This is a genomic window from Nitrobacter sp. Nb-311A (assembly GCF_000152905.1).
Lineage (GTDB): Bacteria > Pseudomonadota > Alphaproteobacteria > Rhizobiales > Xanthobacteraceae > Nitrobacter.
Window position 1 is genome coordinate 55,278 of the sequence record NZ_AAMY01000012.1, and the last position, 56,765, is coordinate 112,042.

At 58.7% G+C, this 56,765-nt stretch carries 50 protein-coding genes and 11 pseudogenes (1 of these 61 only partly in view); 40 read left to right on the forward strand and 21 right to left on the reverse strand.

Going from position 1 to position 56,765, the window contains the following annotated elements; all coding sequences use genetic code 11:
* Positions 1 to 143: 143 nt before the first annotated feature.
* The 4 genes and pseudogenes from NB311A_RS22465 to NB311A_RS06160 form a co-directional block, all read left to right on the forward strand.
* Positions 144 to 563, forward strand: a pseudogene (locus NB311A_RS22465) (nucleotidyltransferase); the annotation flags it as partial.
* 102 nt (positions 564 to 665) lie between these two features.
* Positions 666 to 1,301: a nucleotidyltransferase gene (locus NB311A_RS22470; protein WP_245256941.1), complete on the forward strand. Its 636-nt coding sequence runs from the start codon at positions 666 to 668 to the stop codon at positions 1,299 to 1,301.
* A 34-nt stretch (positions 1,302 to 1,335) separates the two neighbouring features.
* Positions 1,336 to 1,800 (forward strand): hypothetical protein, encoded by a 465-nt coding sequence (locus tag NB311A_RS06155; protein ID WP_040674107.1) that lies wholly within the window; start codon positions 1,336 to 1,338, stop codon positions 1,798 to 1,800.
* A complete protein-coding gene (locus NB311A_RS06160; protein ID WP_009797622.1) occupies positions 1,797 to 2,780 on the forward strand; it encodes a CBASS cGAMP-activated phospholipase in 984 nt (327 codons plus the stop codon). The genes NB311A_RS06155 and NB311A_RS06160 overlap by 4 nt, the downstream gene beginning before the upstream one ends.
* A gap of 68 nt (positions 2,781 to 2,848) precedes the next feature.
* Here NB311A_RS06160 and NB311A_RS19605 read toward each other — a convergent pair whose 3' ends face one another.
* The gene (locus NB311A_RS19605; protein WP_009797623.1) at positions 2,849 to 3,202 is read right to left on the reverse strand and encodes a hypothetical protein; all 354 of its coding nucleotides are present in this window, start codon (positions 3,200 to 3,202) and stop codon (positions 2,849 to 2,851) included.
* A gap of 674 nt (positions 3,203 to 3,876) precedes the next feature.
* Here NB311A_RS19605 and NB311A_RS06170 point away from each other — a divergent pair.
* Positions 3,877 to 4,140, forward strand: coding sequence for a DUF3489 domain-containing protein (locus NB311A_RS06170; protein WP_009797625.1), 264 nt, complete (start codon positions 3,877 to 3,879; stop codon positions 4,138 to 4,140).
* An 852-nt stretch (positions 4,141 to 4,992) separates the two neighbouring features.
* Here the strand turns inward: NB311A_RS06170 and NB311A_RS06180 are convergent.
* Complete coding sequence (locus NB311A_RS06180; RefSeq protein WP_245256942.1) at positions 4,993 to 5,538, reverse strand: hypothetical protein; 546 nt, start codon at positions 5,536 to 5,538, stop codon at positions 4,993 to 4,995.
* A gap of 259 nt (positions 5,539 to 5,797) precedes the next feature.
* Positions 5,798 to 6,067, reverse strand: a complete 270-nt coding sequence (locus NB311A_RS22235) for a hypothetical protein (protein WP_083780393.1) — start codon at positions 6,065 to 6,067, stop codon at positions 5,798 to 5,800.
* 121 nt (positions 6,068 to 6,188) lie between these two features.
* Here NB311A_RS22235 and NB311A_RS20110 point away from each other — a divergent pair, with 121 nt between their 5' ends.
* The 7 genes from NB311A_RS20110 (at position 6,189) to NB311A_RS06215 (ending at position 12,548) form a co-directional block, all read left to right on the forward strand.
* The gene (locus NB311A_RS20110) at positions 6,189 to 6,389 is read left to right on the forward strand and encodes a hypothetical protein (protein ID WP_245256943.1); all 201 of its coding nucleotides are present in this window, start codon (positions 6,189 to 6,191) and stop codon (positions 6,387 to 6,389) included.
* A 658-nt stretch (positions 6,390 to 7,047) separates the two neighbouring features.
* Positions 7,048 to 7,308: a DUF3489 domain-containing protein gene (locus NB311A_RS23050; RefSeq protein WP_371256468.1), complete on the forward strand. Its 261-nt coding sequence runs from the start codon at positions 7,048 to 7,050 to the stop codon at positions 7,306 to 7,308.
* 3 nt (positions 7,309 to 7,311) lie between these two features.
* The gene (locus NB311A_RS06195; RefSeq protein ID WP_009797632.1) at positions 7,312 to 7,812 is read left to right on the forward strand and encodes a DUF2924 domain-containing protein; all 501 of its coding nucleotides are present in this window, start codon (positions 7,312 to 7,314) and stop codon (positions 7,810 to 7,812) included.
* Positions 7,809 to 9,458, forward strand: coding sequence for a recombinase family protein (locus NB311A_RS06200; RefSeq protein WP_009797633.1), 1,650 nt, complete (start codon positions 7,809 to 7,811; stop codon positions 9,456 to 9,458). The genes NB311A_RS06195 and NB311A_RS06200 overlap by 4 nt, the downstream gene beginning before the upstream one ends.
* A 683-nt stretch (positions 9,459 to 10,141) precedes the next feature.
* On the forward strand, positions 10,142 to 11,422 hold the full coding sequence (locus tag NB311A_RS06205) for a DNA methyltransferase (RefSeq protein ID WP_009797635.1): 1,281 nt from the start codon (positions 10,142 to 10,144) through the stop codon (positions 11,420 to 11,422).
* On the forward strand, positions 11,419 to 11,985 hold the full coding sequence (locus tag NB311A_RS06210; RefSeq protein WP_009797636.1) for a DUF5681 domain-containing protein: 567 nt from the start codon (positions 11,419 to 11,421) through the stop codon (positions 11,983 to 11,985). Before NB311A_RS06205 ends, NB311A_RS06210 begins: the two co-directional genes overlap by 4 nt.
* A complete protein-coding gene (locus NB311A_RS06215) occupies positions 11,982 to 12,548 on the forward strand; it encodes a DUF5681 domain-containing protein (protein ID WP_009797637.1) in 567 nt (188 codons plus the stop codon). The genes NB311A_RS06210 and NB311A_RS06215 overlap by 4 nt, the downstream gene beginning before the upstream one ends.
* Before the next feature lie 563 nt (positions 12,549 to 13,111).
* Here the strand turns inward: NB311A_RS06215 and NB311A_RS06220 are convergent.
* Positions 13,112 to 13,528: a DUF1236 domain-containing protein gene (locus NB311A_RS06220; RefSeq protein WP_040674109.1), complete on the reverse strand. Its 417-nt coding sequence runs from the start codon at positions 13,526 to 13,528 to the stop codon at positions 13,112 to 13,114.
* A 76-nt stretch (positions 13,529 to 13,604) separates the two neighbouring features.
* The gene (locus tag NB311A_RS06225; RefSeq protein WP_009797639.1) at positions 13,605 to 13,856 is read right to left on the reverse strand and encodes a GlsB/YeaQ/YmgE family stress response membrane protein; all 252 of its coding nucleotides are present in this window, start codon (positions 13,854 to 13,856) and stop codon (positions 13,605 to 13,607) included.
* Between the two features lie 242 nt (positions 13,857 to 14,098).
* Between NB311A_RS06225 and NB311A_RS21235 the strand changes: the two are divergent.
* A pseudogene (locus NB311A_RS21235) lies at positions 14,099 to 14,658 on the forward strand (helix-turn-helix domain-containing protein); the annotation flags it as partial.
* On the opposite strand, the pseudogene NB311A_RS22475 reads toward NB311A_RS21235, so the two are convergent.
* The 3 genes and pseudogenes from NB311A_RS22475 to NB311A_RS20130 form a co-directional block, all read right to left on the reverse strand.
* Positions 14,650 to 14,742 (reverse strand): annotated as a pseudogene (locus NB311A_RS22475) (IS21-like element helper ATPase IstB); the annotation flags it as partial. The pseudogenes NB311A_RS21235 and NB311A_RS22475 sit on opposite strands and share 9 nt — an antisense overlap.
* On the reverse strand, positions 14,742 to 16,241 hold the full coding sequence (istA, locus tag NB311A_RS06240) for an IS21 family transposase (RefSeq protein WP_009796680.1): 1,500 nt from the start codon (positions 16,239 to 16,241) through the stop codon (positions 14,742 to 14,744). The pseudogene NB311A_RS22475 and the gene istA, both read right to left, overlap by 1 nt.
* Before the next feature lie 775 nt (positions 16,242 to 17,016).
* Positions 17,017 to 17,774, reverse strand: a protein-coding gene (locus tag NB311A_RS20130) for an IS5 family transposase (protein WP_371256464.1) whose coding sequence is annotated in 2 segments (ribosomal slippage) — positions 17,017 to 17,445 and positions 17,448 to 17,774 — 756 coding nt in all. Because the reading frame shifts where the segments join, the coding sequence is not laid out codon by codon here.
* Positions 17,775 to 17,918: 144 nt separating this feature from the next.
* Between NB311A_RS20130 and NB311A_RS06255 the strand changes: the two are divergent.
* A pseudogene (locus NB311A_RS06255) lies at positions 17,919 to 18,611 on the forward strand (alginate export family protein); the annotation flags it as partial.
* A gap of 135 nt (positions 18,612 to 18,746) precedes the next feature.
* Here NB311A_RS06255 and NB311A_RS20135 read toward each other — a convergent pair.
* Positions 18,747 to 18,991 (reverse strand): annotated as a pseudogene (locus tag NB311A_RS20135) (DUF3302 domain-containing protein).
* Between NB311A_RS20135 and NB311A_RS22890 the strand changes: the two are divergent.
* The 3 genes from NB311A_RS22890 (at position 18,990) to NB311A_RS06270 (ending at position 21,322) form a co-directional block, all read left to right on the forward strand.
* A complete protein-coding gene (locus tag NB311A_RS22890) occupies positions 18,990 to 19,115 on the forward strand; it encodes a hypothetical protein (protein ID WP_256365406.1) in 126 nt (41 codons plus the stop codon). The pseudogene NB311A_RS20135 and the gene NB311A_RS22890 overlap by 2 nt on opposite strands.
* 494 nt (positions 19,116 to 19,609) lie before the next feature.
* On the forward strand, positions 19,610 to 20,746 hold the full coding sequence (locus tag NB311A_RS06265) for an acyltransferase (protein ID WP_009797648.1): 1,137 nt from the start codon (positions 19,610 to 19,612) through the stop codon (positions 20,744 to 20,746).
* Between the two features lie 129 nt (positions 20,747 to 20,875).
* Positions 20,876 to 21,322 carry a DoxX family protein gene (locus NB311A_RS06270; protein WP_245256944.1) on the forward strand — a complete coding sequence of 149 codons (447 nt, stop codon included), beginning with the start codon at positions 20,876 to 20,878 and terminating at the stop codon, positions 21,320 to 21,322.
* A 141-nt stretch (positions 21,323 to 21,463) separates the two neighbouring features.
* Here NB311A_RS06270 and NB311A_RS06275 read toward each other — a convergent pair whose 3' ends face one another.
* From NB311A_RS06275 to NB311A_RS23055, 4 genes and pseudogenes are all read right to left on the reverse strand, one after another.
* Complete coding sequence (locus NB311A_RS06275) at positions 21,464 to 22,366, reverse strand: DUF1259 domain-containing protein (RefSeq protein ID WP_009797650.1); 903 nt, start codon at positions 22,364 to 22,366, stop codon at positions 21,464 to 21,466.
* A 60-nt stretch (positions 22,367 to 22,426) separates the two neighbouring features.
* On the reverse strand, positions 22,427 to 23,818 hold the full coding sequence (gene chrA, locus NB311A_RS06280) for a chromate efflux transporter (RefSeq protein WP_009797651.1): 1,392 nt from the start codon (positions 23,816 to 23,818) through the stop codon (positions 22,427 to 22,429).
* The gene (locus tag NB311A_RS06285) at positions 23,815 to 24,636 is read right to left on the reverse strand and encodes a sulfurtransferase/chromate resistance protein (RefSeq protein WP_040674137.1); all 822 of its coding nucleotides are present in this window, start codon (positions 24,634 to 24,636) and stop codon (positions 23,815 to 23,817) included. Before NB311A_RS06285 ends, chrA begins: the two co-directional genes overlap by 4 nt.
* Before the next feature lie 188 nt (positions 24,637 to 24,824).
* Positions 24,825 to 24,956 (reverse strand): annotated as a pseudogene (locus NB311A_RS23055) (IS3 family transposase); the annotation flags it as partial.
* Positions 24,957 to 25,040: 84 nt separating this feature from the next.
* Here NB311A_RS23055 and NB311A_RS06290 point away from each other — a divergent pair.
* Positions 25,041 to 25,397: pseudogene (locus NB311A_RS06290) on the forward strand (integrase core domain-containing protein); the annotation flags it as partial.
* A 48-nt stretch (positions 25,398 to 25,445) separates the two neighbouring features.
* On the opposite strand, the gene NB311A_RS06295 reads toward NB311A_RS06290, so the two are convergent.
* The 3 genes from NB311A_RS06295 to NB311A_RS06305 form a co-directional block, all read right to left on the reverse strand.
* Complete coding sequence (locus NB311A_RS06295; RefSeq protein ID WP_009797655.1) at positions 25,446 to 25,889, reverse strand: hypothetical protein; 444 nt, start codon at positions 25,887 to 25,889, stop codon at positions 25,446 to 25,448.
* 102 nt (positions 25,890 to 25,991) lie between these two features.
* Positions 25,992 to 26,573 carry an invasion associated locus B family protein gene (locus NB311A_RS06300; RefSeq protein ID WP_245256948.1) on the reverse strand — a complete coding sequence of 194 codons (582 nt, stop codon included), beginning with the start codon at positions 26,571 to 26,573 and terminating at the stop codon, positions 25,992 to 25,994.
* Positions 26,574 to 26,927: 354 nt separating this feature from the next.
* The gene (locus tag NB311A_RS06305; protein ID WP_040674113.1) at positions 26,928 to 29,249 is read right to left on the reverse strand and encodes a TonB-dependent siderophore receptor; all 2,322 of its coding nucleotides are present in this window, start codon (positions 29,247 to 29,249) and stop codon (positions 26,928 to 26,930) included.
* A 197-nt stretch (positions 29,250 to 29,446) separates the two neighbouring features.
* On the opposite strand from NB311A_RS06305, the gene NB311A_RS06310 reads away from it, so the two are divergent.
* The 9 genes and pseudogenes from NB311A_RS06310 to NB311A_RS06350 form a co-directional block, all read left to right on the forward strand.
* Entirely contained in the window at positions 29,447 to 30,112 is a 666-nt protein-coding gene (locus NB311A_RS06310; RefSeq protein ID WP_009797658.1) for a response regulator transcription factor, read from the forward strand.
* On the forward strand, positions 30,109 to 31,515 hold the full coding sequence (locus NB311A_RS06315; protein WP_009797659.1) for a HAMP domain-containing sensor histidine kinase: 1,407 nt from the start codon (positions 30,109 to 30,111) through the stop codon (positions 31,513 to 31,515). Before NB311A_RS06310 ends, NB311A_RS06315 begins: the two co-directional genes overlap by 4 nt.
* Before the next feature lie 228 nt (positions 31,516 to 31,743).
* Positions 31,744 to 32,733, forward strand: coding sequence for a tonB-system energizer ExbB (exbB, locus tag NB311A_RS06320; protein WP_040674114.1), 990 nt, complete (start codon positions 31,744 to 31,746; stop codon positions 32,731 to 32,733).
* 3 nt (positions 32,734 to 32,736) lie between these two features.
* The gene (gene exbD, locus NB311A_RS06325; RefSeq protein WP_009797661.1) at positions 32,737 to 33,207 is read left to right on the forward strand and encodes a TonB system transport protein ExbD; all 471 of its coding nucleotides are present in this window, start codon (positions 32,737 to 32,739) and stop codon (positions 33,205 to 33,207) included.
* Positions 33,208 to 33,209: 2 nt separating this feature from the next.
* The gene (locus NB311A_RS06330) at positions 33,210 to 34,004 is read left to right on the forward strand and encodes a TonB family protein (protein WP_009797662.1); all 795 of its coding nucleotides are present in this window, start codon (positions 33,210 to 33,212) and stop codon (positions 34,002 to 34,004) included.
* Positions 34,005 to 34,417: 413 nt separating this feature from the next.
* The gene (locus NB311A_RS06335) at positions 34,418 to 34,657 is read left to right on the forward strand and encodes a DUF3489 domain-containing protein (protein WP_009797663.1); all 240 of its coding nucleotides are present in this window, start codon (positions 34,418 to 34,420) and stop codon (positions 34,655 to 34,657) included.
* A 2-nt stretch (positions 34,658 to 34,659) separates the two neighbouring features.
* On the forward strand, positions 34,660 to 35,157 hold the full coding sequence (locus NB311A_RS06340; protein ID WP_009797664.1) for a DUF2924 domain-containing protein: 498 nt from the start codon (positions 34,660 to 34,662) through the stop codon (positions 35,155 to 35,157).
* Between the two features lie 734 nt (positions 35,158 to 35,891).
* Complete coding sequence (gene ltrA / locus NB311A_RS06345; RefSeq protein WP_009797666.1) at positions 35,892 to 37,352, forward strand: group II intron reverse transcriptase/maturase; 1,461 nt, start codon at positions 35,892 to 35,894, stop codon at positions 37,350 to 37,352.
* Positions 37,349 to 37,795: pseudogene (locus NB311A_RS06350) on the forward strand (recombinase family protein); the annotation flags it as partial. The gene ltrA and the pseudogene NB311A_RS06350, both read left to right, overlap by 4 nt.
* Before the next feature lie 63 nt (positions 37,796 to 37,858).
* Here NB311A_RS06350 and NB311A_RS06355 read toward each other — a convergent pair.
* Positions 37,859 to 39,046: pseudogene (locus tag NB311A_RS06355) on the reverse strand (IS3 family transposase); the annotation flags it as partial.
* 56 nt (positions 39,047 to 39,102) lie between these two features.
* Between NB311A_RS06355 and NB311A_RS06360 the strand changes: the two are divergent.
* Positions 39,103 to 40,182 carry an IS630 family transposase gene (locus NB311A_RS06360; protein WP_009797671.1) on the forward strand — a complete coding sequence of 360 codons (1,080 nt, stop codon included), beginning with the start codon at positions 39,103 to 39,105 and terminating at the stop codon, positions 40,180 to 40,182.
* Here the strand turns inward: NB311A_RS06360 and NB311A_RS06365 are convergent.
* Positions 40,180 to 40,404, reverse strand: a pseudogene (locus NB311A_RS06365) (transposase); the annotation flags it as partial. The gene NB311A_RS06360 and the pseudogene NB311A_RS06365 sit on opposite strands and share 3 nt — an antisense overlap.
* Positions 40,405 to 40,682: 278 nt before the next feature.
* Here NB311A_RS06365 and NB311A_RS06370 point away from each other — a divergent pair.
* The 5 genes from NB311A_RS06370 to NB311A_RS21525 all read left to right on the forward strand — a co-directional run bounded on the left by NB311A_RS06370 (position 40,683) and on the right by NB311A_RS21525 (position 47,113).
* Positions 40,683 to 41,933: a TULIP family P47-like protein gene (locus NB311A_RS06370; protein ID WP_009797674.1), complete on the forward strand. Its 1,251-nt coding sequence runs from the start codon at positions 40,683 to 40,685 to the stop codon at positions 41,931 to 41,933.
* Between the two features lie 54 nt (positions 41,934 to 41,987).
* Entirely contained in the window at positions 41,988 to 43,604 is a 1,617-nt protein-coding gene (locus NB311A_RS06375; protein ID WP_009797675.1) for a TULIP family P47-like protein, read from the forward strand.
* Positions 43,601 to 45,196 (forward strand): TULIP family P47-like protein, encoded by a 1,596-nt coding sequence (locus tag NB311A_RS06380; RefSeq protein ID WP_245256945.1) that lies wholly within the window; start codon positions 43,601 to 43,603, stop codon positions 45,194 to 45,196. Before NB311A_RS06375 ends, NB311A_RS06380 begins: the two co-directional genes overlap by 4 nt.
* Positions 45,197 to 45,292: 96 nt before the next feature.
* The gene (locus NB311A_RS06385; RefSeq protein ID WP_009797677.1) at positions 45,293 to 46,813 is read left to right on the forward strand and encodes a TULIP family P47-like protein; all 1,521 of its coding nucleotides are present in this window, start codon (positions 45,293 to 45,295) and stop codon (positions 46,811 to 46,813) included.
* A 114-nt stretch (positions 46,814 to 46,927) separates the two neighbouring features.
* Positions 46,928 to 47,113: a hypothetical protein gene (locus NB311A_RS21525; protein ID WP_009797678.1), complete on the forward strand. Its 186-nt coding sequence runs from the start codon at positions 46,928 to 46,930 to the stop codon at positions 47,111 to 47,113.
* Between the two features lie 39 nt (positions 47,114 to 47,152).
* Here NB311A_RS21525 and NB311A_RS19620 read toward each other — a convergent pair whose 3' ends face one another.
* Positions 47,153 to 47,830 (reverse strand): ImmA/IrrE family metallo-endopeptidase, encoded by a 678-nt coding sequence (locus tag NB311A_RS19620; RefSeq protein WP_245256949.1) that lies wholly within the window; start codon positions 47,828 to 47,830, stop codon positions 47,153 to 47,155.
* 188 nt (positions 47,831 to 48,018) lie between these two features.
* Here NB311A_RS19620 and NB311A_RS22480 point away from each other — a divergent pair, with 188 nt between their 5' ends.
* The 7 genes from NB311A_RS22480 to NB311A_RS20160 all read left to right on the forward strand — a co-directional run bounded on the left by NB311A_RS22480 (position 48,019) and on the right by NB311A_RS20160 (position 55,511).
* Positions 48,019 to 48,585, forward strand: a complete 567-nt coding sequence (locus NB311A_RS22480) for a hypothetical protein (RefSeq protein WP_245256946.1) — start codon at positions 48,019 to 48,021, stop codon at positions 48,583 to 48,585.
* 1,728 nt (positions 48,586 to 50,313) lie between these two features.
* Positions 50,314 to 50,715: a DUF3489 domain-containing protein gene (locus tag NB311A_RS06410; protein ID WP_040674117.1), complete on the forward strand. Its 402-nt coding sequence runs from the start codon at positions 50,314 to 50,316 to the stop codon at positions 50,713 to 50,715.
* A gap of 61 nt (positions 50,716 to 50,776) precedes the next feature.
* Entirely contained in the window at positions 50,777 to 51,232 is a 456-nt protein-coding gene (locus NB311A_RS06415; protein ID WP_009797684.1) for a DUF2924 domain-containing protein, read from the forward strand.
* Positions 51,229 to 52,887: a recombinase family protein gene (locus NB311A_RS06420; RefSeq protein WP_009797685.1), complete on the forward strand. Its 1,659-nt coding sequence runs from the start codon at positions 51,229 to 51,231 to the stop codon at positions 52,885 to 52,887. The genes NB311A_RS06415 and NB311A_RS06420 overlap by 4 nt, the downstream gene beginning before the upstream one ends.
* Positions 52,888 to 53,675: 788 nt before the next feature.
* A protein-coding gene (locus tag NB311A_RS20150; RefSeq protein WP_371256464.1) for an IS5 family transposase occupies positions 53,676 to 54,433 on the forward strand; the annotation gives its coding sequence in 2 pieces (ribosomal slippage) (positions 53,676 to 54,002 and positions 54,005 to 54,433; 756 coding nt in all).
* A 259-nt stretch (positions 54,434 to 54,692) separates the two neighbouring features.
* Positions 54,693 to 55,040 carry a hypothetical protein gene (locus tag NB311A_RS06435; protein WP_116394718.1) on the forward strand — a complete coding sequence of 116 codons (348 nt, stop codon included), beginning with the start codon at positions 54,693 to 54,695 and terminating at the stop codon, positions 55,038 to 55,040.
* 60 nt (positions 55,041 to 55,100) lie between these two features.
* Complete coding sequence (locus tag NB311A_RS20160) at positions 55,101 to 55,511, forward strand: DUF2237 family protein (protein ID WP_009797687.1); 411 nt, start codon at positions 55,101 to 55,103, stop codon at positions 55,509 to 55,511.
* Between the two features lie 33 nt (positions 55,512 to 55,544).
* On the opposite strand, the pseudogene NB311A_RS06440 reads toward NB311A_RS20160, so the two are convergent.
* Both NB311A_RS06440 and NB311A_RS06445 read right to left on the reverse strand, forming a co-directional pair.
* Positions 55,545 to 55,864, reverse strand: a pseudogene (locus NB311A_RS06440) (ATP-binding protein); the annotation flags it as partial.
* A gap of 101 nt (positions 55,865 to 55,965) precedes the next feature.
* A protein-coding gene (locus tag NB311A_RS06445; RefSeq protein WP_009797689.1) for an ImmA/IrrE family metallo-endopeptidase crosses the window boundary here: on the reverse strand, positions 55,966 to 56,765 show its 3' portion. The gene runs 70 nt beyond the window's last position; only the last 800 of its 870 coding nucleotides appear in the window; the start codon falls outside the window, past its right edge; it ends in the stop codon at positions 55,966 to 55,968.

The following is a 56,765-nucleotide window of genomic DNA, read 5'->3' on the forward strand; positions in this document are numbered from 1 at the left end:
AAAAAAATTAGGAGTCCGAAATCCCCGCCCAGCTCGGCATACGTGTGTGAGAGCGCCTTAACGAGGCTAGGTGGCTGGCGAAATATAGCAGAAAGCGATGCTAAATCAATGAATTACGTAGCAGAACGTGCGCAGTTGCGCCAATCCCAGCTTATGTTGAAGAGGCTTGTCAGCACCTAGAGCCGTCCGCATCCCAGCAGGACCTCGCCAAACAGCGCTATGAGGGCGTCGGAGGCTGGCTTGCCCGCTCGGAGGACTCGCTGCTCGCTTCGATCGAGATCCGGCTGCAGGGCTCGGTCGCCATCGGTACGACCGTCAAGCCGCTAGGAGCCAACGAGCACGACGTCGACCTGGTCGCGCATGTTCCCGATCTAGATGTCGCCGTTTCGCCGGCTCAACTCAAGCACCGGATCGGCGATCGCCTCCGCAGCAACGGATATTACGCCCCCCTGCTGAAGGAGATGCCGCGGTGCTGGCGGCTCGATTACGCCAATGAGTTTCACCTGGACATCACCCCGTCGATTCCGAATCCGGAGTGCCGTTTCGGAGGCGAACTCGTTCCGGACAAGACGCTAAAGACATGGAAGGCCTCGAACTCCATGGGTTACCGGGCCAAGTTCAACCGGCGTGCCGCGCTTCTGCCACGGATACGGCCCGCTCTCGGCATGACATTCGACAGCATGCGGAAGGTCGATGTCGAACCCTACCCCGAAAACAAGCGCCTGAAAGGCATCCTTCTGCGCATCGTGCAGATCGCAAAGCGCCACCGCGATCTGCTCTTCATCGATGACAACGATGGCGTGGCGCCGCTCTCAATCATCATCACCACGCTGGCCTCGCGGACCTATGAGATCTGCGCCACTAACTTCGAATACGATCACGAGCTCGACCTGATCGTCGACGTGCTGCGCCGGATGCCGAGCATGCTGGAGACCGGCACGTTTCAGGGACGCGCGGTGTGGTACCTCTGGAACCAGACCACCTCCGGCGAGAACTTCTGCGAAAAGTGGAACAAGTACCCCGAGCGGGCTATCGCGTTCTTCGAATGGCACCGCAGGATCCTGGCCGACGTCGAGCTGCTCGCCCGCGCGCAGGGGCTCGACCAGGTGCGGCGGCGGCTGGGTGACGTCTTCGGCATGGGCCCGGCCAACAAGGCGATGGACTCTCTGACCGAACGCGTGGACACCGCTCGCGCCACGGGCCGGCTGTCCGTCACCAAATCCGCCGGCCTGATCATGGGCACGACGGCAGCCAGCGCGACGCCGGTACCCGCGAACACGTTCTTCGGCGACAGGCGGTGATTCCGTGCGGCTCGGGCGACCGAAAGCGCTGACGATGGCGCAGCAATACGTCAATCTGCGCGGCAATCCCCTGAGCGCGGGAGATGGCCCTTTGCGGGCCAGCAGCTTCACCTGGATCTACGAGACCTCGCCGTCGCCGCTGAGCCGCGACTACCAGATCCGGATCGAAATGGCTTGCGGCCTCCCTCCAAGGGTCTTCGTCGATGACCCGGATATCGAGGTGCTCGCCTGCGGTCGCGACCTTCCGCACGTCTACCGCAATCCGACCCGGCTTTGCCTCCATCTGCCGCGCACGCGGGAATGGCAGCCGTGGATGAGGCTCGACCAGACCGTCGTGCCCTGGACGTCGCTGTGGCTGTTTTATTTTGAGGACTGGCTGGAATCGGGGGAATGGAAGGGCGGAGGCATGCATCCAGCCGACGCCCCGCGGACCCGGCAAAGCCGGCGTCGTTTGGGATTGCGGCAGCCCGTCGAATGCGACCTGGGGAGCGAAGGGTGAACACCGAGGCTCCCACCTACAAAATTCTGTCGATTGACGGTGGCGGAATCCGCGGCGTCTTTCCAGCGGCCTTCCTCGCCAAGCTGGAAGATCACCTCGACGTGCCGATCGGGTCCTACTTCGACCTGATCGCCGGAACGTCGACAGGCGGAATCATCGCCATCGGTCTGGGGCTGGGATTGTCCGCCAAAGACATCCTGCGGCTCTACCAAGAGCAGGGACCGTCAATCTTTGATCAGCAGCACGGCGTATTCGGCAATTTCGTGCGACAGCGATTGCGCGGGGCGATGCACTGGGTGGGATCGAAATACTCCTCGCAGCCGCTGCACGACGCGCTCGTCGGCATTCTCGGAGACCGCCGACTCGGTGAAAGTCGGACGCGCCTGGTCGTCCCCGCATGGCACCCCATGCTCGAGCGCGTCTACATCTACAAGACGGCCCATCACCCCAGGCTTGAGACCGATTACCGTGTGCGGGCGCTCGATGCAGCGATGGCCACTGCTGCCGCGCCGACGTTTCTGAAGCCTCACATGACAAACGACGAAATCGAACTGGTCGACGGCGGCGTCTGGGCCAACAATCCGATCGGCGTGGCCACGATCGAAGCGGTCGGGATGCTGAACTGGCCCGCGAACAGGCTGAAGATCCTCAGTGTCGGCACCATCAATGATGTCAAAGCCCCTCCGCGATGGAAGGGAAAGCTTCCGATGGCGTCATCCGTCGCGCGCCTTTTCATGGCCGGGCAATCTCACAGCGCGCTGGGTACGGCGAAAATCGTCACCGGCGACGGCCACGACCATCGCGCGATCTGGCGTGTCGACCAAACCGCGCCGGCGGGTCGCTACACGATGGACGACGCTGCGCGCATCGCAGAAATGAAGAACCGTGGTTTTACCGAAGCGCGGGAGCAACTGCCCGAGCTGCGCCGCCACTTTTTCGACCGCGAGGCCGAGCGGTTCGTTCCCTGCCACTCACTCTGAATGCGAGGATACATGCCGAAGAACATCCTGATCTTCTCCGACGGCACCGGTCGTCGCTGTTGGGGGCACTAAGCTACTTCCAACAGATGAAAAAAAGAACGGCTCGATAGATCTCGGAGTTCGATCAGGGCGACGATCTGTTGATTCAGTTCGCAGATCCGCTTTTCTCCATTCTGCATTTGTAGCTCATATTCCTTGAGAATTTTTTCGTCTGCCGGATCGCGCGTCAGTTGTTCATCGTGGGCTGTTCCGGAGGCGAGTGAGGCAAGATCACGAGCATTACTCACGCGGAATTGCAAAGCATCTCGCTCTTTGGTTGCGGACGCGATCGCGGCATCAATCGACTGGACAATCGAACCGACGCGCTTTTTATCGGTCTCAGCATCTCGTTGCCTAGAACGAACTTGAAAGAGTCTTTTCAATCTTGTCTCCTTATTGCTGGATAGGAATTTACCTCATTTTACTGATCGATTGAAAAAAGGTGTGGTGATGAGGCCCGCTCGGCAAAAAAAGAACTTGGGATCAACCGGTGGTTGACCCCACCGCGAAATCGGTCGCTATGCTCCTAGTCGGACACGCCGCAATTTGAACCCGCATGCGTGAGAACGAAGATCCTAGGCCCCTTCTATCGTGATTCTATATAAAAGTCAGAGCCATCAAATCTGGTGACCACCGGCCGGCCCCGTTACAATGGCCCCGCGATCAGGATCGTTTCGATTTTCTTCCTCGATGGCGTGCCCGCTCTTAAGAACTTAAAGCTAATCTGAAAATCCAACCTCGCCCAAGGTCCCCAGCTATCGCATTAAGCTTCAGAGGACGAACCAGCAGATCATTCAACGCCGTCTGACAAAGCGGCGGTGCAAATAATTCTCGTCCCACAATCGGTGAGGCCTTTCTTGAGATCGAGAGCGAGCATGTCCGTGAGGTCGGTCTCAGTCCCCACTGGCAAACGAGACGGGTCGCCTCCTCCCCTATCCAATCTGCTATTCGCAACACTCGCTTACTGCACCCAGGCCAACGCTTTTGGCGATTTCAAATGTGGCATAGTGAGTAAATCTCTACACCCGCTGACTGACAACTCGATCAGCATAATCATATGCTCAGCCTTGCGCCCTGGGCTCGGGAATGGAGCGTGGTGGCCATCAGGTTCTGGCCGATGGCTTCGCTTTGGTTACCCATGGCGGCCTGTCCCAAGGCGCCTGATTGGCAGCAGCATTCGGTGCGCGGCTTCTTCGCCGGTATCTTACGGAAGAAGCTCAAGCTGACGCTGACATCGGAAGCTGCTGATGCCGGTCGGATCTACAAAGTAACTGCCCGCACCGAACCGACCGGATCGATGCCTGACAAGGCCGCGGCCTGATGCCATGGCGCGAAGTCCAGGATCGCGCCAGCCTGTCAGTCGACGACTTACGAGATTGTCAATGGAAGAGGAGATTGCGCATCTCCGCAGTCCCGATCTTATCGGCTTGCAGTCCCGCTGGCAGAGTGTTGTGGAGCGGCGTCCACCCTCGGAGCACGTGCCCAATATTTGCTGTTCGGCAGTCTCGCCTATCGCATTCAGGCCGATGAGCTTGGAGATCTCGATGCTACGACGTTTCAACTTCTGACGCGTGCGGCTACCGACGGTCGCCCTTGCGATGATCGGCGTCCGCCGTTCCGCTGGCGAGACGTACCCCAGCCTCAGCGCACCGCACAACGCCGACGACGGACATAACGTCGTCGCGACAGACCTGACAAAACCGGCGGATTTTCGTCGTACGACGGCGCTCTTTGCCAATATTATTCGAACGGCTGCTGGCAAGATTTCCCTATGTTGAGCAGAATTGCAGCATTATCGCACGGAACGAATTTGCACGGTTGGTTGACGACTTTGCCGAATTGCCAAGGAGCAAAACAAGCGCTCCTCTGGCCTAGTTGAGCAGATTTTTTTGATGTCTAGCGAGAGCTGTCACATTCAAGTTGTAGCGCGCAGATTGTGGGTTTCATGAGAGTTCGCTGATGACCCCGCGAGAAGATATCGATCGTCAGCGCCCTCACCTGCTTCCGTCACGAACAGATGTGGCACTCGCTTTGCTCTGGACAGAACGTTCAGTGAAATCACAACGCAAAGTGCCTTGTTATGACCCAAGCATTGTCTCACCAAGATGCAACAAGTCTGATCCTCGAGCGAAAATGGTACACTAGGTATCAGGGAATATGCCGCCCGAAGGCGCTAATTCTCCGGCGGATGAAGCGGCCGGGATTGGGGCGTCTCCTGATCGCCGTGATCGTCATCGATTGTCTGCTCGCGGCCGGGGCCTGGTTCGCCGTCGGTTACATCATCCAATGATAGATCAGAAGCGCCGGACCTGACGCCCAAAAGCTCAACAAGGAGGTAGGCCGCCTGGTTCAGGACAAGACACGCGGCTACGATGACAATGCCACTCACGGGTCCGAAACCGTGCATACGGAGAACGGCCGCCGAGACGATGACAATCAGTAATGCGATAGGCGCAAGGGCGAAGACTTTCAAGCGCAAGCCTGCGGTTGCGCCGATCAATGCGCTGGTAGCCAGCAAAACAAGAGCGATATACATGCTTGATGCCAACGGCGATTGTTGTTCTCGTCCTGGCAAGAAGGATGGCCGATAGATGGCGCCGGCGACATGGAAGTGGCCGGGTAATCCCCGGACATATCGCTGCATGCTTAACTCGACAAAACAATCTAAAAGAAGCGTAAATTCTGCGATGTGGGCGTCGGCTGCTAGCCCTCGATCCACGCATCTTATTCTTCGCCGATGACTATCGTCTTTGCGACAGTACTCAATCTGCTCGCGCGCGATCGCAGCGCACCGTTTTCCGAGCTCAAACAAGGCTGAATTCTGTCAACGTAATGTCAACCCGCGGTTGGGTTTTCTACTTCTGGCGCCGCGCCAACCTTCACCTATTAAGGAAGGCGCCGGAACACGCGAGCATAACCGCCCACATGGCCACCACGCTCGGCGTTCCGAAGGTGCTACACCCCGAGCCAGCCGGCAATCAGGCCGCCGATCTGACCACGGTTGCGCCAGCTTTGCGTTCGAGCGTGGCAATCGTTGCTTTCAGATTGTCGCGCCTTGTCCGCAGAGCGCGCGCCAACATGGAATAGGCAGCGTCCTGCGGATCGAAAACCAGCGTTCGCTTTTCTTCGGCCAGAATTTCGCAATCCAGTAGCCCGACTATCCTATCGAAGTCGCTGATTAACGACGCCACCTTTGCATCACTGACGTTTTCATCCGTCGTAGCATCAGAAACGAAATGTTGTGCCATTTGAATACTCCCGGGTGCACTGCTTTGATACAACTCGTAGACCCAACGCGGATCATGAGGATGGCTTGGCAAGAAAGCTGCCAACTCGATTATTGAAGGGCTACCCTTCGCGGAAATGCTGATGACCCAGCCGATGATGGTCGTGATCGGCCAGAAGGTCGGCGCGTATCGCGACGGCATGGAAATCTACGGCCGCTCCACAGCCTCGAAGGACCGCCAGCTCGTCTCTGGACGACTGGTCGCACTACGATCTCTACGACAAAGCCCGAGCCGGTGCGTCTGGCGTTGGAAACGCTGGTGCCGTCCTTCAAGACGCATCTGAACGGTGCGCCGCCGCAAGCCGGCCCCAGGCGGCGGAATAAGCGCGCTTTTCTCTACGGAGCGGCGCCGGGTTCTCGCGCCGCTCCACGCAATTTGTGAGGACGGAAAATGACGAAAGTGCTTGTTCTCGGTGCGGGTGGTCACTTACGAGACATTCACAGTCGGAGGTTCCTAGAAATTTCTTTGTGTTGTAGTGCTCGTCAGGTATCGCATTGGAGGGCTATGGAACGGACGTATTTGTCATCTTCGCCTGCGACGGCGCGTCCGAAGAGATTCGAGCTCCTGACCCCCAGATTCGTGGTGCCGGTCCGAGATCGCCGACATCAACACCGAGAAACGCGCAACAAGATTGCTCAGAAAGAACTGGCTTTGCTGCGGCAACGGAGCATTACTATGACCGTTATAGCGAGCTAACAGGCTCGTCAGGATCGGGCCCCGCCGGCTGTTTTGGCCACTGCGGGGCTGCGGTGGTGCGGGCACGATGGATGCCCCGCAACCACGGGAAGATCCTGATGACAAAAGCCAAAGCAAAGCGACCGACGACCACCAGACGTGCCTCGAAATCGGATGCAACCCGGTCCATTAAGGCCAAACACGTTGACCCCAAAACAAAAATGCCAGCGGCCTCGAAGGCTTTGCCGGCTGCTGACTCATCCGTTTTGCCAACGAAACGTAGGGGCGCTCGCGCCGATTCCAAGCAAGCTCGAGTGCTCGCTCTGCTGCGATCGCCAGACGGTTGCACGATCGACGCCATCGTTAAGGCGACGGGCTGGCAGCCGCATTCGGTGCGGGGCTTCTTTGCCGGTGTCGTTCGCAAGAAACTCAAGCTCGATCTTGAGTCCGGTTTGGTTGACGAGGTCCGGCGCTATCGCATCAAACCTGCAGCCCATGAGATCGGCAAATCGGCTACGGCCGCTTGATCGATGGCCCCGCGCAGACAATCACGTCGCACCGTCGATGCGACCTCTCTTGAAATCGAGATCGCAGATCTCCGTGATCTCGATCTTAAGAGCCTTCGCCTGAGGTGGCGGGGTGTGACGGGTCGCTCGGCACCGATTCATCTGCCCAAGCATCTGCTGTTCGCCATGCTCGCCTATCGCATCCAAGCCGATGCCTTCGGCGATCTCGATGCGGGGATGGTGCAGATATTGAAGGCTGCCGTTGGATCAGAGGGATCGGCTGCTATCACCAGGCTGACCGACAAGGTCGATCAGCGCAACCAGGAGCTCACGCCGGGCGCCATTCTGACCCGCGAATGGAATGGACGGGACCATCGGGTCATGGTACTCGCCGATGGCTTTGCCTTTGAGGGCAAGACCTATGACAGCCTGTCCAAGGTCGCCTTTGCCATTACCGGCACCAGGTGGAACGGGCCGCGGTTCTTTGGCTTGAGGGCGGCAACGCAGTCTGCCCGACCACAATGACATCGGCCGGCAAATCGGTGTCTGGCAAATCCGTCCGGTGTGCGATCTATACCCGGGTCTCGACCGATGCCGGGCTCGATCAGGAATTCAACTCGCTCGATGCTCAATACGATGCTTCTGAAGCCTATATCCGTAGTCAGACGCATGCGAGCTGGACGCTGATCAAGACGCGCTATGACGATGGCGGGTTCTCGGGCGGATCGACCGACCGCCCTGCCCTGCAAAAGTTGCTCGATGATGTCCGGACCCGCAAAATCAATGTGATCGTCGTTTATAAGGTGGACCGCCTGACGCGGTCCCTGGCCGACTTCGCCAAGCTGGTTGAGCTGTTCGATGCTCATAACGTGTCATTTGTCTCGGTGACCCAGCAGTTCAACACCACAACATCGATGGGCCGTTTGACCCTAAATGTTCTTCTGTCCTTCGCCCAATTCGAGCGCGAGGTCACAGCCGAGCGCATCCGCGACAAGATTGCCGCCTCCAAGCGCAAGGGCTTGTGGGTCGGAGGCATGGTTCCGCTCGGTTACTCGCTCAACGAGGGCAAGCTCTCCATCCACGCGGACGAAGCAAAAACCGTCCGGCTCATATTCGAGCGCTACCTTGAACTCGGAAGCGTCAATCGCCTGGTCGCCGATCTCAAGAGCAAGGGACTGACCTCCAAGGTTCGCAGGCTCTCGACCGGTGCCGTCAGAGGCGGCGTTCCCTTCACCCAGGGGCCGCTGTTCTACATGCTGCGCAACCGGTTCTATATCGGCGAGGTGACATTCAAGGGTGAGGTGCTGCCCGGGCCGCAACCGCCTTTGCTCGAGCGATCCCTGTTCGATGCCGTCCAGGCGAAACTGGCCGAACAATGGTCCCATCGGACCAGAGCCAGGCAAAAATCCAAAGCACTTCTCTCCGGATTGCTGTTCGACGATGCCGGCAACCGCATGATCGCGACCCACGCAACCAAGAATCGGGTGCGATACCGCTATTATATCTCCCGACCGCTGCAGCGCGGCCACACAGATGAGCCCGTCGGATCCATATCCCGCGTCCCCGCCGATCAGATCGAGGCGCTGGTCACGAATACGGTGCGTGACCGACTAACAAAGTCCGGAGAACAACGGTCAGCGTCGCCGGAACAACATACTGTCGCTGCCCATGTTGCGAAGGTTGAGGTCCGCACCAAACACCTGGCCGTGACCATGAAGAGGATTGAAACGACGCCAGATCATGACCGCGAATTGGCTCAACACGACAATGCCCGCACCATGTCAGATCAAGGCGAAGTCATCCTGATCCCCTGGACTAAGCCGCCGATGCGCAAGTTCCGAGACGTGATCCAATCCGCATCCGCCTCAATCCGCCGAACACGACCGATCCGCGCCGAGCGTCGCATTGGCCTGATCCGCGCCATTGCCCGCGGTCGGCAATGGCTGGAAGAGATCGTCTGGGGACGATCAACCATCGAACAGATTGCGGTCCGCCATAAATGCAGCGCTCGGCAAATCAATCTGACCCTGTCGATGGCTTTCCTCGCGCCGCCACTGGTCAAGGCCGCCATCGAAGGTCGCCTGCCTCGTGGCATCGGCATCGCTGAGCTCCGCGATGCGCCGCCCGAATGGTCGAAGCAATACCTTAACATTGGACTGCCACCGCTCTGAACACACGCAACGAACCGATGTAAGCGCCAAAAGAAATAGCGCTCGTCACAGCAAAACAAATACCCATCCGTGCGCAAACGACCACTCGACTGGCATCTCGGGGCCAATGCCGCAATCCCGGATACGCGACGTCCGCCAGCAGGCCGTTCTACGGGCTGAATGGACCCCTGCCCGGAACGGGAATTTTCGGACTAGAGACAGCGGCCGAAAACCGGACAGACCCACGAACGGAGACAGCCACCCGCAAGACCAGAGTCAGAAAACCCCGCCAACGGCGGGCCTTTCCTATCAGTCTCTGTACTATGACAAAACAGCAGACTGGGTGGTGGCGGACGCAGTCAGATGCGAACGAGTCTCCAAGGGCCATAACAGGGAATTTCTTGCAAATTGCAGGTCAAAACAGGCTTATGATCGGCTTACAGTCACGACCCGATTGGAATTCTCCTGTGAATTCCGTTTGATGCGCTGTAGTCTAAGCACTTTCCTGTTATTCTGCATAACAGGCGTTAATTACGGGCAAACAGGCAATTTGAAAGCAGCATCAGGCATTTGAAAGCTCCGAACAGGCAGCGGTCCGGAGCGGAATCGCGCATAGCTTGAGCAGCGACACGCCTGTTGCGGTCAAACCTTGGAAAACCGAGCATGCTCCCATTGGTCACGTCCAGTGCTGGGTCCTCCTCGCCATGAACGATCCAGTCTCTGTCGCACCCTCGTCGCGGCTGGCCGTCGTTTACCGGCCAGTGAACGATCTCACTCCCGATCCCCGCAATGCCCGCACCCATCCGAAGCGCCAAATCGACCAGCTTCGGGCCTCCATCAAGGAATTCGGCTTCACCAATCCGATACTCATTGACCCCGAAGGCCACATCATCGCGGGCCATGGCCGACTTCAGGCAGCTCGCGCCATGGGGATTGCGGAGGTCCCGACGATCGCCCTGTCCGGCTTATCCGAGCCTCAGAAGCGCGCGCTACGAATCGCCGATAACAAGATCGCCCTCAATGCAGGCTGGGATCTGGAAATCCTGCAGCAGGAACTGGGCGAGCTCGCTTCGATCGATGTCGATATTGATCCCACACTGACCGGCTTCTCGACCGGCGAGATCGACGTTATCATCGCGTCCGCTCCCGATCCGGATGACGAGGTGATCCCTCCGGTTTTGGCGACGCCGAGAACCAAGCTCGGCGATATCTGGATTCTCGGCGAGCATCGGGTGGGATGTGGCGACAGCCGCGATGCCGAATTCTTGCAGCGGGTCATCGGCGACAAAAAACGCGTTGATGCGGCTTTCCTCGATCCTCCCTACAATGTGCGGATCGGGGGACATGCAGTGGCCGCCGGGAGTCATCGCGAGTTCGCGATGGCTTCCGGCGAGATGAACGAAGCCGAGTTCCGGTCCTTCCTGGCTGATACGCTGGGCGCCGCCGCGTCTGTCTCACGCGACGGCGCGGTCCACTTCGTCTGCATGGACTGGCGGCACATGGACAGCGTCTCGGCGGTCGGCGCCACCGTCTATGGCGCGTGTCTAAACCTCTGCGTCTGGAACAAGTCCAATGCAGGGATGGGATCGCTTTACCGATCCAAGCATGAACTGGTTTTCGTCTATCGCGTGGGAATGGCCCCCCATCTCAATATGGTCGAACTCGGCAAACACGGCCGCAACCGCACCAATGTGTGGGATTACGCCTCGGTAAACTCCATGCGGGGCAGCCGACGGGAGGATCTTGCCCTCCATCCGACGGTCAAGCCGACAGGGCTTGTTGCCGACGCCCTCAAGGATGTCACGCGCCACGGCGATCTCGTGCTTGATCTTTTTCTCGGCTCTGGAACGACGCTCATCGCCGCCGAGCGAACCGGGCGGTGCTTTCGTGGGCTCGACATCGATCCGGCCTATGTCGATGTTGCGATCGAACGCTGGTCAGCGCGGACGGGCCTCGCGCCGCGTCTGGAGAAGCCTGCATCATGAACAAGAAGTCATCCTCCCGGAAATCTCCGAATCCCGGCTGGTTTCCGAAGGGGCGCAGCGGCAATGTTAAAGGGCGCCCAACCTCTTCTCGGTCAAAGGCCTCGGTGTTCGAGGTCTTGGTAGAAAAGACCCTCACAGTAGACGGCCAAGGGGGCACCCGCGAGATCACCGTGGAGGAAGCACTTCAGCAGCGGACCTATCAGGATGCTCTGGCTGGCAAACGCATGGCCATGCGCGAGGTCGTGAAATGGATCGTCAAGCGCGAGGCTTGGCTGGAAAAGAACGCGCCAAGGCCTTCCCGGCAGGTGATCTGGCGTGACACTGCGCACGATCCCGACAATGCGGATGCCGCCCTGCTGCTTCTCGAAATCGCCGCGCACAACCCCGAGCGCGCAAACATCGGTGCGGATCGCGCACAGCTTCTCCTCGAGCCATGGGCTGTTCAGGCGGCGCTGCGCCGCAGGCGGGGTGGCCAACGCCTGACCGACAAGGAGTGTGACGAGATCCGACGCTGCACGCGCGATCCGAAGAGTCTGCGCTGGCCGCGGGGGACCGGCGAATGACGTCAGGCGATCCATCGGATGACACGGAGGAGAATTTTGTCGGGTATCGCCGACCGCCGCGGACCACGCGCTTTGCCAAAGGCAAGAGTGGCAATCCGGCAGGCCGTCCCCGCGGCCGCCACCGGGAAGCTCCCTATCAGAGCGTGCTAGGCCGAATGGTGACCATCCGGGAGGGTGGAACCACGCGCCGTGTCACGGCGGCCGAGGCGTTTCTGCTCCAGCTCGCAAAGCGCGGGGTCGAAGGCGACGGAGCCGCAGCCCGTGCATCGCTTTCCCTCATCGAGGAATCCAGGTTTCGGCAAGTTGCCCTCGCTCCTCTGCACATCAGCTGGGAAGGCGTGGATCCCGGGAGCGTCACCTCTGCATTGGAGCCGCTGCGAATGGCCAGGACACTCGATCCATACCGCTCGACCGCACGGATCGTCCTGGAACCATGGCTCGTCGAGGCCGCGCTTGCCCGTCTCCCGCAGCCACTCAGTCCCGCCGATCAACAGGTCATCGTGAAGGCCACCCGCACCCCGCACAAGGTGCGATGGCCAGCATGGTGGAGCGAGCACCCGTAAATTCCAAATCGAGCTTTGCTAAGATCCATCCCTTTTGCGTCAACCTGTGTCGCGACCTGATACTTCATGTCCAGCGACTTGCAAAATCAAAATGACGTAATTCCCTTTTTCGGAGCGATTCAAGACAAGGAGCCCCGATGTGGAAGCCTGAACACCGTCTGACGGCCGAGCGGCGCAACCTTCGGTGTGGGTCCGGCTGCCAATGGAAGGCGATCACCGCCGATGAGCGGCAGGCGTGGTGCGCTAGACCGGTCAGGCGCGCTCAGAAAGGGAGCGATACTTTCGCACCGACCTAATGATCGCCACTACTACGGTCGTAACCTCAACATTGTCCCGACCTTGGAGAAGCGCGAGATGGTGATCTCGAAGACCCCGCCACAGCCCCCCGTTACGAGGATTCGCTCAAAGGTGTGCGATTGCTCCCTGCATTCGCGGGCGGAAAGTGGCACTGGCCACGGTCGTAAGCGAACAATTTAAGGTCCCCTCGATCATTCGATCGAGGGGACTAATTTGCCAGGAAGCGCCTTATCGAAAAGGCGCAAAGCCATTTCGTCCGATGATGCCTAATCGATGATCTGCACCACACGACGCGTCCGTGGATCGACTAGCACAGTTTGGTCGTTCACAACGGTGTAGCGATAATTCGGTGCACCGTACTCAGCGGGAACGTCATAGTAGGTGACCCCAGCTTTTGGCAGGACGGCCCCAACGCGAACCGACTCGCGGTAATGAAACGAAGGATGGTGCTGCTCGACCACATATTGCCGGAAGCGCGGACGCTGATCGATACCCAGTATGCCGGCTACCCCGCCAGTGACGGCTCCGACTGCCCCTCCAACCGCACCACCGATCGGTCCCGCCGCTCGTTCACCTTCGCGAGCGCCTCGTTCCATGCCTCCAACCACGCCTTGGGCTATGGCTGATGCGGGCAAAATCAAAGCGATAGATATCGCGGCGATTTTGAAAAAAGAACGGATCATCAATTCCTCCTATCATTGGGGCGGTAGAGCAACTCGGGCGATTAAAGGAAGCCGTGCCGCGCGGGGCTTTCTCCATCTAAGAGCGAATGGCCCTTGCACCCCCGATAAGAATGCAAGCTCCGATAAACCCGGCAACGAGATAGCCAAGCCATCCGCCGAACGAAACGCCGACCAAACCGAGCAAAGCGCTGGCAACGGCGGCGCCAACAATACCCAAAAGGATATTCATAAGGATTCCGGTGTCGCTCTTCATAAAATTAGAAGCGATCCACCCCGCTAACCCGCCAATGATAATGGCCGCGATCCACCCAATACTCGCGTCGTTCATTCTGTAATCTCCGCTTCGTCCTGTGTCATGTAGCAGCGCAATTCCAAGAACAGTTATTGATCATTTGGGTTCCATGCCGCGAAAGGGAGTGCCGTGCAGTGACGGTCAATGAGCGCAGATAGCGGATCGGGAATGTGCCCCGCGGCCCCGCTAAGGAACAATCGTCCCGGTGCTCTTGTTGTAAGTCCACCTATCCAAGAAGGAGAAAGCATCAACGACCCGAACGGTCAAATCGACATCCCCAGGAGGTTGTAGCCGATCTCACCCTTGAGAACCGTCTGCTTAAAGAAAGCCTGAACGGAGATGGGGAGGACGAAGCATGAGGTGCCATGCGTCCGAGAAAGCCGAGATCATCGAGTTGGTCGAGCAGTCGCACTTACCGGCCAAGCGCACGTTGGACAAGCTCGGCATCCCCCGCTCCACGTTTTATAGATGGTACGATCGCTACCGCGAGGGCGGCATTGAGGCACTGTCAGATCACCGCTCTCGACCGGATCGAGCCTGGAATCGCATCCCGGATCGGCCAGATCATCGACCTGGCGCTGGAGCTTGCGGAACTATCGCCGCGGGAGCTCGCCGTGCGGTTCACAGATGAGAGAAAGTACTTTGTCTCGCGGAGGCTTCGGTCTATCGACTGCTGAAGGCGCATGACCTCATCACCAGCCCGGCCTATGTGGTGATCAAAGCGGCGAACGAGTTCAAGGACAAGACCACCGCCATCACCCAGCTCTGGCAGACGGATTTTACCTACCTCAAGATCACCGGCTGGGGCTGGTACTATCTGTCGACCGTGCTTGACGACCGTCGCCATGATCTCGTCGAAGGCAGCCCTCATTCCGTAGAGTTTGAGCTCACCCATGAGGTCGAAGATTTGGGTTCGTTCCATCAGATGGTCCTCCGGAGGTTGTCGTAACGGGCGCAATCGGCGATCGGCGCATGGCGGAGCGTCAGTGCCGCCGGCGTCATAATGTTGGCCGGTGCAGCGGGTTCGCGTTGGCGAGCCAGGATGTTGAGAACGACGTCAGCGGAATGAACGCCATGAGCGATCGCCTCGGCGCAGGCGGCTTCGACCGCCGACAAACCGTCCGTCAGCACCGCATTGAGGATGTCGACCATCTGTCGATTGCCGTCGTCGGTGCTGGCGAGCCTGCGCCGGATCCGTTCGATCGCGGCCGGCAACACCCAGTCCTTGAAGGGTGCGCCGTTACGTAAGGCCCCGGGTTTGCGCGCGAGCACCGGCACGTAGTGCCAGGGATTGTAGGTCGTCTCGCCGCGTCCGAACGATCGCGGATGCTCCGCAACGATGCGCCCGTCCTGACGGATCACGATGCGATCGGCATAGGCTTGAACTTCGACCGGGCGCCCGACGGCGCTGGCAGCGACCGAGTATTTGTTGTTGTCGAAGCGCACCAGGCAGGTCTTCGAGACCGATGCCGGCACCGCGTGGAATCCGTCGAACCGGCCAGCATAGGGAACGAGCTTGGGCCGCTCGGCTTCGAACACCTCCCAGACCGTCTGTTCGGCCAGTTCTGGATGTCGGTGCGCCTTGGCGTAGGCGATGCACTTATCCAGAAGCCACGCGTTCAACTCGTCCAGGGTTTTGAACCGCAGCCGTGGCGTGAAGAACCGTTCCCGGACCAGCCCGACCTGGTTCTCGACCTGACCCTTCTCCCAGCCCGACGCCGGCGTGCAGGCGACCGGATCGATCAGATAGTGGCTGCACATCTGCAGGAAGCGGCGATTGTAGCGGCGATCCTTGCCGACGAAGATCGTCTCTACCGCCGTCTTCATGTTGTCGTAGATGCCGCGGCTGCAGGTACCCTTGAACAGTGCGAACGCCCGGTCGTGGGCGTCGAATACCATCTCCTGCGTCTCCCGCGGATAGGCCCGCACGAACAGCATGCGGCTGTGGCACAGCCGGACATGAGCGACCTTCACGATCGCCGTCACGCCGTTGAGGAGAACGATCTCATGGCTCCAGTCGAACTGGTAGGCTTCGCCCGCCGCAAAGCTCAACGGAACATAGGCCGCCGCGGTCGATTGCCCGCGCTCCTTGCTCCAACGCCTGGCGTAACGCCGTACGGCATCGTAGCCGCCGTCATAGCCGCGTCCGCGCAACTCTTCGAAGATCCGGATCAGCGTCAGCTGTTCGCGAGCCGATTTGGCCGCGTTCGCCGCCAGCAGTTCATCAAGCTCCGCCGCCCAACGCCCGAGTTTGGGGCGCGGCTGGATCGAACGCTCATACTCGAACAAGGTCTTGCCCGACCTCAGCACCTTCCGGACCGTGTTCCGCGACACCTTCAGGTCACGGGCGATCTCCTTGATCGTCTTGCCCTTGATGAAGTGTTCGCGCCGTATCCGCGCAATCGTCTCCACGATCAGCATCCCCGACCACCTGCTTCATGACAAAGCAGGCAGCGCAACAGCCAACCTGTAGGGGGTCAATTTTGGACGCCGATCCCCCGGCTTACGGGGTCAATTTTGCATGCCGAATGACCATGGTGGTCTAGCCGCTCATCAGTATAGTGAGGTTTTCAGCTTGCGTCGCAAGACGGTCAGCTGATGTCGAAGCACTGCATTCTCAGCCTCAAGCCGGATGTTCGACTTGAACGGCGAGGCCAGCACGGCCAGAGCGAAGCAGATCAGCGCAATCATCGCGCCAACTTAGCCGATTCCGTCATTCGATAAACCCGGATAGGGTTTTCGGAACACACAACGGGGTTTAGACAAAAGTTACACCAAGCCGACGTTCGTCGCGCCAGATGACCTGACACTGCGCATCAAGTTCTGCATTTGGTACGCGCAAGGCAAACGCTGCTGGTAACGCGGGCGCATCCCACGTTTGTACCGTCGCAGACGTGGCCGTTAGGTGACGGACCTTGCACCGCAGGGACGTTCCATCCCAAAGAATGTGTCCCTGCTGAACGCTGAGCCGTGCCTTTGCCATACCCGCCCCCACGTGCCGCACAAAATTATTGCGAATCACGGAGACTAGTTGATTGCCGATTTTCGCCGCGAATGTGGCAAGCGAGGTGCTCATTCTGAGCAGATAGAATCAGGCCGCCGACTTCGCTTTCACTTCAGCCAACTTCTCTAGAGCGAGATCCTGCGCGGCCACAGCCTTACGCTCTCCCCGCTTTGTATCACCTAGGGCCCGGACTCATAACCAATAGCTGACGGTTGCGGCGATGCAGACGGCAGCCATGAAGTTGACGGCAAGACGGTCATAGCGGGTTGCGACACGCCGGAAGTCTTTGAGACGGCAGAACATGCGCTCAATGGCATTGCGATCGCGGTAGAGCACGGGCGAGAAGCAGTTTTTCCATTTGCGATTGGCCTTGGGCGGGATGTTCGGCATCGTGCCGCGTTGCTCGACCTGCTGGCGGATGGCATCGCTGTCGTAGCCCTTGTCGCCGTGCAGGATCGCGGAACGTGGCATCTCTTCGAGCAGAACCGCTCCAGCGGTACAATCGGCTATCTGCCCCCCGGTCAGCAAGAACGCGACGGGACGACACTCCACGTCGGTCAGCGCGTGGATTTTCGTCGTGCGCCCGCCGCGCGATCGGCCGATGGCCTGCTGATGTTCCCCCCTTTGCCGCCAGATGCGCATCGATGCGCCTTCACGGCCGAGCTATCGATCAGGACCTGCGCAGGAGGTCCACCAGCCGTTGCGAGTGCGTGGAATATGTCTACCCATACGCCCTTCGCTGCCCAGCGGACGAAACGATTGTAGAGTGTTTTGCGCGGACCATAGACCTCCGGCGCATCGATCCAGCGCCCACCGGACTTCAGAACCTGGATAATGCCGCTGATGACCCGCCGATCATCGACCCGCGGCTTGCCGCGCGTATCGTTAGGCAGAAGCGGCTTGAGAAGAGCGAACTGATCCTTCGTTAGCCAAAAACAATCGCGGCTCATGGAGCGCCTCCTATCGGAGACCGTGAATCACAAACTCAGCGCCGAAAGAATCATTTTTATGGGTCCCGACCCTAAGGCACAACTGCGATCGTACCGCGCTTGATGAGGCGCTTCAGGTCCTCCTTCCGACCGGAGCGAGCTACACAGGATTCCGGGACGGGCCTTCGAGCGGTTCAGACCCGGAACCGTCGCTTGTTCACTCCCGGTTTCCGGCTATGGCGGGCGCCGAAGCCTGAGCAGTGGGACTACGAGGTCGAGGCGGACTATCAGACCGGTCTGGCCCGGGATACAACCTCCGTCACCGACAGGCGCGACCTCGAGGTCTCGGCCTACTTCATTCATGCGCAGGCGGGCTATACCTTCAACACAAAGTGGCTTCCGCGAATCGTGCTGCAATACGATCACGCCAGTGGCGACAGCAGCAACCCGAATACCTACACCCGCTTCGACACTCTGTTTGGCGCTCGGCGGTGGGAACTCGGCCCAACCAGTCTTTACGGGCTGGCGCAGCGGTCCAATATGATTTCGCCGGTGGTGCGCTTTGAGATTACGCCGAGCCCGATCTGGGATGCGTACGTCGCCTACCGCCCACTCTTCCTGGAAAACCCCACCGACAGCTTCGCCGCGTCAGGGGTACGGGACCGTACTGGCCGATCCGGCAGCTTCGCCGGCCAGCAAATCGAGACTCGCCTGCGGTATTGGTTCATCCCGAACGCCCTGCTGCTCGATACCGGCGTTGACTACGTGATCAAAGGCAGATTCCTGCAGACTGCCCCCAACGCGCCTCCCACAGGCGACACCTTCTATGGCTATTTCCAAACGAGTGTCTTCTTTTAAAGGCCGTGCCGACTCAAGCTATGTCATCAGTGAATCGCGACGAAAATCGCCAGGCCCCCAATGGAGCGCGCCAGTATCGAATCGGCAATCAGGCTCATCACTGCCGAGATTCATAGACGTTGAGAAGAACGTTGATCATCGTCCGATCTCCGCGTTGCCGACTTGCCGCGCGGGCACATCGACATAGGCCCAGATCAGGACCACTGGCCACAACACGAAGCCGAGGAAGAGCGTGACCCAGCCGCCGACGGAGATGGCGGCTGCCCAGGGATGGCCGCGCCGGCCTACCCCGGCAGCATGGCGACCAGCACAACGACGGCGGTTGTACTGAACAACAGCACGACCAGGACGAGCCAGGCAAAGATATCGAGCGTGGACATGAGCCTCTCCTCTGCTCTATCAGAGCCGCATCTCGGCGGCGCCCATCAGCCCGCCGTTGAAGTCCTTCAGGATGTCGCCGAAGCTGAGGTCGATCTTGGCGGCGGGCAGCGGCGGCAGCGTTGATCCGAGCCCATCCTGAACGTGCTGCCCGGAATCCAGACCATGCCCTCCAGCCGAACCGTGGCGCTCTGCTCAGCGTTCGATGGGTGATCCGTCGCAGGCGGCGTCGACATGCTTGTTCTTCCGAACCTGCACGTCTTAAGGCCATCACTATCAGTCATGCCGCTAAGCGCTAAAACAGACCCCTCTGAACTCCCAGAACGCAAAAGAGAATGATGTTTGACCGATCATACGGAACTGCTGCCCCGAGTTATATGGGCGCTCGTGCGCGTCGGTGGGCCTCGATATTTTCGTGTCCGGACCTGTCCGGTCGGATCGCGTCAAACAACAGGCTGCGTGGCTTGATGACTGATGGCACTGCGGCGGGAATGGCCGTTTCGCAAGCTTAAGCGTTCGAGAGCGGCTTCAAAGCAAGAAAGCGACTTGCTTCAGCGGTTCCGTTAAGGTGGTCTCAATGGGTGTGACCGATAAATCCCGCCGACTTAAGAGGGCGTCCCATGGACAAGACCGTCCACACGCATTCTCGGGTACCGGTTCTCGATCTGTTGCGTCTTGCAGCCGTGGTAGCCGTTATCCTTTACCACTATGGCTTTTGGGGGCCGGTCTCAGCGACCGGCATCTCACAGGTGGCCTTACCTGCATTGGCGCCGGTCGGACAATACGGATTTCTGGGCGTATCGGCTTTCTTTGCCATCAGCGGATTCGTCATTGCGTACTCGGCAGAGGGACGGTCATGGATCGGCTTCATCATCGCGCGCTTCAGTCGCATCTATCCGACATTTGTTCTCTGCATGACGTTGACGTTTACGGTCATGCTGGCGGTTGGCATCGGGCACGTCACGCGCTCACAGTGGCTCGCCAACCTATTCATCGCCGCACCATTCCTCGGCCAGCCCTATGTCGACACCGTCTACTGGTCGCTCGTGATAGAGGTGGTGTTTTATGGATGGGTCGCGCTGTTCATGATGTTGGGTTGGTTTCCTCGCCACATTGATGCCCTCATCCTCGTCTGGCTCGCAATCACGTTTGCGAACGAACTGACGATCGATGCACCGATCTTTGAGAAGGTCTTCATTGCCGACGATAGCGGATTCTTCGTAGTCGGCCTCCTGATCTACCAGCACTACCGTGGACGTCGCGGGACGCGATTCTGGAGTCTGTTCGCCCTTGCAATGGGAACGGCAATCTTTCAAGCAACGCACAAGCTGGAGCGGCTCGGTGCGCATCCGGATAATACGTTCGACCCGAGAGTCGTGGCAGCCATCTGTGTCGTGGCGCTGCTCGGCGTATTCCTCGCGACGCGCATCAAGCGTATCCCGCTCCCTGCCACTTCTGTGCTCGCCGCCGGTGGGATGACTTATCCGCTGTATTTGTTGCACATGGAGTTGGGTTACGTGATTTTTTCGGCGACGAAACCGCATGATCATGCTGCGATGGCCGTCACAATGATCGTCGCAGGCATTGCAGTTCTTGCGTGGGCAATCTGGCGATTTGTGGAGCCGTGGATGCACCGATTTGTCAAATCCAAGTTGGCCCAACTCGCCGCCCGTTTCGGATGGTCTTCATCTGGACCCCACTCCGATGGCTTTCCTAGTTGTCAACGGCCGACGCTTGATCCACCGGTAGCACCGTAGCCAATGGCGAAACCCGACGGCTTAAACTTCCTCGGCAAACCCTTGGACCGCAACAGCCAGGAGCACGCTTTCATGAAACAGTCCTGGTTGTTCTCTCCCGGCGAATCGACCTGGGCCATTTTCATCCGCTTGGCGCTCGCCGGCGTATTCATCCCCGAAGGCCTGCAGAAACTGACGCATGCCGACATTCTCGGTGCCGGCCGTTTCGTCAAGATCGGTATTCCCTGGCCGGAGTTCTTTGGGCCGTTCGTTGGCGTGATTGAAATGCTGGCCGGGATCATGTTCCTGATCGGCTATGCTTCGCGCGCGGCGGCCGTGCCGATCATCGTCATCATGATCGTGGCGATCATCTCTACGAAAATCCCAATCCTGTTAGGCCGTAACTGGTGGATATTCAGCCTCCGCCACCTGGATCGCTATGGTTTCTTAAGCTTCACTCATGAGACGCGCACCGACTGGGCGATGCTGATGGGCGCAATCTTCATGTTGCTGTCCGGATCAGGTCGCTGGTCGCTCGATGCGCGCGCTTGGCGACCGAAGTTCAGCCAGCGGAACGCATTAGCTGATGGTGAATGAGGAAAAGACCACCACGGGGTAACGCGAAGCAGGAAATGCAGAATTGCGCTCATACGTTAGCGGGAATGGGCTATCGCCAACTTGGCAACCTTGCCGCTTGAACGGTCGTTGCGTCGCATTACGCCGCGTGGGGTCGTCGCTTTAGTTTTTTGTGCTTGCGGTCTTGTCGAGTGCCGCGCGTAGGCCTTTGGCGAGCTTGATTGCATCGTCATTGGCCCAAAAGTGCATAAAGAAGAGCCTTGGCTGTTCGTCCAGCATGTGGCTGTGAAGTGCGGTGACTTCGATGCCGTGCGTGCGCAGCGCAGCTACCACCGGATTGACCTCATCGCCTGTCAGGACGAAGTCGCCGGTGATGGCAGCCTTACCACCGCCCGTCGGTTGAAAGTTGATTCCGATCGCAACACCCATCGGCCCGGCCGGTGTCAACGTCATGCCACCTTCGCTGACAGGATCGCGTCGCGGCACATTGAACTGATAGACGCCGCCATTGGTCTTACCCTTCACGCCGATAATTTGATCTAGCTGCGCAGTATCAAGGTCGACAGCAGGAGGTGGATTTGACGACGGAGTAGCTTGCAGCGGGGTCTTGCTTTCGGCGAGGGCGTCATGGAGCACGGTTGCAAGTTTGGCGGGGTCTCCATGCCCGGCCACATGCATGTAGAACGTCGCGGGGGTCGCCCGGAGCAGATGATTATGGATGGCCGTAATCTCGAGTCCGCCAGCGATCATCTTCAACATGACTGGATTGATTTCACTTTCCAGCAATACGAGGTCTCCCATCGCCATAGCGCCATCGTGAGCTTGCTTAAAAGCGATCCAGCCGCCGAGCGCTAAAGCTGGCTTGATGGTCACGCCGTCAAGGGTCACCGTCAAATCGGTTCGAGAGAAGCCATAACGATGCACGTCTTCGGTTACGGCCGGCTTCCGACCGAGTATTCCATCAACCTTCCCCCAGTCTACGCCATGATCTTGCGCGTAAGCGCTTCCATGCACCGCCATGAAGCAGGCGCTGATACCTATCAGCGCTGAGAGTACGTTTCGCATAAGAACTCCTTCTTAGGTCTTTCAAGGTCTCGTCAAAAACAGTTCGTCAGCGTTCATAGTTTAAATGATGCCCGCGAAGCGCAAGAATATGCCTGCGGCGCAGGAGGCTGCCAGGACAATGAGCATCCCCACTTTGAAGTGGAAGATTGCGGTAGCCGCTGCGAGTGAAAGGAGAAAAGCTGGAATATCGATGCTGCTCAGAACGGGTGCGTCGAACGAAAGGCCGAATTCGTGAACCTGGACCGTCTGGTGAAAGAGCGTGTGCAGTGCGAACCAAATCGATAGATTTAAGATAACGCCGACCACGGCAGCGGTAATCACCGAGAGGGCTCCGGCGAGCGCCTTGTTGCCCCGCAGGGCCTCGATGTAGGGCGCTCCGACGAAAATCCAGAGGAAGCACGGCGCAAAGGTCACCCAAGTCGCGAGCAGCCCGCCAAGCGTTCCGGCCACAAGCGGGGAGAGTCCGCTAGTCTCGCGGAAGGCGGCCATGAAGCCCACGAATTGGACGACCATGATGAGGGGTCCGGGGGTGGTCTCGGCCATGCCAAGACCATCGAGCATTTCCCGCGGTGTGACCCAGTGATAATACTCGGCCGCCTGCTGCGCGACATAAGCCAAGACGGCGTAGGCTCCTCCGAACGTAACCATCGCCATTTTACTGAAGAAGATTGCGATCTGGCTGAAGACGTCGCCAGGGCCCAGCGCGACAAGCAACGCAAAGACCGGAACGAGCCAGATTGCGAGCCAAGCCACAAGCAGTCGCAGCGTGCGCGTCGTATTCGGCCTCACATGCTCGGGAATGTCCTCGCCGAGCATACTGTCGATTACGGCAGTGGTCTTTCCACTGTGCTCCAGAGCCGCAAATTCTGGGCGGCCTAGTCGTGCGCCTAGGAAGCCGATGAGAGCGGCAGCGACGATGATCAGCGGGAACGGCGTATTGAAGAAAAAGATGGCAACGAACGCGACGCCTGCGAGAGCCACCATGATTGGATTGCGGAGCGCGCGCTTGCCGACGCGGACTACCGCTTGCGTCACTATGGCAAGCACCGCGGACTTCAGGCCGAAGAAAAAAGCCTCGACGAACCTCACATTCCCGTAGATCGCATAGATATAGCTAAGGCCCATGATGGCCACGACGCCCGGCACGATGAACAGACCGCCCGCCACGAGACCTCCGACTGTCCTATGCAAGAGCCAGCCGATGTAGATGGCGAGTTGCTGCGCCTCAGGCCCGGGGAGCAGCATGCAGTAGTTCAAGGCGTGCAGGAACCGGCTCTCGGAGATCCAATTCTTCTCCTGGACCAGAACGCGGTGCATGACGGCAATCTGGCCGGCCGGTCCACCGAAGCTCAGAACGGCCACTCGTATCCAAACGAGAAGTGCTTCGTTTAAGGAAATTCCGTGCCCCAATGCCTCGGCGCCAGTCTTTTGATTCGCTGCGACGTCGGTCATGGCTTCACCTTGTTGGTCGGCCAATTATGGGTCTCCTTCGTCGCGTCGCGGCACCACCGGTAGAACGCATCGTAGAGAAGAAGACCCGCATTCAATTGTTCGAGGTCGTCGTCGAACATGCGTGACAGGCCCAGCGAAGCTGCTAGAAGGCCAGGCGCCTCCGGAGACAGATCCGGCCGTGCAGTATCGGCAGCGCGAACCATCGCCGCCAATCGCTCCAGCGGCGGCGTCGCAAGCCCAAACTCCTTCACCATGACATCAAAGGTACAAAGTTCGCCTCGATGGCTCCAAAACGTATCTTCAATGTCGAAGGGAGTAGCATCGAAGCGCTCGGCCACAGCTTCCACCTCGGCCGGCGTCACGAAGAGAAAAGCTGCGTGAGGATCGACGAAGCGGCGGATCAGCCATGGGCAAGCAATGCGATCGATCTTCGGGCGAGATCGCGTGACCCAGACTGTACGCCCACGTCCGTCCCGCCTGGGGATCTTGTCAGCAGGGATTGTTGGCAGCTTTGCCTTCTTCCTACCCAGATGACCACCTTCCAGGATTTCGGCGGCGACATTGCTGCACCGGAGCCAGGCCGCGGTTCCCTCACTAAGCTTTTGGCCTTTATTGCCGATCACGACCACCGATTGTCCGTTCAGACTTGGCGCCCATTGCTGAAGGTCAAGATGCGAGCGCTTCACGGCGCTTGGGATCAGGCGCGGGTCGCCAGAGAAGTCTTCATCTAGGCGGACATCGATCAGCGTCGGCGCGCCCGCCGTCCCGATCAGTCGTGACAATTTATCGGATGAAATCGACGTATATGATGCTGACATGTTGCGCCCTTGGTGTTCCAGGACGCGATACTTGGGCATGTCACCTCGCGGGGAGATCGCAGATCCCCGTGCCCTGAATAAAAAGCCTATTCTCGAAAGTGTCAACGGTCATGCAGCTAAATCGATGGCACCCAACGTCAGCGTTTGCGAAACCAAGCTGGACTTGCCCGGATTTAGTGGAGAGGCTGTCAGTCTGTGATGGCCATTTCGACCTCGAATGATGCCGGCGATTTGTATCCCAGAGCGGAATGTCGCCGACGTGGATCGTAGAAGCCGTCGATATATCGGCCAAAGGCCAATTCGGCGGCACATTCACATTCTAGAGAAACCTTGACTGGCCATGGCCACCTCGACCGGCGCGCGCTTGCAATGAAAGGCTCGCGCACCGCTCCTTGGTGGCCTCTCCGCATTCCTTCCGTAGGTGCTACGGGCCGGAGTTTATCGCCAAGGCAGTGCGAGAGTGGCTTGCAGCTGTCGGCGCCAAGACCGCGTTCATCGAGCCGGGCAGCCCTTGGGAGAACGACTGCGAGAGCTTCAACTCGAAGCTTCGCGACGAACTCCTCAACAGCGAGATCTTCTACAGCCTCGCCGAGGCAAAGGTCATCATCGAAGCATGGCGGCGCTACTACAACACCGAGCGGCCTCACTCATCGCTCGGATACAAACCACCGGCGCCAGAGGCCATTGTCTGGTCTTCAAAGCCAGCCGGATCGCTTCCACCAGCAGCGCAAGCAATGGCCGAAAAACCCATCATGCATTAAGACTGAAAGCGGACCACCTCACAGGGGCAGTCCAGACGCCCCTACGACCTACCTTGCTTGATCTGATGCCCGCAGGGCCGCTCCTTGTCCTTCAAGCCATAGTTTTATCTCCGAGGCGGTCACGGATCCGACGCCCGGCTCGGCCATCAATTCCTCCCAAGTGTAAGCGGTTGCGATCACGTCGAGATTGCGACCGCGTTTGGCAACGGTCCTGCCGCCGAGCGAGGCGTGGCGGCCATGAAGTAACGCCTCCACGGCCTGACGCGGAAGGTTGCGGCGCGGAGCTTTCTCGCTCGGCTTCGGGCAGAACGCCCGCACATCGTGCTCCTCGATATCGAGCTGCGCGGCGATGCGGCGATGATCCATACCGAGCGTGCGCAGAATCGTCACCTCGTCGCGGAGCCATGAGAGGAAGCGACGCCGGTTGTAATCGCGTTGAGGCGGCGGCGAATCCTGCTGGACGGAGAGATCATCCTTAACCAGCGTCAGCATGGGCACTCCTGATTTGGTGGATGTTTGACTCAACTGCGTTGCAACCCTGGCCTGTCTTTTGATTGGGCATGATCGCGTCAAACCCGGTTCTCTCGATTGTCGCTATTTTGCGAGTTCTGTTGCGCGCGCCAACGCCGGACCGAAGCCGTTGAGCGAGACGTTGAAGGTGACGGCCTCGTTGCTGGAGAGGTTGAGTGAGGCGACCACGAGTTTCGTGCCCTTGCGCATGGCGTCGGTGGCCGCGGCGGGGAAGTTCACCGGCAACAGGCAGCCCTGCGGTACGCAAGTGGAGAAGCGCAGTCCCTTGCCGAGGTCCTTGTCGTCGAGCTTAAGCACCGCGCCGGCATCGAGGTTAAGCCCGAACGGCATCAGGATGGTGCCATCGACCTTGCCGCCCACGGCAGGGTTCAGTTCGATGGCGTAGACGCGCCTGCCGGTTTCCTTATTGCCCTGCGCCTGCGACAATAAGCACTGCTTGCGCCGCTCGATGATCCGGCAATCGACGGTCCAGTCGCCGAAGGTCTCGTTCACCGACGAGGCCCCGTTCGGCAGCGTTGCCGCTGATGTGGCCGGCTGCTGCACCGCCGATTGCTGGGCCTGAGCCGCAGTCATCGTTATTGCGATGGCGGCGGCAAGGGTGAGCAGGCGTGTTTGTGCAAGATTGGCTGACATACCGGCGATCATCACGATCACGACTTCTAAGAAATGCTTCCCGTAACGCAGCGTCTGTCGCCATATAAGCAGTGATTGGGCCACAGTTCACGACGTATATGGGTATCAGCCATATTGACCACATTGATCGCCGCGCGGCAGTTTGCCGACCATTCGTAGTGAACGGCTAAATCACCAAGCACCACGGAGAGCACCGCGCGGGTTGATCAGGTCGGCGAAGGCTGAGCTTACATTGCGCATGCCGCCTCCGAAGTACCCTGATTTGTTCGCCCCACCTGCCGTCGAACGTCGAACGTTATGGTTCTCGCTCATCGAACAACCACCATTTGAACAGCCGATGCTCGGCGCTACGCCTGCTTCAAACGGTCAGAACCTCGCTGTGGCCTGCAGCCGGAACACACGCGGTGATCCGGGCATAAGGTTATTGTTACCATCTGCGGTCGAGAAGTATTTTTGATCGAACAGATTCTCGATGTTCAGCTGAGCCCGCCACGTCGGGTTCAAAGTCAGGATGACTGCGGCATCAACGCGCGTAAATTCCGGAAGGCGGACGGTGTTGTCGGACGAGGCAAAGAAGTTCGAATAATGGATCACGCCTATACCGCCGGCCCACATGGGATCGAACTGATATTTGTTCCAGACGGAGAAGGTATTATAGGGAACGAGCCCTACGCGGTTTCCGGCAACAATCGTTGCCGAGAGATTGTTTGCAATCCGCGCATCCGTATAGGAATACCCACCAGTGACCTGCCAAGCATCCGTGATGTAACCGGCAAGGGACGCCTCAAAGCCACGTGTCTTTGTCTGCCCGTTGAGGAGAAAGAACCCAATATTGACTGGATCCGCGATACGTTGGTTGGTCCGATCGAGATCATACACAGCGGCGGCAAACTGAAGCCGAGGCACGATATCGTACTTGACCCCAATCTCGGTGTTCACAAATTTTTCTGGCGCTGCGATCACCAATCCGGGATTGAGCGAGCTGAACTGATCGCCTGCGCTCGGCAGGTACGACACGCTATAGCTGCCGTAGATCGACAGATTGTCTATCGGTTTGTAAACGATGCCCACACGCGGCGACACCAGATCGTCGACCCGGCCCAGCACCACGTTGGTCCGCCGATCTCGTGACGAGAGGTCGAAATGATCGAACCGCACGCCAGCGATCAATTGCAGATAGCGGGTGATTTCAATCTGATCCTGAAGGAAGGCCGCACCAAGATTGAGGTTGTAGGTATTGTTTGCATCCGTAGTGCCGTTGTTTCTGAACGTCACGGGCACATAGGAAACAGGATTTCTTGGATCGACCGTGATCGTCGAAGCCACGCCGTTGAAGAAGCCGCTTTGACGAAAGTTCAGACCGCTCTGACGACCGAGCTCCCCTCCGAATAGGACCGTGTGGCGCGTCCAACCGGCATCGAACTTATAGGTTACGTCTGTTCGATTGAAGAGGTTGGATCGGTCCGTTTCGTTATTGTAAGATGAAAGATTGCTGGATGTACCAGCAAGGTTAACCGCGCCCGCATTGGCGCCGCCACCCGGAAAAACGTTCTGATAGAACTTGTTGTAATTCGCCGCTTGGGTAGCGTTACGGACTGCGAATCCGTTTTCGAAATCGTGCTCGATAATCGCCATACCAATATCGACGTCAGCGATTGCATAGCTCAGAAGAGGATTGCCGAAAAAGGTCGATGACGACGTGTCGTATGGAAATCGCGGAAATGCGTTGCCTGGGCGGATCTGCGAAGGGACGCCACGATCAACGGTCCGATTATCGTGCAGATGCTCATAGCTCAGCTTGACCGTCGTGGTATCGTTTGGTGCAAAAGTGACGGTCGGATTGACTGCCCAGCGATCGAGATGGACAAAATCTCGGTAGCTGCTGGTGTTTTCATACATTGCATTGAAACGGGCCGCCCAATTCTCATTGATGGCCTGCCCGATGTCGGCCGTCATGCGCGCGCCCGGATAGGAATTTCCCCAGACCGTGAACTCCCGAACCGACGTGCCATCGGCCTCCTTCAACACTCTGTTGACCACGCCGCCACCGCCGCCACGTCCGAAGATCATAGCATTGGGGCCCTTCAGAACCTCAAGCCGCTGGAGATTGTAGACATCGCGGAAATACTGCACGTCGTCCCGAATTCCATTTGTGAAGAAATCCGCATTGGTCCGCTGTCCACGGATTACGAGATCGTCTCGATGGCCTTCACCTTGATGGTAGATCACGCCCGGCACGTACCGCGTGGCCTCGCCGATCGACAGGATGGCTGTGTCCTTGATGAATTCCTTCGTCAGCACGGTGACCGACTGGGGGATGTTGATGAGAGGTGTGTTCGTCCGTGTTGCAGTGGTCATGCTCTGGGTGATGTAACCAGATTGCCCTGTCTTAGCGTCTTGGCTGTTCACGCTCGGCATATGTTTAGGCGTGGGCGCGGAAGCAGCGACCTGGCGGCTCGACCTTACAGTTCTCGGTGCAGCAGTTGACGCGCGACGACGCCGGGGCTGTGTCTGCGTTGGCGCATCAATCGTCACCTTCGGCAATATCGTGTCGGACGATCGCGATTCTTGTGCAAACGTGGAGCCGCTGTCCGCCAACATTCCGGCGCCAAACGCGACCGCGGCGCTCGTTGACAGAAGAAATGAGCGCCAACCAAAGCGCGCGACCCAGCAACCCACGTTAGTCATAAGATGTATTCCCCCGAATCCCGATAATTCCCCGCGTGCTTCTGCAAGAGTAGAATTAGGTGAGAATTAGATTGTATTTAGAATACATCGAGATTGAAACCAGAACGGTTGATAAAGGCCGACAGCCAGCTCTAAGCGAGTGGGAGTTCGCAAATAGCGATTGACTTTCGAACCCAACCCACAAGCCAACGGTTACAATGCGCCTGCTATTGATCGAAGACGATGCGATGTTTGGCAAAGCGCTGGTCCGAGGCCTTGGGCAAAACGGCATGACTGTGGATTGGATCCGCGATGGGTCCGACGGGTTAGCTGCGCTCACGCGCGCGGAGCACGCCGCGGCGCTACTCGATATCGGGCTTCCGGAGATGTCGGGATTCGAAATCCTAAAGGCAATGCGAAGCAGCAGGAGAATGCCGCCCATCCTCATCATAACGGCGCGAGATCACGTAGAGGATATTGTGGCAGGCCTCGATCTCGGCGCCGACGATTACCTCATAAAGCCGTTCGACCTTCGTACCCTGCTGGCCCGGATTCGAGCCGTGGTCCGACGAACAAATGCTCGAACAAGCGCATTGATGACCAGCAAGGACATTGCCCTGAATCCATCCACTTACGTCGCGACCTTCCGAGACGTCGAAGCAACGCTGTCCGCCCGTGAGTTCTCGGTGTTGTATGCTCTAATGGAACATCCCGGAACCATTCTGTCCCGCTCGCAAATTGAAATGCGAATTTACGGCTGGGGCGAGGAAATCCAGAGCAACGCCGTCGATGTCGTCATACACGGCCTACGAAAGAAGTTCGGCAAGGACATGATCCACAACATCCGTGGAGCGGGCTGGGTGGTTATCAAAGGCGAGTCATGAATTCGCTGCTGAGGACAATACTCGCTCCGATCACGGCCTTGCTGGCAGCTTTCTGCTTGGCTGCCGCAGCCGCATCTTTCGTCTTAGTAACCTACGAAGCTAACAAGTTCCTCGATGCTCAGTTGCAGGAAATTGCGATCAATACCAGTAAAAAAACGCCAATGGACTTTGAAACGGAGGATGAAGACCGGCTCGTGGTCCGCGTCTGGGATCTCTCTGGGGCCATTGTTTACCACGGCGGACCTTCAGTCGACATACCTTGGACGCACCAACCCGGCTTGGCCGATGCTGTCGTAGATGGTCAACTGTGGCGAGTCTATCGATGGAGCACTGCCCACCACAACGCTCTGATTGCTCAAGCCTGGAGTGCCCGCCGCGAGATTGCGGCGTTTGCTGCCACGGGCGCCGCACTTCCTTTACTACTGGCCGTGCCGCTCGCATGGCTTCTGATACGTTGGTCCATCGGACGAACCCTGCGCGAATTTCACCGCCTATCATCCGCAATCGGCAACCGAAGCCTCGAGGTGCGCGAATCCCTTCAGTCCAAGGACATACCGACCGAGATCGTTCCGCTCATTGCAGCAATCGATCAACTTGTGGAGCGCTATCGTCAGGCATTGGAAATCCAGCGACGTTTTGTTGCCGACGCCGCTCACGAACTCCGGACACCCCTTGCAGCGTTGCAAATACAGACCGACAATTTGCTAGCATCTGATCTCAGTGAACAATCCAGAGAATTGGCAAACGAACTCGGTGATGGGGTACGACGATCGTCTCATATGGCACATCAGTTGCTGGAAATGGCCAGATCTGAAGGCAGTCCCGCGGTCCGCAATCGAACAATCGACCTTGCCGCTCTTATCACCTCAATCTTGACAGAGTTTGTCACCTCGGCAAGCGCAAGCGGAATCCATCTCGAGAGAGACATCGTAAGCCCTGCATCAGTTGATGCAGACGATACCGCGGTTCGAAAAATTCTGTCGATTCTTATCGACAATGCGATTTGCTATTCATCGCGGGACAGCGTGGTCACGGTGAAACTCTCTCTCACTGAGAACCAGCCACGAATAGACGTAACGGACAGCGGACCCGGCATCCCTAATGATATCATGCCTTTCATCTACGATCGTTTTTATCGAGGCGCGCCGCAGACGATTGAAGGAAGCGGTCTTGGTTTGGCGATCGCCAAAGCGGCTGCGGATCGCAACAACATCCGGCTGTTCCATCAGAGACGAGCAGACGTTCAAGGCACAGTCGCCACAATGATTTTCAACCAGTGTTCTGCGGAGGCTCGGCACTTAGAGCTTTCCGGTCTAACCATCAGTGACGGGGGTAGCTCTTTCGGAACCGAACAGCAAGGTGGTGTGCAATCGCTAAATCCTTTCGTCGGATTTATGACCTAATCTTTGCCTCCAGCAAGCATCTATCCTGACGGAGACAAGCGGAATTCGCTTCGCATCTTTATTTCTGGGTCCAGTGCATGGTAGGGACGACTCCGTATCTGGAATGACCTTCGATTTGCGAACAGCGGTTCTAAATCGTGTTGAAGGCTTCAGCGAAAATACTGAGCGGACAAGATGACGGCATCTATCAAAAATCGCATCCGATATCGGGCGGGGACTATAGCAGCAATGTTTAGAGTTGTCCTATTGGTGCTGCCGATGGCAGCCGCGCTGGCGTTAACGTCTCTAGCGTCGGTTGCGATTGCGCAGCAGACCAGCGCGCCGCATCCGACGGCACCATCCGCGCAGACGCCGGCATTGTCTGCACCGGCAACGACGGTTCAGGCGCCCTCGTCGGTCTCCGGCGCGCCATCGTCCTCGAGTGCACCGTCGCCCTCGAACGCGCCGTCGCCCTCCACCGAGGCCGCGCCGTCCCCCGCCGGTGACGCCGGCGCCAACCTGCTGGAGCAGGCGTCACCTCACGACCTGTCACCGTGGTCGATGTTTATGTCGGCCGACATTATCGTCAAGCTGGTGATGATCGGTCTTGCGTTTGCCTCGCTGGTGACGTGGACGATCTGCATCGCGAAGATGGTGGAGCTGTCGCTGGCGCGGCGCAAATTGGGCGCGGCGCTGACGCAGATTGGCGAGTCACGCTCGCTGGCGGAAGCGCAGATGGCGCTCGGCGCAAAGGATGGCGTGCTGGCGTCGTTGCTGGCTTCTGCGATGCATGAGGCGCGGCTGTCGGCCGGAATTTCCAGCGATGCCGGCATCAAGGAGAGAGCAGCGTCGAACTTCGCTGAAATCGTCCGCGCTGAATCCCGCCGCATCCGGCTCGGCATGGGGCTGCTTGCGACCATCGGCGCGACATCGCCTTTCGTCGGCCTGTTCGGCACCGTGTGGGGCATCATGAACAGCTTCATCGGGATTTCGAAGGCGCAGACCACCAACCTCGCGGTGGTGGCGCCTGGCATCGCCGAAGCCCTGCTCGCGACTGCGCTCGGTCTCGTCGCGGCGATTCCGGCCGTCATCATTTACAATCACTTCGCACGGGTGACGAAAGGCTATATCGAACTCGTCAGCCGCGCATCGGGATCGGCCGGTCGGTTGCTGTCGCGCGATCTGGATCGCACCCATGTCGGTTCGATCGGCGGGGCGCGGTCGCGCGCGGCGGAGTAGGCGATGGGCGCATCGATTGCAGAAGGCGGTCTCGACGACGACGAGGATTACGCTGAAGCGCACGAGATCAACGTCACGCCGTTCATCGACGTCATTCTGGTTCTTCTGATCATCTTCATGGTGGCGGCGCCGCTGTCGACCGTCGATCTTCCGGTCAACCTGCCGACGTCGAGCGCGACACCGCAGAAAAAGCCTGACAAGCCGACCTATGTCAGCATCAAGGCCGACCTTGCCGTCGCCATCGGCGAAACCATGGTCAAGCGCGTCGATCTGGTGCGGACGCTGGACAGCACACCGAACATAACCAAGGACAGTTTCATCTTTCTGCGGGCGGACCGCGCGGTGCCTTACGGCGACCTGATGGACGTGCTGGAGATCCTGCGCGCGGGCGGCTTCACGAAAATCAAGCTGGTTGCGCTCGAGGGCGTTCCGGACGCCCAGTCCGTTCCGGCCGCGGCTGACGCAAAGCCCTGACCATGTCTGAGATCATCGCAGAGCCACCGCCGTCCCGCCGTCTTTGGGCCTTGTCAGCCACCGCCGCGCTCGCGATCCATCTCGGTTGTGTGGCGCTGGCGGTGGCTCAGATGCAAACCGACGAGTCGGACGATGATCTCGGCGCGCCGGCGATCGAGATTGGACTCGATCTGTCCTCGCCGCATCGTGAGGCGACCGACCTTCCGCCCGGGCCGGACACCGACGCATCCGTCGCCTCGCCCGCGCTTGCCGAGCAGAAGGCGGTCGAGAAGGAAACCGATCTGCCCAAGGACACGCCGACGGAGACCGATGAACCGGATCGGATCGTCACCGAGAACGAGTCAAAAAAGCCGGTCGATGACGACCCCGAAAAGGCTGCGAAGCCGACGACGGCCTCGCAGGAATCGGCGGCCTCTGAAGCGACCGCGATGCCGAGCGTTGAGAGTGCCCAGGAATCGGAGCGTTCGGTCGCGCCGCAGCAAGGCACCGGCGCAAGCGCGCGCCGAATCCTGGCCACCTGGCAGAAGGAATTGGTGGCACATCTCGACAAGCACAAGCGCTATCCGCCTGAACACATCCAGAAAAACGTCGAGATTCTCGTCAACTTCGTGCTCGATCGCCTCGGCCATGTCGTGTCGGCCACCATCGTGAAGGGATCTGGTGATCCGGTCTTCGACAACGCCGCACTCGCCATGATGCACCGGTCCGATCCGGTGCCGCCACCCCCGCCGCTGATCGCGGACGAAGGATTGAGCTTCACGCTGCCCGTCGTCTTCCGCGTCAAAGGAAAGGGATGACACCAACTTCGTCTCTCTCGTCTACTTTGGTCAAGCTGTAGAAAGTGGCGGCGCCGGATGCATTCTTGGGGCTTCGATTGGATTGTCGGAGCGCCTGCTCCCATTAGATTGAGATTCCTGCAGAAAGGACTGGCATTCGTGGGCAAAGCGAGCATTGCTGTGGCGTGAGATGGCCCTTGACGGCCCCGCAGCGCAACATGGCTGACGGGGCCTTGGATGGTGCGACGCTGATGTCGCATCATTTTGGAGGGTCTATGCAGAAGTCATCCCGCAATCGGAAGCCACCATCGAACCGCCGCCGACGCGGTAAGGCCCTCACCACAACGAAGGCAGCAAGAACAGCACCTCGTCCTGTGAGAGAGCCGACGAAACGACGTCTAACGCTTCCCTTAAGCTCGGCTCAAGCGGGCGGCGTGGTCAGAGCATCTGCTGAAGCCAACAAACGGGCGAACAAGCAAACAAAACTGCTCGATCTTCTGAGGCGCCCGGCTGGTGCGACCATTGCGACGCTCGTGGAAGTGTCAGGCTGGCAGCAACATTCGGTACGTGGGTTTTTGGCCGGCGTGGTTCGCAAGAGGCTCGGGCTCGAGTTGGTATCAAGCCTTGAAGCCGATCAGCGCATCTACCGCATCGTTGCAGCGAAGCAGGCCTGACGATGGCTGAAGCCTTGAAGGGCGAGCTCGCGCGTCGTCGCGATCTCAGTGGTCGGCGACCGCAGTCTCGTGGTCGTCGCTCAAGCTGGTCCGCGCTGGCGCATCTTCCGAAGCATCTGCAGACAGCCATTGTAAGCTATCGGCGACAGGCAGATCAGTCGGGCGACCTCGATCCGGCGATACGCCAGTTCCTTGATCGCATCGGCGAGAAGGAGACGTCCGACTCCATCATGGCCAAGCTCGTCGCCTTCGACCGGGGACAGGTCGAGCTGAAGGCAGGTACCATCCTGTCCCGTGAATGGAACGGCATCACTCATCGGGCGATCGTCGTTGACGATGGCTTCCTGTGGGACGGCACACGGTACGACAGCCTTTCGGCGATCGCCTTCGCCATCACCGGCACCCGCTGGAGCGGCCCCCGCTTCTTTGGCCTTGCGCGACGTAGTGGCACCAGTACGCGCAACGATAATAAGAAATGTGTGTGCCCAACTGATCGATGACCGGCAGCCAAAAAAGCTGCCTCACTCTGAGATAAGCAGAGTCGAAAGGGGACCGCAAGTTACGAGTGCGATTCGACACTCGCGATGAAATGCGCAGAGCGGTCTGAACTATCCGGATAGGGCGCTGTCTCGCCCACGCCGGGTTACCACAGGACCTATGATGAGGAATACGAAGCCTGTGTCTGAAGCCTCGGACTTGAAAACGTGAACTCTCGCAACGAGACAGCGGAGAGCAAGGTGCGTGATCTGGATCGGCTGACTGAACCGGTCTGGGCATGTCGTGTCAGCGGCATGGCTGCGAGCATCTCGTCATCACTCGCAGACAGAGCATCCCGGGGTAAAGCAGGTCATCTACGGGTCCATGGGTTATCGATCGGAACGTCGGAACCCACGCACAGCCGCCGGTCGGTAGCGGGCCGGCTAGCCCTTCGAAGTCCGGAGATGGCGGGGCGTGGGGGCGGAGATCTCGTAGTAGTCCGAGGTCGGGAAAGCCGGCCACATGGCGAAGGGGATCAGGTGCCAGGTGGTTTTGCGACGAAGGAGGAATGAGCAGTGGACACTGTTTATCAGGCTGACAAAGTCTGGCTTCTCGACATTCAACGCAAACTCCACACGTGGAGTCGGTCCAACCCTGACGATGCGTGGCGGGACATGTGGAACTGGTCACCCAGCCACAAAACCTCCGCCTTGCATGGAGACGGGTCGCGAGCAATCGCGGCGCGCGCTCATCGGGGGTGGACAAGGTGACTGTCAAACACATCGAGACGCGCATCGGCGTCGAACGCTTCCTCACCACAACACGGACGATGCTGCTGGATGGCAGCTATCGCCCGCAAGCGGTACGACGCGTCATGATTCCGAAACGCGGCAGGCCGGGCCTATTCCGACCGCTGGGTGTGCCGACAGTGCAGGATCGCGTCGTTCAAGCTGCGCTCCTGCAACTGCTGGAGCCGATCTTCGAGGCGGTGTTCCTGACCGTCTCGTATGGCTTCCGCCCAAAACGGGCCTGTCGCGATGCTTTGGAGCATATCCGCAACGCGATCCGACCGACCGGGCAGAAGACCGAAACCGATTGGCCCCGTCCACCCTATCAATGGGTCATTGAAGGGGACATCAAAAGATGCTTCGACAACATCGATCACCACCATGTCATGACATGCCTTCGCCGGCGTGTCTCGGACCGGAGGGTGACACGACTCGTCAGAGCCTTCCTGAAAGCGGGCGTGTTGTCCGAAGGTTCGCTCGTGCGAACCAAGGCCGGGACCCCGCAGGGTGGCGTGCTCTCGCCCTTGCTCGCCAACGTCATGTTGGATGGCATCGAGCGTCGGTACGCCAAGTACGTCGTGCCTCGCCTCACCCGCGATGGCAAGCCGTATGCCCGCCCCGGCAATGAGCTGCGCAAGTTCCGCCACTATGAGCGCAAGGCGGGACGCGTGGTGTTCTTGCCCATTCGATATGCCGACGATTTTGTGGTGCTCGTCAACGGGACCGAGGAACAGGCCCGTGCCGAAAAGGAAGCCTTGGCTGTCTTTCTGCGGGAAGAGATGAAACTCACGCTCGCCCCGGAGAAGACGCACGTCACCTCGCTCACCGAGGGCTTTGAGTTCCTCGGTCATCGTGTCCGGCTACGCTGGGATGACAGGTGGGGCTATTGGCCTCGCGTCGAAATCCCCAAGGCCCGGGTCAAAGACTTCCACCACCGCATCAAGCAGCTCACCACCAGAGGGCGTTCTCGTCTGTCCTTCCAGGAGGTCATCGACGCCCTCAATCCGGTCTTGCTCGGTTGGGGACGCTTCTACCAGCATTGCTACGGAGCCAAGCAGGTGTTTGCCCGCATCGATCATTATGCGTGGGACCGCCTGCGGCGCTGGCTGCGTAAGAAGTATCCCAAGACGCCTCGCCTCGTGATCCGTCGCCGGTACTGGCGGCGGCTTACAGGTCGTCCTCGATATCGATGGGTCGATCAACGTCCCCTCGCCATCGTCGCAGACCTCAAGGTTGAGCGTCACGACCTGCTCAAGATGCGGATGCCCGACTACGCGTATCCGGCATGGGAGAGCCCGGTGCATAACGAAAGGTGCACGCCGGGTTCGGGAACGGGGGTTGGGGAAACCGGCGGGGGCAATCCCGACATCGGCGCCTCGCCCCCACGTTCGCTGCGGGATAGCACGGTCGGTGGGGAGGATGAGCCGTGAGGGCGGGAAAAGCGTTGGCCCGAGAGCTCGTCCGGTGCGCGATCTATACCCGGGTCTCGACCGACAATGGCCTCGACCAGGAGTTCAACTCGCTGGATGCCCAGTATGAGGCTTCCAGTGCTTATATCAAAAGCCAGGCCCATGCCGGTTGGGTGCAGGTCAAGACCCGCTATGACGATGGTGGGTTCTCCGGAGGATCAACCGACCGGCCGGCGCTGCAGCGCCTGCTGGAGGATATCCGGGCCCGCAAAATCGATGTCATTGTGGTCTACAAGGTCGATCGTCTGACCCGCTCGCTCGCCGACTTCGCCAAACTGGTCGAACTGTTCGATGCCCATGGCGTTTCGTTTGTCTCGGTGACCCAGCAGTTCAATACCACGACGTCCATGGGACGCCTGACCCTCAACGTTCTCCTGTCCTTTGCCCAGTTCGAACTGTCCGTCGTCAGAACATTTGGCCCAGATGGCTGCTTGATTTAGCGGAGTGTGGGCCTCTGGTTGGTGATGTTAAGCGGCGAGCTTGCGGTGTTGCAAGCGCCTGAATTGGATTGTCTGTCGTTTGATCCTTTCGCGTTGTTCGATGATGGCAGAGGCCCTACCGAAGTAGGCGTCGGCCGGCGTGACGTTGCCGAGACTCTCGTGATAGCGGCGATGATTGTAATGTTCGACGAAGGCCTCGATCTGGTGTTCGAGATCGCCGGGCAGGAAGTAGTTTTCCAGCAGGATGCGGTTCTTGAGCGTCTGGTGCCAGCGCTCGATCTTGCCCTGGGTCTGCGGGTGAAGCGGCGCTCCGCGAACATGACTCATACCGTTGGCGCCGATCCATTCAGCGAGTTCGGCCGCGATGTAAGACGGCCCGTTGTCGCTGAGCAGCTTTGGCTTGTGCAGCACCCTGGCGCTGTCGCAGCCTGATGCCGTTGTCGCTGAGCAGCTTTGGCTTGTGCAGCACCCTGGCGCTGTCGCAGCCTGATGCCGTGAGCGCCAGTTCCAGTGTGTCGGTGACATCCTCGGCCCGCATGGTCGTGCACAGCTTCCAGGCGATGATATAGCGGGAGAAGTCGTCGAGCACGGTCGACAGATAGACCCAGCCCCAGCCGATGATCTTGAAGTAAGTGAAGTCGGTCTGCCACATCTCGTTGGGCCGCGTCGTCTTGTCCTTGAACTCGTCGGCAGCCTTGATCACCACGAATGCCGGGCTGGGGATGAGATCGTGGGCCTTGAGCAGGCGATAGACGGTGGCTTCCGAGACGAAGTAGCGCTTCTCGTCGGTGAATCGCACCGCCAATTCGCGCGGCGACAGCTCGGATTGCTCCAGCGCCAATTCGATGATCTGAGCCTGGATATTGTCGCCGATGCGGTTCCAGACCCGGCTCGGCCGGGAAGGACGATCCTCCAACGCTTCGAGCCCGCCTTCAAGGTAGCGGTCATACCAGCGGTAGAAGGTGCGCCGAGCAATGCCGATTTGATCGAGCGTCTTCTTCGCGGGAAGATGCGACTGCTCAATCATTCTGATGATCTCAAGCTTCTCAGATGCGGGGTATCTCATTCGTCGTCGCCCCCATCCGCGATCATGCTTTTTTTGAGCAGACGGTTCTCCAGCGTCAGATCGGCAACCGCCTCTTTCAAGGCACGGGTCTCACGGCGCAGGTCCCGAACTTCACCGGTCGTCGCAGCACGAGCCGTGTCGCCAGCTAGTGGTTTGATTCATTCGGACGATTCCCAAATCGACCGAAGCAGTTCAAGCTTTCGGCATGAGAGCAGGCATTGTTATAAAAGTCACCCGGGCGGACCGTCATCGGCTTGAAGCGATCGTCTCGGATCGCAGCGCGCCTCAGAAACATGTGTGGCGGGCCAACATTATTCTTGCCACCGCTGACGGCTGTGGCACCGCCGAGATCATGCGCCGCTCGGGCAAATCGAAGCCGGTGGTGTGGCGATGGCAGGCGCGGTTCATGGCGGATGGCGTCGTAGGGCTGACGCGCGACAAGACGCGCAAGCCCGGGAAACCACCGCTGCCGACCGGCACCGTGCAGAGAGTGGTAGACTTGGCGCTCGGGCCTGCGCCGGGAGAAACAACCCACTGGACCGGCCGAATGCTGGCGAAGGCCGCAGGGGTGAGCCTGCGCTCGGTGCAGCGTATTCTTGAAGCCCACCAACTCGCGCCGCATCGTATCCGCACGTTCAAGCTGTCGAACGATCCGAAGTTCGCCGAGAAACTCAAAGACGTCGTTGGCCTCTATGTCGATCCTCCCGCCCATGCGGTCGTCCTCTCGGTCGACGAAAAGAGCCAGATTCAGACGCTCGACCGCACCCAGCCAGGGTTGCCGATGAAGCCGGGCCGGGCCGGTACGATGACCCACGACTACAAACGTCACGGCACCACCACGCTGTTCGCCGCCCTCAACATTCTCGACGGCACCGTCATCGGCCGCAACATGCAGCGCCATCGTCACCAGGAGTTCATTCGCTTTCTCAATACGATCGAGGAGCAGGTCCCGGCAGGGAAAGTAATCCACGCCATCATCGACAACTATGCAACCCACAAGCATCCGAAGGTGCGCCAATGGCTGGCACGCCATTCCCGCTGGACGTTCCACTTCACCCCGACCTCTGCATCCTGGCTCAATGCGGTCGAAGGCTTCTTCGCCAAGCTCACGCGCCGTCGCCTCAAGAGAGGCGTGTTCCGATCCGTCGTTGAACTGCAAGTCGCCATCAACCGCTTTGTCGCTGACACAAACGCCAATCCCAAACCCTTCGTCTGGACCGCCGACCCAAAGCGCGTCCTGGCCGCTGTCAAACGCGGGAAGCAAGCGTTAGAGTCGCTCCACTAGCCGCCGTTTGCCGGCTTCCAGGAATTCCTTCGACCAGGTGTAGTAGAGGCTCTGGGCTATCCCTTCCTTGCGGCACAGCTCGGCTATGCTGTCTTCGCCCCGAAGCCCATCCAGCACGATCCGGATTTTGTCCTCTGATGAAAAGTGCCGCCGCGTCGCACGGCGGATATCTTTGACTACGTGTTCGGCGGAGCGTTTGCCGCCAGTCGACTTCGTGCTCATGTTCGTTCCTTCGTCTGCGACGAGAACCGAACACTCCTTAGATCACACCATCAATTCTGTGCCATAGGCGCTGATCCCGGACACAGGGGCGCTGACGGCAAGCACTCTCCGCGAATATAACTTAAATACAGTTCGCCAGCTTATGGCTAGCTTCATCTGTTTCCCGGATAAACAAGTTGTCGATTTCATAATGCATCTGCCAGAAATGCATCTGGGGAAGCGCCATGCCGCGCAATCTAATTGTACTAATGAGTCCATGCTCCCGGCGAGAGTAATGTATGGTCTACAATACGTTTGGATGGGATACGGTTTACGTCATTGACGTAAGCCTCGTGAACGCGGCTTTACGAGCAGAGAAACTTCCAGCGCTTAAGTATTCTTCCGATGGCGTCGAGATGACCGGGGCCATGGGATCCATGCAGATCGTCTCCGGCGGCAGCGGCAAGTTGTTGCGTATGTCGTTTCAGGTCACGCAAGGTTCTCTTGTTTCAAATGCTGTCGGCAATGCTTCTCTTGATGGAGTGACGCTCGTCGCCGATCTGGAACTGACCTTGCTGCCGAGTAGGGTGCCGACGTCGCAAAACCTGGTGCCGGACATTAGGCAGGTCAGTTCGCAGACCGGCCCCGGCCTGCTGACCCCGGTCAATCTGCTCGATCCGGGCAAGCATCTTAGTCCCGCGCAGCATGCGCTGGTATTTGCTTTGTTGCCGCAGTTTCTGGTGAGCGTAGCCTCGCAGATCACTTTCGTTCTGGCGACGGTGAACTTTGCCAGGCCAGCAACGGATTCCTGGCTCGCGCCGGTCAAGGCCGACTACGCGTTCATGCACAAGAACGATGGCAGCAACTATCTCGGCATTCTGGCGGTGACCACCGATCGCGACGTGTCCCAGTTGCAACGGACCATCGATGACCAGATCGTCTCCGGATCAAACAATGCCGGGCTGTTCATCGCCGAGTCGCTCTTTATGGAAAATATCATCGTTCCGGTTCTGGAAAGGGCCTATCCAGATGCCGGAACATCGAACTTCTATTGGACCGGACGTGAGATCAAAGCGCGCCGATCGTTCGGAGCCGGGTCGGTCAAGAAGGGCGCCATCACGTATCATCCGAAGATCAACTCGTTCGACCTGATGCTTGTCGGTGGGGCTCTCGATACATCGTTGTCCGGAGACTGTGACCTGAAAGCTGGAATCCACATGAGCTATGACGCCAGCTCCAGTAATTCGTCGCGGTTCGACACCAATAACAAGCTCCTGACATTTGCGTCCGATCCTCATCCCCGTTTTCACAAGGACGTGCATATACCCTGGTACTGGATCTTCGGCGGCTTGGTCGTGGAGGCAATCGTCCAGTTGGTGGCTCGCCTGATCGGCAACGCGATCGCCGATGCCTTGCAGGGACAACAGGGCGTCAAGCTGGCGCGAACCCCTCCCGCATCGATCCAGTGGAGCCACACCACCAACATCGATGTGAAGAGCGCCGGTCTCAACGGGTTGTTCTACATGCAGGGAACGGTGGCGCAGCAATGAGTGGCCGCGCCTGACTGCCGCTGTCGGCAGGGTTATGGAAACGGGGGAAGATGGATGACCGCTGCGGCAGAAAAGATTGTTGTTCATCCCAGCAAATATGCCATCCGGATTCACGATCCGGACCCGATGCCGGAGCCGGCGCCACCTGCATCATCCGATGTGCCCATTGCGGATACACTGGGCTGGGACACGGTGTTCGCCATCAACCTGCCCCATGTGAACGACGCCCTGCGACAGCCCGGCTCAGCTCCCGGCGACTTCAGCCAGATCTTTTCCTCTGCTTACGCTATCGCCGGCATCTTCGGGACGTGGCAGGTAACGATGGGCGGAGACGGTCAGGACATCTACCTGCTGGTTCCAGTCGCTAACGGCACGCTTGATTTCAATGGCTCGACCTATGATATCGCCGGCGGGCTGGCGACAGTCATGATCAATTTCGATTATGTGCCCGGTGTTCCGAAAGCCGCACCGATCCCTGGCGACGCCAAGGGGATATCCCATCAACTGGAAACGAAGACGACGACATCGGACCCGACCAACCAGCCGATAGCCGCCGTCGTCCAGTTTGTTTTCCCCGAGGGAAGCAAGGCGAGCGGCAACACGCCGACCAACCGGGCGCTGGTTCAGGGTGCGCTGACCCAGTGGTTCATCGATAATCTGGAGCGATTTCAGCATGTGTTCTCCACGGTGAACCTCGCGGAGAAGGCGGACAAGGCGAGCTTCCAATGGCTGAAGCCGTCGCTTACGGGGTATGCCTATGCTGACGGCACCAAACCGGAGAACAGCCTGCTGGGCGTGCTGACGACGACCCAGCGGCGCTCTATCGCCGATCTCAGCCATCAGATCGCTCCCAGTGCCATCCCTTCGGGGGCCCAGTCCGGCTTCCTGATCAGCGCCCAGCTGTTCTTAAAGCAATCCGTTCTTCCCGGGTTGCCGCACGCCTTCAAAAAGGCATCGGCAAGCGATTTTCAACTGACCAATCATGGCTCGGAAATCACCCTGGCGCCCGGGGTGAGCGTCGACGTCAACGATATCGAGTACGGCGGGACCACCTACCACCCCAAAATGTCTTCGTTCAATCTGGTCATCAACGACACGGAAATTGTGACGAACATGGTCGTGGACGTGGATGTCTCGCCGGGCATCAGCGTCACGATCATGATGACCAATTACCAGACCCTGACGCTCGTCACCAAAACCGACGGCACGCAGACGCTCGGCTACAAGGCCACGCGGCCGCCCAGGCATACTTATGTGAAGCACGTAGCGGCGTGGGTCAAAATCACGACCGCGATCCTCTCGCTTCTGGTCGCCATCATCGGCGCCGTGGTGGCCGGGCCGGGGGCAGCGCTTGCAGATGCCATCATTATCGGAATCATCGTCGCAATCATTATCGGAATCATCGTCGGTATTGAACTGATCATCGAAGACGTCATCGCCAAGGGCGTGGCGGAGGCCATGCCGTCAATCAATCCGATGGTCTATGCCGCGACAGATCCGATTGTCTGGCCGACGGCTGCATCGTCATTCACCCTCACATCGGCAGGGCTCAACGGCGCGCTCCAGTTCGGAGGGACGCTGAATTTTCCAACTCCGCAAGGAACGCCGTTGGCGCTGGCGCCACCGTTGAGGGGCCGGAGGAGCAAGGCGACAAAACCCAGGAGGTCATGATGGACGCACGCGTTCTTGAAGCTCACGACAAACCGCTGGTCTTTAGTTTCCCCGATCTCGACGAAGATTTGCGGATTGAAGCCCTTGAAAAACACGACCGTCATGGAGCGGCTTTCCTGACGGCGCAGTCCGGCGGCGTCAATCCGCCACCCAGGGCTGATACCCTGGGTTGGGATACGGTATTCGCCATCCGAATGCCCGATGTGAACAAGGCCATCGTAAAGCAAAAGACGACACCGCCTACATTCTCTGTCAGCAACCCGCTTGGCGAAGGCTCTTCTCTTTCCGGCAATTTCGCCGCCTGGCAACTGACCACCGGTGCAGATGGAGAAAATGTCAATGTGCTGGTGCCTGCGAGCTCCGGCACGTTTATCTTCGGGGGCAAGAACTATGATCTGACCGGCGTGACCGCGACGGCACAGTATCATCTCAATGTGATCCCACCGAACGCACCTCCCACCAAGCCGACAAAAACCGGCACCAAGCACAATATTGTTGTCAGTGACCAGGCGCCCGGTCCCAACGTTTCCGCGGTCTCCGTGGTTTTTATCGACGTTCCGGCATCGACTTCGGTCAAATGGCCGAGCGGAATGTCAGTAGAGGCGGTGAAGGGGCTTCTCCTTGCCGCCATGGGGATTTACCTCAACGCCAACATAAAGGATTTCACGCAGACTTTCGCCGCCGTGGACCTCAATATCATGGCGGATCAGGGGACACTCCAGTGGCTGTCTCCGGCCCTGACCAGCTATGCCTTCGCCGATGGCGGGACGGTTGAAAACAGTTTCTTCGGCGTGCTGACATTGACGAGCGACATCGGCCGAGCAGAAAATCTGAAGCATGAGCTGGCCGCCTCGGCAATCCCGACCAACCAGCGCTCCGCCTTCCTCATCAGCCAGCAGTTATTTTTGCGCGAGGCGATTTTTCCGGGGCTGCCTCACGCGTTCAACAATGCCAGCACGTCCGATTTCAAGCTCGTCAACAACGATACGGAGATCATCAATAATGGCTCCGGCAAGGTGGAGCTTGATTCTGTGAAGGTCGGGGCGATCGATTACCATCCCTATATCGAGAGCTTCGATCTGGTCATCAACACAACCGAATTTCACACGACCATGGAGGTCAAGGTCAATATTTCTCCGGGGATCGACACCTACATCACCATCAACACCTGGCACGGCCTGAAACTCGAGAAGAAAACGAACGGCAAGCAGACCATCGGCTTCAGCGAGACCCGGCCATATTCTGCGACCCACAGGGTACACACAGCGCCGGGGGTCATCATCACGGAGGTGATCGCCGGCATCATCGTTTCCGTTGTCGGCCTCGTGGTCGGCAAGATCGTCGATACGCTCGCCAAGCGCATCATCGTCGCGATTATCGTTGCCATCATTGCCGGGATCATTACGGCCATTCAGTTGATCATCACCGAGGTCATCGCCAAGGGCGTGGCCGAGTCCATGCCGGAAATCGATCCTCTGGTTCAGACCGGGACAAGCCCGATCACCTGGCCGACCCAGCAATCGCAGTTCGCCATCACCGCGGTGCAACTGAACGAGTCGGTGCAGCTCAGCGGTGATCCCGGATTTGCCTGATCAAGCTGCCCCCCGAATCTCTTCAACAGGTCTCGGCACTTTCGAGTGCCCGGACCTGACGATCTGCCCCTGAACCGGCGTGAAAGGTGAAACGCAATGGAGTTGAAAAAAGACATCAGCAACCCGAACGTCTTTTCAATTGCAGAGGGCGTGGTCTACGATCTTCCCGAAGCTCCGCTGCGTGCCCCGGAGCTCGCTCCTGTACCCGCTTCAACCTTCGGCTGGACTCTGGTCAACGGGCTCGCGGAGGCGGAGGTGAACACGGCCTGGGCGGCAGATCAGCCTGCCGCAGCCACCGAGTTTTCCTTTGATCTGGGCGACGGCATCAGCGTCTCGGGGACTTTCGGGAAGGTCTCGATCTATGATGGAGGGCCGCAAGGGCTGCAGGGCAGCGGCCGCTATCTCTATATCGCCATGCCCCTGACCAAAGGCGTAGTAACTCGCAGCGGCGCGAGCGAAACGGTTTCGCCCGGCACCTTCGTAGTGCAGGCGCCGCTGGCCTTTTCGCCGCCGATACCTGCTTCGGCCGCGCAAACGGCTTCCGGTACGCAGCATGTTCTCGGAGTCGACTGGACGGAGACGGCGTCAAGCCCTGCCATCATCGACTATCTCTATTCGGGCACCGGCTCCCTGGGACCGGTGCCTTCCGCCTTGTTGCGGGCCGGGTTCGGTGCCTGGCTGCAGAGGGCCGCAGCGGGTGGGCAGTTGCCGAAGCTGAACAGCGCGACTGTGACGGTCAATAGGACGTTCAGTCGTTTTTCCTGGCTGCAACTGGTCCAGGCGTCTTATGCCTATCAGGGGTCGAGCGCAGATGCGCCCGGTATCCTTGGGATTCTGGGCGGGACCACATCGCCCGGCGCCTTCCACGTTCTCGCGCCGGATGTCATTCCCTCAGGCAGCAGCGCCGGGGTTCTGATCGGCAGTCAGGCGTTCGTTCAGGATGTGCTTCTTCCGGCGGCAGCCGCAGCCTTTGACGGGGCCAGCCCCGACGACTTCGAGCTGCTGAACGATGACACGTCCGTCTCCCTGAAATCCGGCAAAACCCTGAAACTGCCTCCGGCGACGGTCGAGAGCGGCAATTATGATCTGACCGTGACGCAGTTCTCCATCACGCTCCAGAATCAGCAAATCGTCTCCTTCGTTGAAGCGAGAACGGAAGTAGAGCCAGGCGTAACTCTTTTCGTTGACGTCACTCTGTACAATGGACTGGAACTCATCACCAAAGCGGACGGCTCCCGTACCCTAAATTACACGGTTACGAGAACCGCGAATGCCAGCCACCGGATTCACAATTCGACCGGAGCCATCATCGGCAAAGTTCTGATGTCGGTCATATTGACACTGATCTTCTCCGTCTCCGGCGCGGTGGCAAAAACTCTGGGCGAGAAAATCATGCTTCTTATCCTCGCCACTATCATCAAGGGAGCTGTCACTGCGGCGCAAAATATACTGCCGGACCTTTTGAAGAATGGTGTCAAGGCCGCCTTGCCGTCGATTGACGAAATGATCGATACCCTTGAGTCATCGGTTGTCTGGGCCGGGAAGAGCGGTAAGTCATTTGCTCCGTCCGGGGCCCGGCTCAACGAATCGATTCAAATCTCCGGATCGTTCAAGTGACGGATGGCAGGCACGGCGCAGATCACCGATAGAACCGAATTAAAGATCCCCTCGTCAAAATAGCCATCGGTCCTCAGATCCATTCGGAAATACCGTGCAACATAGCGCTGATTCATGAGCCGGGACAAATGGCCGTTACCGAACTTCGGCAGCCATATCGGTGAGTCGTCATCGCGACCGTCCCTCGCCGACATGCTGTCAGCAGTTGCCGACAGCAGCATGCTGTCCAAGGTGCTGCGCGACCCGGCCAGCCTGAGTTCTGTTGCGCGCGCAGGTGCACCGCTCTCGTTGACGCTGTAAGAAATCGAAGCTTACGGCTCAAGCGCGAGCTACCGTTTTTTATCGGTTTTGTCCGCCGGTGAACCGTTCAAAGGTGTCATCGAATCCCACCTCGTCGTCATCAGACTGGTCGGCACGCAGTAGCGTAATCGAATGTCCGTTAGCCTGCCACAGGGTCTGGGCTGACAATTCGATGGCATGCTGGGGAGGGTGCAGCCAATCATCTGGCGCAACTTCATCGAAGCCGGAGATCGTTCCTTGAACGGGTTGTCCCAGGTCGCATTGTTCGCCAGCAGTAATTGAAAGGCGCGGAAACTCACGCCCGCAGGCAGCATATAAAAAGCGATTGTCCCTGCAGAAGACGACGGCGAGGTCGTCCGGATGTAGCTCGACGAATCGCCGGGCTGCCGCCTCCCGGCTGATGTCGAATTCTTTTGCCATCGCCACCACCTGTGCCAATTTCGCGTTTCCGCACAGGAAGGGCTTCAGACGGTTTCGGGGCGTGAGAAGTTCGATAGCGAAGGAGTTGGCCTCGCTTTCCTGCCGCCGGTGGCGGTCGCCGATTTTGTCGCCGCTGGATAGCCTCATGTCCTGACGAGTACATCGGAAGCCGCCCACTGAGGTTTGCTCGTGGGTCGGATTGAGAAAGTGCAAGAGCTCATGGCTTAGGCTGAATCGCCTGCGTTGCCGATTCGATCTTGAATTCAGCAACACCCTGCCACGGTCCCGTTCCGGCATTGTGACAAGCGCGGCTTCGAGATTGGAGAGGGGCTCCTCGCGAATTTCATCGATGTCCAGAGCCGCGGCTATCTCGTAAATGGGAACGGCCCCGTTGAGGCCCGCCAATTGGTCATGGATGGCCTGCGCCAGACGTTGCGGGTTGAGCCCCACCCTCTATCGCCATGCGGTCCAGCGCAACCCGCGGCATGCAGGGAAATCCCGTATCCAATAGCCATCTCGATGGCATGAATGTCGTTGCCACCACGGCGCAGCCGATCGAGATGCTTGAGCGCGTTGAGGTCATCAACGGGCTGACGGGCGCATTTTACGGGCCGGCGAGTCCAGCCGGCATGTTCAATTTCATTCAGAAGCGGCCAACCGATACGTTTTATGACCGCTTCAGCGGCAGTCATGCGACCAGTTCGGCGCTGTTGGCCCACGGTGATTTCGGCGGGCATGTCGGAGAAGCAAAGAATGTCGGCTATCGCATCAACCTGCTCAAGGTGTTAATCGGCGTCGAACTTGGCCCCGTGAACTATCGGCCACAATTCCTTGTCGCAGTTGACATAACCTGCGCCGGGGTGGGGTCAACACCGGCGCCTATCGTGACCCCACTCCGCCGAAGCTTTCTCAATTTCCATCAGGACGTTACTGCTCATCCTTCCAGCGACGTGACCCCGGCGCCGATTCACAATCGGTTTTCCATGCCTGTGACAATGCAAAGCCGCCGACCGGATAAGCACGGTCCCTGCAAAAAAACTCGCCGTCGCTGAAAAACACATAAATTGGCTCCCCTGAATTTCTTGGGCTGTGACCCAGCCGTTCCTCAGCTAACCTTTCTGGCCAATCTTATCGCTGGCCGCCTGCATGGCGCTGTCTGGACGGAGCAGCGATAGCCAGAGCGCTTTCCGGGGTTTGAACCATTGGCTGGCCCAGAACACTAATCGTTGGCGGGCGACCTAATGGGTCGTTACACTAGTAGTAAAACTGGGGAAATTGCCTGCCTCAGCGTAAGTAACTAACGCCGCTTGGCCAACATACTAGGCTCGAGCGGCGTTTGTATTTGGCCTGAACGGTTTCGTAATTGGCCTGCTGATCGCGGCAATGTTCATCGTCTCAGGACGTCGTCTCGTCCGATAGTCCGGCACGCCGTTCCAAGCGCTGCAGCCGAACTAAAATCTGATCTAATTGCTGTCGGGTGGCTCGGTCGTCGAGGTGGATCGACGTTATGTGCTGATCCAGCGCGCGCTCACCCGATTCTCCACGGTGACAATCTGCTCTTCACTACACTCCACCCCGGCCATCCGCTCCTCAACCGTTGATGCGTCTAATCATGCAGAACCAGCGAAAAATAGGTAAATGAAGGGCGACGCCTTTGTTATCAGCTTCAAGCCAAACTGAAAATAGGTCGGAGGGCCCGACCTGCGTTGATCCAACTCCGGCCTCCCCCGAGGCCGGAGCTGTCGAGAAGCCAGGGCTACTCCTGCATTGGACCGCCGGCCCACCGTTGCTTTGGTAAACCGCGCCGGGCCGTATTATTCGGTCACCACCTTTGCCGCCAGCGCGGGATTTTTCCGCGAGCACTTCACGCCCAGCGTGTCACGTCCTGTCGGGCAGTTCGACTTGACGCGAGCCCTTACGGCTAGCCACAAGCTTCGATGAAATCTTGTCTTGGCGCAAATCTTACAGATGTATGCATGTTAAACGATCGAACCGTCGGCAAGAGCCCCGGCGGCGAGCATCTTGGTGGAGGACCTCAGGATGGTCCGCATCTTATTACTGTCATGTTCGTTGCTACTTGCGAGCGAATTACCGGTGTCATCCCTGGCATCCCAACAAGGTAAGGATCATCCTTATCATCCGCACCACATAGATGCATTGCCGCCCGAAGCCCGTCACTATATAGCGACAATCTGCAAGGGGGCGGCCAAGGCGCAGCATTATTTCGGGACATATTCTCCAACCGAGAGGCGCTGGCGGATACACATCGAATATCTTCGGTGCGACGGCCTCGGCGGTTTCCGACGAGGACACCAATGTCTGGATGTAGATTTCGTCCAAGTAGGCTCACGATTCCGGCTTGCCTCAAAGCAATACCGTGAATGCGACTTCTGAGATGAGTAGCTGGACCTCATCGGGAAAAGCCACCCACTACCGAAACACTCCGATCAGTCTCGGGTTGCCCGGATACCCGAGAACCATGCCCGCCGAACGGCGTCTAGCGTCGGGGCCGCTCCGGGGGTTTGTGCTAAAAAGTGCGATATTTATCAATGTTATCAAAGAGAGTGGGATTCGAACCCACGGTACGTCGACCAAACGGACGAGGTTTCGAAAGAGCAGAGATTACTGAGAAACCACTGGCATTGCTAGGCGATTGGAGCGTTACTGTCGGCGAGTTTAGTGCCTTTTTCGGCCACTTCATAGCCTGCCCCGCCGGTATAATTGCCGTGACGGGGCTTCGGTGGTGGCAGCGATGATGCTGCAGCAACCGGAGACGTCACATGGCCAAAACAAAACCTCGCAGAACACAATCTCGATCAGCGGTGGCACCCCGGCGCGCAAAATCAGCGGGCCGTGCGTCGACGAAGACCGCCAAGGCTGCAGCGGTCAAGAAGCTCGGGTCCGCACCAGCTCGATCGTTGGATCCGCCAGTGAAGCATCGCGCCAGCAGCAAGCAAGCTCGGGTAATTGAGATGCTGATGAAGCCGGAGGGCGCAACGATTGGCGACATAATGAAGGCCACGGATTGGCAGCAGCATTCGGTGCGCGGCTTCTTCGCTGGTGTCATCCGGAAGAAGCTCAAGCTAACGTTGATTTCCGAATCGGCTGAAGCCGGTCGGATCTACAAAGTCACTGGCAACGCCGCGTCGACCGATTCGAAGCCTGGCAAGGCTGGGGCCTGACGCCATGGCGCGAAGTCCAGGATCGAGAAAGCCTGTCAGTCGACGGCTTACGAGATTGTCAATGGAAGAGGAGATTGCGCATCTGCGCAGTCTCGACCTGATTGGCCTACAGTGTCGCTGGCAGAGTGTGATGGGGCGGCCAGCCCCGGAGCACCTACCCAAGCACCTGCTGTTCGGCATCCTCGCCTATCGCATCCAGGCCGATGCGCTTGGGGATCTCGATGCTGCGACGGTTCAACTTCTGAAGCGTGCGGCTACGGTGCAGTCTTTGAATGAGGTTTTGCCACTGGTAGCGGCACAGGATCAGCGCAAGCAAGCCATGGTGCTCGGCACTGTGCTAACCCGGGAGTGGAACGGGCAGCTTCATCGGGTGATGGTCGTCGAAGGCGGCTTCGCTTTCGAGGGCAAGACCTTTGACAGCCTGTCTGGGATTGCATTCGCCATCACCGGCACGAACTGGAATGGACCTCGCTTCTTTGGTCTGCGCGCCGGAAACGGCAAGAGGCTACGAACATGAAGCCGGCTGGCAACCGGGTCGTCCGGTGCGCGATCTATACGAGGGTATCCACCGACTCCGGCCTTGATCAGGAGTTCAACTCGCTGGATGCTCAGTATGACGCGTCCCAGGCCTATATCCGAAGTCAGGCGCATGCAGGCTGGTCGCTGGTCAAGGCGCGCTACGACGATGGCGGCTTCTCTGGCGGAACGACCGACCGTCCTGGCTTGCAGCGGCTGCTCGCGGATGTCGTGGCCCACAGGATCCACATCATCGTTGTCTATAAGGTGGACCGGCTGACCCGCTCTCTGGCTGACTTCGCCAAGCTGGTCGAACTGTTCGATGCCAACGGCGTCTCGTTTGTCTCGGTGACCCAGCAGTTCAACACCACCACCTCGATGGGACGATTGACGCTCAACGTCCTTTTGTCCTTTGCGCAGTTTGAGCGGGAGGTCACCTCGGAGCGCATCCGCGATAAAATCGCAGCCTCTAAACGCAAGGGGCTATGGGTCGGCGGCATGGTGCCGCTGGGTTACATCCTGAAGGATGGTCAGCTTCACATTCACGAGAAAGAGGCCAATATCGTTCGGCTGATTTTTCAGCGCTATCTGGAACTCGGCAGCGTCAACCGTCTCGTAAAAGACCTGAAGGAGCGAGGCTTTAAGTCCAAGGTCCGACAGCTGGCGTCAGGCGGAACGCGAGGAGGTGTGCCGTTCACGCAGGGACCGTTGTTTTATATGCTACGGAACCGTTTCTATCTCGGCGAAGTCAAGTTTAAGGGCGAGATTCTACCTGGACCTCAGCCCGCCTTACTGGGCCGTGAACTGTTTGACGCTGTTCAACAACGGCTGACCGAACAGTGGTCCCATCGCACGACGACACGTATTCGAACCCGCGCGCTCCTTGCGGGACTGCTCTTTGATGACGCGGGCCATCGCATGATCTTGACCTACTCCAGTCGGGATCGCGTTCGACATCGCTATTACGTCTCGGCGCCCTGCATCCGGGGTCAAGCGGATGAGCCGGTTGGCTCTGTCACCCGCGTGCCTGCCTCAGAGATCGAGGTCACAATCTCCAAGGCGGTCATCGCGAACACGGACATAGATGAACCATCCTCGAACGAAACGTTGTCTCGAGAAACCCTTGAGCGGTTTGTCACCCGCATTGAGGTTCACACGAACCAGTTGGCGATTCATCTAAGGTCTGACGAAAACGATCATCAAGGAATCAAGCGCCGCCACGATCCCGATCCAGATGAACCTCACGCTGTCACCTCGCGCACCGTGCTCGTGCCTTGGAAGAAGCCATCAAAGCCGGCCCGAAAGATCTTGCTGCCAGCGAATACGCCAGAGCATCGCGCCAGACCCATGAAGGCTGACCGCCGGTCGGCTCTGATCCGAGCGATCGGCCGCGGCCGGCTTTGGCTTCAGGAGATCATCGACGGCCGCGAGACGATCGAAAGCCTCGCCGCTCGACAACATTGCAGCAACCGACATATTAATATGACCATCTCCCTCGCCTTCCTGGCGCCGACCCTTGTGACAGCGGCCGTCGAAGGACGATTTCCGCGCGGAATCGGTATCGCCGCCCTCCGCGATCCGCCGGCTGAATGGTCACAGCAGATGAGGCGCCTCGGCCTGGAACCGACTGGCGCTGCCGGTTCTGCCAATCGGTAAACCCACCTTTCTCCCTTCGCCCATTCCAGGAACGGGAAATTGCGCGGCAGAGACAGAGCACGATAACCACCCCAGACGGGTCACAGAGACAGCCTCTCCGCAGATCAGAATACGAAAAAGCCCGCCAACAGCGCGGCTTTTTGGTCAGTCTCTGGAAAGGTGAAAAATAACAGACTGGGTGGTGGCGGACGCAGTCAGATGCGAACGAGTCTCCGCAACGCAATTCCCTGCTATCAGGGAAATAACAGGGAATTTTACGAAATCGCTGCTGCCGGAAGCTGTTTTGCCCGGGTATTCGCACGAAGATTCAAAGATTTGGAGGCGAATTCCCTGCTTTGCCGAGCAGGTAATTTTCAAAGTCGTAACAGGGAATTTTGAGCAACGGATCAGAGAATTCGTACGCATCCATTTCTCGCATATGTGGAGCACCCCGCCAGGCAAGAACTATTTCGAACGGCTCATCACACGGGAACGGTGCAGTCATATGTCCGGCCTTTCAGCACGGCTTGAACTGCTGGCCTCGATGAAGTCCCCCGACGCGAGGGGCTAATCACACTTACGCGCTATGAGCTGCTATGCGAGAAACGGCCTGCCGCCCGGACTGGGACATCCGTCCCGGCGCGTCCGAGTCGCATCAGCAACACAGACAAAGGTTTGAAATGAACAACGCGTGGCAACCGATCACTACAGTTCCAAAGAATGACGACCGGGTTCTAGGGTCGGGACCCATAAAAATGATTCTTTCGGCGCTGAGTTTGTGATTCACGGTCTCCGATAGGAGGCGCTCCATGAGTCGCGATTGTTTTTGGCTAACGAAGGATCAGTTCGCTCTTCTCAAGCCGCTTCTGCCTAACGATACGCGCGGCAAGCCGCGGGTCGATGATCGGCGGGTCATCAGCGGCATTATCCAGGTTCTGAAGTCCGGTGGGCGCTGGATCGATGCGCCGGAGGTCTATGGTCCGCGCAAAACACTCTACAATCGTTTCGTCCGCTGGGCAGCGAAGGGCGTATGGGTAGACATATTCCACGCACTCGCAACGGCTGGTGGACCTCCTGCGCAGGTCCTGATCGATAGCTCGGCCGTGAAGGCGCATCGATGCGCATCTGGCGGCAAAGGGGGGAACATCAGCAGGCCATCGGCCGATCGCGCGGCGGGCGCACGACGAAAATCCACGCGCTGACCGACGTGGAGTGTCGTCCCGTCGCGTTCTTGCTGACCGGGGGGCAGATAGCCGATTGTACCGCTGGAGCGGTTCTGCTCGAAGAGATGCCACGTTCCGCGATCCTGCACGGCGACAAGGGCTACGACAGCGATGCCATCCGCCAGCAGGTCGAGCAACGCGGCACGATGCCGAACATCCCGCCCAAGGCCAATCGCAAATGGAAAAACTGCTTCTCGCCCGTGCTCTACCGCGATCGCAATGCCATTGAGCGCATGTTCTGCCGTCTCAAAGACTTCCGGCGTGTCGCAACCCGCTATGACCGTCTTGCCGTCAACTTCATGGCTGCCGTCTGCATCGCCGCAACCGTCAGCTATTGGTTATGAGTCCGGGCCCTAGTTGCCAGCGGAACTTGGATCCGCGGGAATCGACAGCGTTTGCCACAAGCGTTTCCGTGCTTGGTCATATGGGACGAGACCGAGTGGCTCATCTGCGACAATGAGGGGCCGCGATCTGTGATACATGGTCCGAAGTACTGGATGCCGGTTCCGCCGGTCGAGAACGCATAAGCCCACCGCGTGGCGCCCGCTTGCATCACCTTGCGAACAGTGTGACAAATATCCCTCTCCAAGATGGAGCTGAACATTGACGATTCAGGTAAATGACGTCGACGCGTTAAAGAGTTACCTTGAAGCTGCAATGGGTCGGGCGAAACATCATCCGGGAAACGTGGATGGTGTGATTTTGGCTCTTACGGGCGCGATCGTCTGGAAAAAAGATGCCGATCCTATTGAACCGATGGGGTCAGAGGGAGATAAGAAAAACGTCCTTTGGGTGAAATTCAACGGAATCCGATACGCGTTTTCGTACAATCACACCGCACGAACCGTCGAGCTTCGCAAGGACCGCACAGATGGCGCGGTCCTGTATTCGTTCTCGAACGCGACCCCGTACGCAGATATCATTTCTGCGTTCGATACACTTAGGCCATAGGCTGCGATAGATGCCGCTTTTGATCGGTGCCAGATGCAGGGGTGAAGGCAAGGTGCAGCAATGCTAAGGGACGATCGGGATAGTGGAGGCGGCCCTCCGCGTCGTACAGGTCGGAACGTGCTCGGCGAGCCAATTCAACCCTGTTCGATCAAGCCAATGACGGGATTTTATCGGGACGGCTGCTGCGACACTGGGGCAGAGGACATTGGCAGTCACACGGTCTGCATCGTGGTGACTGCCGAGTTTCTCAATTTTTCCATATCGCGCGGCAACGATCTCTCGACACCATTGCCGGAGTTCGGTTTCCCAGGCCTGAAACCCGGTGACCGGTGGTGCTTATGTGCACCCCGCTGGCAGGAAGCATTTCAAGCAAACCAAGCGCCGCGAGTGGTCTTGCGCGCCACTCATGAGGGTGCGCTGACATATTGTTCGCTCGCCGATCTCAAACGTTTTGCAATGGACCTAGCGTGACCACCCAACGACGTCATGATGCAGCAACATTACAAGCGACACGTAGCCGAGTTCATCAACGATGAGCAGCTTCACCGCCTGCAATTCGCGCTGCAGCTTCAGCCGCCGCTTCTCGTCGCGTGCCTCCATCAGCTGATGCACCAATGCGGCCGCGGTGGTGAAGGCCAGAAAATCCCTTCTGGCAGGCGGCAAGACCAAGGGCGAGCGCGACATGGGTCTTGCCGGTGCCGCTGTTGCCGAGCGCGATCATTTCTCGCGGCGCAGAATGAACTCGCCTCGGACGAGCTCGAGCACCACCATCTTGTGAGGCCGGGAATGACCGTGAAATCGAAGGCGTCGAGGCTCTCCACGGCGAGGACCCGGCCAGCTTGGGTTCTGTTCCGCGCACGGGGCGTCACCACTCTCGTTGACGCTGTAAGGAATGGAAGCTTACGGCTCAAGCGCGAGCTGACGTTTACCGGTTTTGTCGACCCGTGAGGCGTTCAAAGGTGTCATCGAGTCCCGCCTCGTCGTCATCAGACTGGTCGGCACGCAGTAGCGTAATCGAATGTCCGTTAGCCTGCCACAGGGTCTGGGCTGACAATTCGATGGCATGCTGGGGAGGGTGCAGCCAATCATCTGGCGCAACTTCATCGAAGCCGGAGATCGTTGCTTGAACGGGTTGTCCCAGGTCGCATTGTTCGCCAGCAGTAATTGAAAGGCGCGGAAACTCACGCCCGCAGGCAGCATATAAAAAGCGATTGTCCCTGCAGAAGACGACGGCGAGGTCGTCCGGATGTAGCTCGACGAATCGCCGGGCTGCCGCCTCCCGGCTGATGTCGAATTCTCTTGCCATCGCCACCACCTGTGCCAATTTCGGGTTTCCGCACAGGAAGGGCTTCAGACGGTTTCGGGGCGTGAGAAGTTCGATAGCGAAGGAGTTGGCCTCGCTTTCCTGCCGCCGGTGGCGGTCGCCGATTTTGTCGCCGCTGGATAGCCTCATGTCCTGACGAGTACATCGGAAGCCGCCCACTGAGGTTTGCTCGTGGGTCGGATTGAGAAAGTGCAAGAGCTCATGGCTTAGGCTGAATCGCCTGCGTTGCCGATTCGATCTTGAATTCAGCAGTATCCTGCCGCGGTCCCGTTCCGGCATTGTGACAAGCGCGGCTTCGAGATTGGAAAGGGGTTCCTCGCGAATTTCGTCGATATCCAGAGCCGCGGCTATCTCGTAAATCGGAACGGCCCCGTTGAGGCCGGCCAATTGTTCATGGATGG

Excerpts from the sequence above, each read along its gene's own strand:
- NB311A_RS22470 (WP_245256941.1), top strand. The coding sequence starts at position 666 with ATGACATTCGACAGCATGCGGAAGGTCGATGTCGAACCCTACCCCGAA.
- NB311A_RS06155 (WP_040674107.1), top strand. The coding sequence starts at position 1,336 with ATGGCGCAGCAATACGTCAATCTGCGCGGCAATCCCCTGAGCGCGGGA.
- NB311A_RS06170 (WP_009797625.1), top strand. The coding sequence starts at position 3,877 with ATGCTCAGCCTTGCGCCCTGGGCTCGGGAATGGAGCGTGGTGGCCATC.
- NB311A_RS22235 (WP_083780393.1), bottom strand. The coding sequence starts at position 6,067 with ATGGCACAACATTTCGTTTCTGATGCTACGACGGATGAAAACGTCAGT.
- NB311A_RS20110 (WP_245256943.1), top strand. The coding sequence starts at position 6,189 with ATGACCCAGCCGATGATGGTCGTGATCGGCCAGAAGGTCGGCGCGTAT.
- NB311A_RS06195 (WP_009797632.1), top strand. The coding sequence starts at position 7,312 with ATGGCCCCGCGCAGACAATCACGTCGCACCGTCGATGCGACCTCTCTT.
- NB311A_RS06200 (WP_009797633.1), top strand. The coding sequence starts at position 7,809 with ATGACATCGGCCGGCAAATCGGTGTCTGGCAAATCCGTCCGGTGTGCG.
- NB311A_RS06205 (WP_009797635.1), top strand. The coding sequence starts at position 10,142 with ATGAACGATCCAGTCTCTGTCGCACCCTCGTCGCGGCTGGCCGTCGTT.
- NB311A_RS06210 (WP_009797636.1), top strand. The coding sequence starts at position 11,419 with ATGAACAAGAAGTCATCCTCCCGGAAATCTCCGAATCCCGGCTGGTTT.
- NB311A_RS06215 (WP_009797637.1), top strand. The coding sequence starts at position 11,982 with ATGACGTCAGGCGATCCATCGGATGACACGGAGGAGAATTTTGTCGGG.
- NB311A_RS06220 (WP_040674109.1), bottom strand. The coding sequence starts at position 13,528 with ATGATCCGTTCTTTTTTCAAAATCGCCGCGATATCTATCGCTTTGATT.
- NB311A_RS06225 (WP_009797639.1), bottom strand. The coding sequence starts at position 13,856 with ATGAACGACGCGAGTATTGGGTGGATCGCGGCCATTATCATTGGCGGG.
- istA (WP_009796680.1), bottom strand. The coding sequence starts at position 16,241 with ATGCTGATCGTGGAGACGATTGCGCGGATACGGCGCGAACACTTCATC.
- NB311A_RS22890 (WP_256365406.1), top strand. The coding sequence starts at position 18,990 with ATGAGCCTCTCCTCTGCTCTATCAGAGCCGCATCTCGGCGGCGCCCAT.
- NB311A_RS06265 (WP_009797648.1), top strand. The coding sequence starts at position 19,610 with ATGGACAAGACCGTCCACACGCATTCTCGGGTACCGGTTCTCGATCTG.
- NB311A_RS06275 (WP_009797650.1), bottom strand. The coding sequence starts at position 22,366 with ATGCGAAACGTACTCTCAGCGCTGATAGGTATCAGCGCCTGCTTCATG.
- chrA (WP_009797651.1), bottom strand. The coding sequence starts at position 23,818 with ATGACCGACGTCGCAGCGAATCAAAAGACTGGCGCCGAGGCATTGGGG.
- NB311A_RS06285 (WP_040674137.1), bottom strand. The coding sequence starts at position 24,636 with ATGTCAGCATCATATACGTCGATTTCATCCGATAAATTGTCACGACTG.
- NB311A_RS06295 (WP_009797655.1), bottom strand. The coding sequence starts at position 25,889 with ATGCTGACGCTGGTTAAGGATGATCTCTCCGTCCAGCAGGATTCGCCG.
- NB311A_RS06300 (WP_245256948.1), bottom strand. The coding sequence starts at position 26,573 with ATGATCGCCGGTATGTCAGCCAATCTTGCACAAACACGCCTGCTCACC.
- NB311A_RS06305 (WP_040674113.1), bottom strand. The coding sequence starts at position 29,249 with ATGACTAACGTGGGTTGCTGGGTCGCGCGCTTTGGTTGGCGCTCATTT.
- NB311A_RS06310 (WP_009797658.1), top strand. The coding sequence starts at position 29,447 with ATGCGCCTGCTATTGATCGAAGACGATGCGATGTTTGGCAAAGCGCTG.
- NB311A_RS06315 (WP_009797659.1), top strand. The coding sequence starts at position 30,109 with ATGAATTCGCTGCTGAGGACAATACTCGCTCCGATCACGGCCTTGCTG.
- exbB (WP_040674114.1), top strand. The coding sequence starts at position 31,744 with ATGTTTAGAGTTGTCCTATTGGTGCTGCCGATGGCAGCCGCGCTGGCG.
- exbD (WP_009797661.1), top strand. The coding sequence starts at position 32,737 with ATGGGCGCATCGATTGCAGAAGGCGGTCTCGACGACGACGAGGATTAC.
- NB311A_RS06330 (WP_009797662.1), top strand. The coding sequence starts at position 33,210 with ATGTCTGAGATCATCGCAGAGCCACCGCCGTCCCGCCGTCTTTGGGCC.
- NB311A_RS06340 (WP_009797664.1), top strand. The coding sequence starts at position 34,660 with ATGGCTGAAGCCTTGAAGGGCGAGCTCGCGCGTCGTCGCGATCTCAGT.
- NB311A_RS06360 (WP_009797671.1), top strand. The coding sequence starts at position 39,103 with ATGAGAGCAGGCATTGTTATAAAAGTCACCCGGGCGGACCGTCATCGG.
- NB311A_RS06370 (WP_009797674.1), top strand. The coding sequence starts at position 40,683 with ATGGTCTACAATACGTTTGGATGGGATACGGTTTACGTCATTGACGTA.
- NB311A_RS06375 (WP_009797675.1), top strand. The coding sequence starts at position 41,988 with ATGACCGCTGCGGCAGAAAAGATTGTTGTTCATCCCAGCAAATATGCC.
- NB311A_RS06380 (WP_245256945.1), top strand. The coding sequence starts at position 43,601 with ATGATGGACGCACGCGTTCTTGAAGCTCACGACAAACCGCTGGTCTTT.
- NB311A_RS06385 (WP_009797677.1), top strand. The coding sequence starts at position 45,293 with ATGGAGTTGAAAAAAGACATCAGCAACCCGAACGTCTTTTCAATTGCA.
- NB311A_RS21525 (WP_009797678.1), top strand. The coding sequence starts at position 46,928 with ATGAGCCGGGACAAATGGCCGTTACCGAACTTCGGCAGCCATATCGGT.
- NB311A_RS19620 (WP_245256949.1), bottom strand. The coding sequence starts at position 47,830 with ATGCCGGAACGGGACCGTGGCAGGGTGTTGCTGAATTCAAGATCGAAT.
- NB311A_RS22480 (WP_245256946.1), top strand. The coding sequence starts at position 48,019 with ATGCAGGGAAATCCCGTATCCAATAGCCATCTCGATGGCATGAATGTC.
- NB311A_RS06410 (WP_040674117.1), top strand. The coding sequence starts at position 50,314 with ATGGCCAAAACAAAACCTCGCAGAACACAATCTCGATCAGCGGTGGCA.
- NB311A_RS06415 (WP_009797684.1), top strand. The coding sequence starts at position 50,777 with ATGGAAGAGGAGATTGCGCATCTGCGCAGTCTCGACCTGATTGGCCTA.
- NB311A_RS06420 (WP_009797685.1), top strand. The coding sequence starts at position 51,229 with ATGAAGCCGGCTGGCAACCGGGTCGTCCGGTGCGCGATCTATACGAGG.
- NB311A_RS20160 (WP_009797687.1), top strand. The coding sequence starts at position 55,101 with ATGCTAAGGGACGATCGGGATAGTGGAGGCGGCCCTCCGCGTCGTACA.